Annotated in this window: 44 protein-coding genes (2 of these 44 cut by a window edge); 19 read left to right on the forward strand and 25 right to left on the reverse strand. The window is 48.4% G+C overall.

Annotated features, from left to right (window positions below; translation table 11 throughout):
• Positions 1-1,908, reverse strand: the 5' portion of a protein-coding gene (locus tag ACO0K2_RS13180) for an ImpA family metalloprotease (protein WP_423019517.1). The gene continues 879 nt to the left of window position 1, outside the view; the window shows 1,908 of its 2,787 coding nt (coding positions 1-1,908); the start codon lies at positions 1,906-1,908; its stop codon lies beyond the left edge, outside the window.
• A gap of 327 nt (positions 1,909-2,235) precedes the next feature.
• On the opposite strand from ACO0K2_RS13180, the gene ACO0K2_RS13185 reads away from it, so the two are divergent.
• A complete protein-coding gene (locus tag ACO0K2_RS13185; RefSeq protein WP_423019519.1) occupies positions 2,236-2,646 on the forward strand; it encodes a thiol-disulfide oxidoreductase DCC family protein in 411 nt (136 codons plus the stop codon).
• A 28-nt stretch (positions 2,647-2,674) separates the two neighbouring features.
• Here the strand turns inward: ACO0K2_RS13185 and ACO0K2_RS13190 are convergent, their stop codons facing one another.
• The 14 genes from ACO0K2_RS13190 to ACO0K2_RS13255 all read right to left on the reverse strand — a co-directional run bounded on the left by ACO0K2_RS13190 (position 2,675) and on the right by ACO0K2_RS13255 (position 23,982).
• Complete coding sequence (locus tag ACO0K2_RS13190) at positions 2,675-4,639, reverse strand: sialate O-acetylesterase (protein ID WP_423019521.1); 1,965 nt, start codon at positions 4,637-4,639, stop codon at positions 2,675-2,677.
• 57 nt (positions 4,640-4,696) lie between these two features.
• Positions 4,697-5,665 carry a glucokinase gene (locus ACO0K2_RS13195; protein ID WP_423019523.1) on the reverse strand — a complete coding sequence of 323 codons (969 nt, stop codon included), beginning with the start codon at positions 5,663-5,665 and terminating at the stop codon, positions 4,697-4,699.
• Positions 5,666-5,769: 104 nt separating this feature from the next.
• Positions 5,770-7,104 carry a sugar MFS transporter gene (locus tag ACO0K2_RS13200; RefSeq protein ID WP_423019525.1) on the reverse strand — a complete coding sequence of 445 codons (1,335 nt, stop codon included), beginning with the start codon at positions 7,102-7,104 and terminating at the stop codon, positions 5,770-5,772.
• A 67-nt stretch (positions 7,105-7,171) separates the two neighbouring features.
• A complete protein-coding gene (locus ACO0K2_RS13205) occupies positions 7,172-9,676 on the reverse strand; it encodes a glycoside hydrolase family 3 N-terminal domain-containing protein (RefSeq protein WP_423019527.1) in 2,505 nt (834 codons plus the stop codon).
• Positions 9,677-9,883: 207 nt separating this feature from the next.
• Positions 9,884-11,296, reverse strand: a complete 1,413-nt coding sequence (locus ACO0K2_RS13210) for a glycoside hydrolase family 30 protein (protein ID WP_423019529.1) — start codon at positions 11,294-11,296, stop codon at positions 9,884-9,886.
• 108 nt (positions 11,297-11,404) lie between these two features.
• On the reverse strand, positions 11,405-12,487 hold the full coding sequence (locus ACO0K2_RS13215) for an ABC transporter ATP-binding protein (RefSeq protein ID WP_423019531.1): 1,083 nt from the start codon (positions 12,485-12,487) through the stop codon (positions 11,405-11,407).
• A gap of 4 nt (positions 12,488-12,491) precedes the next feature.
• Positions 12,492-13,400, reverse strand: a complete 909-nt coding sequence (locus ACO0K2_RS13220; RefSeq protein WP_423019533.1) for a carbohydrate ABC transporter permease — start codon at positions 13,398-13,400, stop codon at positions 12,492-12,494.
• Positions 13,400-14,311 carry a carbohydrate ABC transporter permease gene (locus ACO0K2_RS13225; protein WP_423019535.1) on the reverse strand — a complete coding sequence of 304 codons (912 nt, stop codon included), beginning with the start codon at positions 14,309-14,311 and terminating at the stop codon, positions 13,400-13,402. Before ACO0K2_RS13225 ends, ACO0K2_RS13220 begins: the two co-directional genes overlap by 1 nt.
• A 3-nt stretch (positions 14,312-14,314) precedes the next feature.
• Positions 14,315-15,646: an ABC transporter substrate-binding protein gene (locus tag ACO0K2_RS13230; RefSeq protein ID WP_423019537.1), complete on the reverse strand. Its 1,332-nt coding sequence runs from the start codon at positions 15,644-15,646 to the stop codon at positions 14,315-14,317.
• 27 nt (positions 15,647-15,673) lie between these two features.
• Complete coding sequence (locus ACO0K2_RS13235) at positions 15,674-17,047, reverse strand: GH1 family beta-glucosidase (protein WP_423019539.1); 1,374 nt, start codon at positions 17,045-17,047, stop codon at positions 15,674-15,676.
• A 120-nt stretch (positions 17,048-17,167) separates the two neighbouring features.
• On the reverse strand, positions 17,168-19,960 hold the full coding sequence (locus ACO0K2_RS13240; RefSeq protein ID WP_423019541.1) for a TonB-dependent receptor: 2,793 nt from the start codon (positions 19,958-19,960) through the stop codon (positions 17,168-17,170).
• Positions 19,961-20,417: 457 nt separating this feature from the next.
• Positions 20,418-20,801: a response regulator transcription factor gene (locus tag ACO0K2_RS13245; RefSeq protein WP_423019543.1), complete on the reverse strand. Its 384-nt coding sequence runs from the start codon at positions 20,799-20,801 to the stop codon at positions 20,418-20,420.
• Between the two features lie 123 nt (positions 20,802-20,924).
• Entirely contained in the window at positions 20,925-22,445 is a 1,521-nt protein-coding gene (locus tag ACO0K2_RS13250) for a cellulase family glycosylhydrolase (protein WP_423019545.1), read from the reverse strand.
• Positions 22,446-22,971: 526 nt separating this feature from the next.
• On the reverse strand, positions 22,972-23,982 hold the full coding sequence (locus ACO0K2_RS13255; protein WP_423019547.1) for a LacI family DNA-binding transcriptional regulator: 1,011 nt from the start codon (positions 23,980-23,982) through the stop codon (positions 22,972-22,974).
• 655 nt (positions 23,983-24,637) lie between these two features.
• On the opposite strand from ACO0K2_RS13255, the gene ACO0K2_RS13260 reads away from it, so the two are divergent.
• On the forward strand, positions 24,638-26,791 hold the full coding sequence (locus ACO0K2_RS13260; RefSeq protein WP_423019549.1) for an alkaline phosphatase family protein: 2,154 nt from the start codon (positions 24,638-24,640) through the stop codon (positions 26,789-26,791).
• The gene (locus ACO0K2_RS13265) at positions 26,791-27,468 is read left to right on the forward strand and encodes a hypothetical protein (RefSeq protein WP_423019551.1); all 678 of its coding nucleotides are present in this window, start codon (positions 26,791-26,793) and stop codon (positions 27,466-27,468) included. The genes ACO0K2_RS13260 and ACO0K2_RS13265 overlap by 1 nt, the downstream gene beginning before the upstream one ends.
• 119 nt (positions 27,469-27,587) lie before the next feature.
• Here ACO0K2_RS13265 and ACO0K2_RS13270 read toward each other — a convergent pair whose 3' ends face one another.
• From ACO0K2_RS13270 to ACO0K2_RS13295, 6 genes are all read right to left on the reverse strand, one after another.
• Positions 27,588-28,904 carry an Nramp family divalent metal transporter gene (locus ACO0K2_RS13270; protein ID WP_423019553.1) on the reverse strand — a complete coding sequence of 439 codons (1,317 nt, stop codon included), beginning with the start codon at positions 28,902-28,904 and terminating at the stop codon, positions 27,588-27,590.
• A gap of 54 nt (positions 28,905-28,958) precedes the next feature.
• Positions 28,959-30,260 (reverse strand): MFS transporter, encoded by a 1,302-nt coding sequence (locus tag ACO0K2_RS13275; RefSeq protein ID WP_423019555.1) that lies wholly within the window; start codon positions 30,258-30,260, stop codon positions 28,959-28,961.
• Positions 30,257-30,556, reverse strand: coding sequence for a 4Fe-4S dicluster domain-containing protein (locus ACO0K2_RS13280; RefSeq protein ID WP_423019557.1), 300 nt, complete (start codon positions 30,554-30,556; stop codon positions 30,257-30,259). Before ACO0K2_RS13280 ends, ACO0K2_RS13275 begins: the two co-directional genes overlap by 4 nt.
• A 2-nt stretch (positions 30,557-30,558) precedes the next feature.
• On the reverse strand, positions 30,559-30,870 hold the full coding sequence (locus ACO0K2_RS13285; RefSeq protein ID WP_423019559.1) for a hypothetical protein: 312 nt from the start codon (positions 30,868-30,870) through the stop codon (positions 30,559-30,561).
• Positions 30,871-30,884: 14 nt separating this feature from the next.
• Positions 30,885-31,496 (reverse strand): RNA polymerase sigma factor, encoded by a 612-nt coding sequence (locus ACO0K2_RS13290; protein ID WP_423019561.1) that lies wholly within the window; start codon positions 31,494-31,496, stop codon positions 30,885-30,887.
• 464 nt (positions 31,497-31,960) lie between these two features.
• Positions 31,961-34,447, reverse strand: a complete 2,487-nt coding sequence (locus ACO0K2_RS13295; protein WP_423019563.1) for a TonB-dependent receptor — start codon at positions 34,445-34,447, stop codon at positions 31,961-31,963.
• 694 nt (positions 34,448-35,141) lie between these two features.
• Here ACO0K2_RS13295 and ACO0K2_RS13300 point away from each other — a divergent pair.
• The gene (locus ACO0K2_RS13300) at positions 35,142-35,987 is read left to right on the forward strand and encodes an undecaprenyl-diphosphate phosphatase (protein WP_423019565.1); all 846 of its coding nucleotides are present in this window, start codon (positions 35,142-35,144) and stop codon (positions 35,985-35,987) included.
• A gap of 74 nt (positions 35,988-36,061) precedes the next feature.
• Here ACO0K2_RS13300 and ACO0K2_RS13305 read toward each other — a convergent pair whose 3' ends face one another.
• From ACO0K2_RS13305 to ACO0K2_RS13320, 4 genes are all read right to left on the reverse strand, one after another.
• Entirely contained in the window at positions 36,062-37,465 is a 1,404-nt protein-coding gene (locus ACO0K2_RS13305) for an MFS transporter (RefSeq protein WP_423019567.1), read from the reverse strand.
• Between the two features lie 32 nt (positions 37,466-37,497).
• Positions 37,498-37,863 (reverse strand): hypothetical protein, encoded by a 366-nt coding sequence (locus ACO0K2_RS13310; RefSeq protein WP_423019569.1) that lies wholly within the window; start codon positions 37,861-37,863, stop codon positions 37,498-37,500.
• 194 nt (positions 37,864-38,057) lie between these two features.
• The gene (locus ACO0K2_RS13315) at positions 38,058-39,893 is read right to left on the reverse strand and encodes an AMP-dependent synthetase/ligase (RefSeq protein ID WP_423019571.1); all 1,836 of its coding nucleotides are present in this window, start codon (positions 39,891-39,893) and stop codon (positions 38,058-38,060) included.
• A gap of 319 nt (positions 39,894-40,212) precedes the next feature.
• Positions 40,213-41,484: an O-acetylhomoserine aminocarboxypropyltransferase/cysteine synthase family protein gene (locus tag ACO0K2_RS13320; protein WP_423019573.1), complete on the reverse strand. Its 1,272-nt coding sequence runs from the start codon at positions 41,482-41,484 to the stop codon at positions 40,213-40,215.
• A gap of 260 nt (positions 41,485-41,744) precedes the next feature.
• On the opposite strand from ACO0K2_RS13320, the gene ACO0K2_RS13325 reads away from it, so the two are divergent.
• The 15 genes from ACO0K2_RS13325 to prmC all read left to right on the forward strand — a co-directional run.
• Positions 41,745-42,962 (forward strand): acyl-CoA dehydrogenase family protein, encoded by a 1,218-nt coding sequence (locus ACO0K2_RS13325; RefSeq protein WP_423019575.1) that lies wholly within the window; start codon positions 41,745-41,747, stop codon positions 42,960-42,962.
• A gap of 32 nt (positions 42,963-42,994) precedes the next feature.
• Positions 42,995-43,795, forward strand: a complete 801-nt coding sequence (locus tag ACO0K2_RS13330; RefSeq protein WP_423019577.1) for a methionine ABC transporter ATP-binding protein — start codon at positions 42,995-42,997, stop codon at positions 43,793-43,795.
• Positions 43,785-44,447 carry a methionine ABC transporter permease gene (locus tag ACO0K2_RS13335; RefSeq protein WP_423019579.1) on the forward strand — a complete coding sequence of 221 codons (663 nt, stop codon included), beginning with the start codon at positions 43,785-43,787 and terminating at the stop codon, positions 44,445-44,447. Before ACO0K2_RS13330 ends, ACO0K2_RS13335 begins: the two co-directional genes overlap by 11 nt.
• 44 nt (positions 44,448-44,491) lie before the next feature.
• On the forward strand, positions 44,492-45,319 hold the full coding sequence (locus tag ACO0K2_RS13340) for a MetQ/NlpA family ABC transporter substrate-binding protein (protein ID WP_423019581.1): 828 nt from the start codon (positions 44,492-44,494) through the stop codon (positions 45,317-45,319).
• A gap of 3 nt (positions 45,320-45,322) precedes the next feature.
• Positions 45,323-46,708 (forward strand): LLM class flavin-dependent oxidoreductase, encoded by a 1,386-nt coding sequence (locus tag ACO0K2_RS13345; protein WP_423019583.1) that lies wholly within the window; start codon positions 45,323-45,325, stop codon positions 46,706-46,708.
• Between the two features lie 273 nt (positions 46,709-46,981).
• A complete protein-coding gene (gene minC / locus ACO0K2_RS13350; protein ID WP_423019585.1) occupies positions 46,982-47,731 on the forward strand; it encodes a septum site-determining protein MinC in 750 nt (249 codons plus the stop codon).
• Positions 47,732-47,786: 55 nt separating this feature from the next.
• The gene (gene minD, locus ACO0K2_RS13355; protein ID WP_423019587.1) at positions 47,787-48,602 is read left to right on the forward strand and encodes a septum site-determining protein MinD; all 816 of its coding nucleotides are present in this window, start codon (positions 47,787-47,789) and stop codon (positions 48,600-48,602) included.
• Position 48,603: 1 nt separating this feature from the next.
• Positions 48,604-48,867: a cell division topological specificity factor MinE gene (gene minE / locus ACO0K2_RS13360; protein WP_423019589.1), complete on the forward strand. Its 264-nt coding sequence runs from the start codon at positions 48,604-48,606 to the stop codon at positions 48,865-48,867.
• Between the two features lie 304 nt (positions 48,868-49,171).
• Positions 49,172-49,864, forward strand: a complete 693-nt coding sequence (locus tag ACO0K2_RS13365) for a response regulator transcription factor (protein ID WP_423019591.1) — start codon at positions 49,172-49,174, stop codon at positions 49,862-49,864.
• Between the two features lie 63 nt (positions 49,865-49,927).
• Positions 49,928-51,631, forward strand: a complete 1,704-nt coding sequence (locus ACO0K2_RS13370; protein WP_423019593.1) for a FecR domain-containing protein — start codon at positions 49,928-49,930, stop codon at positions 51,629-51,631.
• Positions 51,632-51,638: 7 nt separating this feature from the next.
• On the forward strand, positions 51,639-54,044 hold the full coding sequence (locus tag ACO0K2_RS13375) for a CHASE2 domain-containing protein (protein ID WP_423019595.1): 2,406 nt from the start codon (positions 51,639-51,641) through the stop codon (positions 54,042-54,044).
• A 101-nt stretch (positions 54,045-54,145) separates the two neighbouring features.
• Positions 54,146-55,432: a glutamyl-tRNA reductase gene (gene hemA / locus ACO0K2_RS13380; RefSeq protein ID WP_423019597.1), complete on the forward strand. Its 1,287-nt coding sequence runs from the start codon at positions 54,146-54,148 to the stop codon at positions 55,430-55,432.
• A gap of 112 nt (positions 55,433-55,544) precedes the next feature.
• Entirely contained in the window at positions 55,545-56,624 is a 1,080-nt protein-coding gene (gene prfA, locus ACO0K2_RS13385; protein WP_423019599.1) for a peptide chain release factor 1, read from the forward strand.
• 110 nt (positions 56,625-56,734) lie between these two features.
• Positions 56,735-57,235, forward strand: a complete 501-nt coding sequence (locus tag ACO0K2_RS13390) for a disulfide bond formation protein B (protein ID WP_423019601.1) — start codon at positions 56,735-56,737, stop codon at positions 57,233-57,235.
• On the forward strand, positions 57,235-57,671 hold the 5' portion of the coding sequence (gene prmC, locus ACO0K2_RS13395; protein WP_423019606.1) for a peptide chain release factor N(5)-glutamine methyltransferase. 397 nt of this gene lie beyond the right edge of the window; only the first 437 of its 834 coding nucleotides appear in the window; it begins with the start codon at positions 57,235-57,237; its stop codon lies beyond the right edge, outside the window. Before ACO0K2_RS13390 ends, prmC begins: the two co-directional genes overlap by 1 nt.

A 57,671-nucleotide genomic window follows, 5' to 3' on the forward strand; every position in this document is an offset into this window, starting at 1 on the left:
GCCATTCGCAATGTGGTTTGAATTAAACAGCATGTCCTTGATATGTGTCTGAATATACGTATTTGGATCACCATTGGCATTCACATAACCGATGACTTGCTGAATCTCACCGCCAACCATTTTGATGGTCTGCCAGCCGAAATCTTTACGCTTGGTGGCGGCAATCGCATCGGCATAATCCTGTGCGGATTGTGGCTGTGTCATATCGAAATGCGAATACTTCGCGGAACCACGTATTTTCAGCGTAATGGTTTGCCCTGGCGTTGCACCGGAATAGTTCAACATCAACGGTCCGCCGAACGGTGAATTAAATACCGTTGGAGATGCATTACTCGCGATAGAGAGCGGAATAGCAAAAGAGTTAGGACGACGTGGGCGTTTATATTTGGAGGCAACATCATCCGTTAATGGATCTCCCCAAGTACGTAAGTGATTTGTTTGTACCGATAAACCAGTTACCGTACCGCTATCAACGACTTGCAGTGTTACTGGCTGTGCTGGAATCGCGCCACGACCAATGAGCGTAATACCAGAAGTTTGTGGAATCGTGACAGTGATGGTTTCGTCACTACTACTCACAGGAATCGACTGTGCAGCAGCTGGCATGTAATCACCCTGACCAGCCGTCGCAGTCGTCGTCGTTGCACGATTAAAGGTTACCCAAGAATCAGAAGCGTAGGTTCGTAGAAAATCACCTCCCGCCGTATCACGGTTAATGGTGCCGTATTTAATCGTTGGACGATATAAATCTGCCCACAGTACCAACAACCGATACAAATCAGTATTTGGCGTTTTGAACAGATCGATGCCATTGCTTTGCATCGTTGCAAGGTCGTTTTGGATAAAGGTAATGGGCGTTGCAGGCGAGGTGTCCGTGCTGAGTTTCAATGTCGGCTGTGCCTGACCGAGATAACCCAATGTGGTGACCAATGGTGTGAGCTGATCATCGCGTTGCACCATGGTGCTCGTCGTCGTACCCGATGCGACCGAAACCGCTGCAGCAGAGGCAAAATAATTCCCCGGATAACCACCCAAGTCCATGCCCATACCATTGAGCACTTGTCGTCCGCCAGCAGAATCGATCCAGCTCGCGTGCATGTAAATCACGGTTTTACCCGCTTGCAGATATTTCAAAATTTGACTGGACAACGCAGGATCGCTGCGTGTTCCCGCACCGAATACCAAAACATCCAGACCGGACCAGCAAGTGTTGGCGGGATCAACGAGATCACAGGACACCGTCTGCGGTGTACCACCCAGCGTTGTAATGAGTCGACCGACGGTGGGCGCATCATATCCGGCAGTCGCATATTTAACGCTTGCGGGCAGTTTGCCTGTCGCATTGCCAGTAACGGCCCACGTGAATGCTTGATTAAATACCGGGGTGTGCTGAATTTCTTTTGATTGCGTGGCAATCCATTTTAAAACGTCAGCGCCATACGCCAGTGCACGCCCCTGTCCCACCATCGCGACGGCGGCGAGCGTACTGCCATCATCAGACGTCACTAATGGCGTTGCAACCGTGTGGTTACGGATGTTGATATCACTACTGTTGGTTGTCAGGTTGAGCGCAGCAGTCGTTGCATTACCACTATAAATCGATGTGATAGCAGCACTTTGCAGTTGTTGAATTTTGATGGCGAGGGCAGTCGCTTGCTGTAATAACGTTGGGCTGTCCGAGACACTGAGTTTGCTAGGATCACCGCTCGTTAACGCTATGCTCACCGGATCAACGGGTGGTGTTCCGGGTGGTGTTCCAGTTGTTGTGCCCCCTGGTGTCGTGGTCGATTGTGTCGCGTCGCTACTGGCAGCTCCACTTCCGCCACCGCCACCACAGGCGACTAATAGGGTGAAAGCGGGAATGCAGATCAGGATTTCTTTTTTCCTTAGCCATTGCCTCAAATACATTTTTTTCTCTTTTCCACAGTGATTGTTCGTTATAAGTTGTTATTTGCTAAAAAGAACGATGTCTCACTTGCTGATTTTTTATCAACAGAAACACGCAGCATGCAGAAGTTTACGTGTGGAAATATTTTTTTCCTATTGTCCTTTGGGGCAACACCTTTACGGAAACTCAACATGCAGGAAGCAACGAACCCAAGTTCTCGACCCGGTCAAAAATGGAGCAGCTCAAAAAAGAAAATTGATTAATGGCATAATGAGGGCGGCAGAAATGCCCAACGCCCATGCCTATCCCGGCGTGGTGCGGATCACGTTTCCTGCACAGGCATCAACATGAGCAAGTCTGAATCCACGTCGCATTCCGTCACAAAAAACGTCGATCACACCGTCGACACTACCTGTACTGTTTATTTTGATGGAGCCTGTCCGATTTGCTCCAAAGAGATCGGTACCTATCAGAAATTAAAAGGTGGAGATCGCATTCAATGGGTGGACGCGAGTACCTGTCAAGAACAAGAGCTCGGCACGGCGCTTCATCGCCAAACTGCATTAGCCCGATTGCATGTGAGGGATGCGCAAGGCAACCTCGTGCAAGGTGCCGCTGCGTTTATCGAAATGTGGAAGCACTTACCAGCGCTGGCGTGGCTCACGCCTTTTTTATCTCATCGTTTCGCCATTGGTTTTCTGGATGTCATGTACGACCTGTTTTTACGGGTTCGACCGTTGTGGCGGAAGTCGTCGTAATTTCATCCATTACCAGTGGTATCGTGAACTATGGGAGCGATAGCTCGAATGGCGAGGCGGGTAATCCCTGCCGATTTTTTAGATTTGCTCCGATGGGATTATCCGACCAAGCATAGCGTACAGAGTGAGGTAACGGTACGAGCGGACTCCAAACATGTAATGTTCCATTAATCAGTGCTGACTCTGCCCAGACATATTGCTTGTCAGCGCCCGCAATCGCTAGCTGCGCGATCTTGCCTTCGGGCGGCATCACCAATTGACCACCCTCTGATTCAAAACGGATGACCAATTCATGACCATGCTGTCCATAGGAACGGGACAGACCTTGAGGACGCGGTCCAGACGCAATAAGCCTTACATCGTGATAAGCAATTTTTTGTGCTTGCAGCGCAAGCCGCTCACCGACAGTTTGCTTGTTTAAAGGGTGAATATCGTTCCACTCTCCAATATCAATCGTTACTGCCATACCCGTATTAGGAACACGCAAGCTTTTCCTTTGGGCCTCGCGCAATTCAGCCCAACGGCTCTCGACAGGTGTTGTCGTGGCTTCCTGATAATTTGCCAGTTGCACAAAGAGAAATGGAAAATCGCCTTGATTAAAATCATGCCGCCATTGTTTGATCAAATCAGGGAATAAATACGCATACTCCGAAGCGCGGTCTGTATTTGACTCACCTTGATACCAAATCACCCCTTTGATACCCAGTGGCAGGCATGGTGCAAGTTTAGCGTTATATAAACCATAGGGCAGCCACGGGAACATCGTGGTTGGAGGTGGTGCAGTTGTTACTGCGCCCACTTTATACTCCCAGGACCCTTCCAAGGAAAGTGTTTCTCCGCCGATCTCCAGTGCATACTTCTTATCTTTGATAAAGCCCGCATTTCCCGTCGTCGTAACGACACGAATACTGATGACATTAGGCCCTACTTTCAGCACATTGGCTGCAATAGGGTAACGACGCATCACATACAAATTGGGCGTGCTTCCGATCTCGACACCGTTTATATAGGTTTGATCATGATCGACGATAGACCCCAAAGACAAGATAGGATGTTTTTTTATCTGTTCTTCAGACAGATCTATTGTCTTTCTAAACCAAACCGATCCATAGTCCAACGGGATTCCTTGCTCGTGGAGATTGCCAGGAACAATAAATGGTTTCCAATCGTTTGCATCTTGCTGACCGAATTGCCATCCATTCGCGACACCAACATCATCATGTGTCAGCGATGCATACCACTGCGCAGTGGCCGCATTTTCTTTCGCAATTGCTTTCTTGAGTACTTCATCATCTTTGTAAGGAGCGGTTCGTTCAAGATAGTGGGGATAGGCAGAAAGTGCCTCTTCACTCATCCATGCCTCAGCGGGCGAACCACCTACTGCCAACATCACAATACCAATTGGCACATGGTATTTTTCGTGTAGCTGACGGGCAAAGAAGAATGCTGCAGCAGAAAAATGCCCCAGTGCCGGCCCCTCTGCGGCTCTCCATTCGCCTTCTTGAAAATCGGACGCGGGAGCCTGAAAATTATAAACCCACGGTACTGAAAACTCGCGAATGCCTGGATAGTGCGTCGTGGCAATCAGATCAGGGTATCGGGTTTTAACATCATCAATCTTTAATTCCATATTGGACTGTCCCGCCGCAATCCAAACATCCCCGATCAGTACATCACAGATCTGACGATGATTTACACCCTTGATATCGATACAATAGGGCCCACCGGCTTTCATGGCGGCGAATGTCACTTGCCATCGACCATCAACAGACTGCGTACTTGCATGTTGATTGCCTAAGGTCACTTCAATGTGCTCTCCCTTATCGGCCCATCCCCATATGCGAATCGGCTTATCCCGTTGTAAAACCATGCCATCACTAACCAAGCGGGGCAATCGCACACTGGCAAGTGCCGATTGTGAAAAAAAACAACCAGCAACCAGTAGCAAAGTGATGGTGAGAGAAAGCAGTCGACGATAAGGGGACAATTTCAAGGTAACTCCGCGTAGATACATTGAGGTAGTGGCTGCATTTTTTCCGGCGAAAAAGCACTAATTAATACTCTTCATCAATGCCGACATACCGAGGAACGCAGGATACGGTTCTGTGATGACGAAAGTGGGAATGTCCTTTAAATAATCGGACAGTCTTCCCTTCTTTTCAAAACGCTGCCTGAAACCGGAGTCATCAAAAAACTGTCCTAATCGTGGAACAATACCACCACCAATATAAACCCCGCCTTTAGCACCGAAGGTAATAGCCAGGTCACCCGCAATTGTTCCGAGCATGTCACAAAAAATCGATAATGCTTCTCTGCAGAGCAGTGATTCAGAGGTGAGGCCTCGACGCATAATTTCTGGTACCTCAATCGACTCTACTGGTACGCCTCTGACAGAACACAGTGCGGTGTACAACAATTTGATTCCAGCACCAGATAAAAATCGTTCACAGGAAACATGTCCAAACTGATCAAAAATGGTCTGTAACAGGCGTATTTCTAATTGGCTATTGGGCGGAAAACTTGCATGTCCCCCCTCACTCTCCAGCGCATGCCATCCCTCTTTTGTCGGAATCAAACCAGACACACCAAGACCGGTACCAGCACCAACCAGCGCAATGGGTGATCGATCAATGGCAACCCCGCCACCTATCTGCTTTTTTTGTGATGGAGACAGTGATGGCAATGCCATCGCGAGCGCTTTAAAGTCATTCACCACTAAAAGCTTTTGGAGATCAAATTCAGTCTGAACAGATTCGATGGAAAATTCCCAATGATGATTGGTCATTTTGACGATATCACCATGGATTGGATTAGCAATCGCAATCCCAGCTTTACAGATCTTGGCACCCCCTAGGCTACGTACGTCGGGTCTGGTGATATAAGAGTCGATCACCTCTGAGATCGTATTAAACTCAGCGCAATTGAATACCGCAATCGCTTCTATTTTCCCTTTCGCAGTTTCTAATGCGAAGCGAGCATTGGTTCCACCAATATCTGCAATCAAGACAGGAGAATTCATAGTTGAATCACAAAAAATAAGGAAATGACATCTGAAAATAATCACATCAAGCGACTGGCGAAACAATATGAGGTTCGCCAGTGCTTATCTGAATGTTGAACAGCTTAGACTATTACCCCATGGTCTTGCTGTTCGCTATACATCCCCGCATAGTGGAATCCAAAAAATGCGATATACATATAGCAAAGTGCTGGTAAAACAAACGATAAGTGCAAGCCGAAATGATCTGCCAATGCACCCTGCAAAAACGGCACGAGCGCTCCGCCAACAATCGCCATACAGAGCAACCCAGATCCCTGCCCTGTGCGAGCACCGAGTCGGTGAAGCGACATACTAAAAATCGTCGGGAACATGATCGAATTACATAAGCCGACGGCAATGATTGACCACATTGCAAACGGTCCTTGACTAAATACGGCGACCAATACGAGACCAACGGCGCACAATGCGTTAAATGCTAACGTTTTACCTGGGCTCACATACCGCATCACCGCAAAGCCGATAAAGCGTCCAACCATCGCCCCGCCCCAATACAGTCCAACAAAACGGGCGGCATCTGCCGTCGCCAACCCAGCCACATCTTTTTCGCCCAAAAAATTGATCATGAAGCTACCGATACTCACTTCGCCACCGACATAAACAAAAATGCCGATTGCACCGAGAACGAGATGGCGGTACGAGAAAATCGACATCTTTTTTGACTGCCCAATCTGCACAGGCTCTATCGCATCAACGATTTTGGGTAACTTAATCACACTAAAAATCACAGCAAGTGCGACCAATGTAGCAGCCAAGATGAGATAGGGTGTCTGAACGGAAGTTGCTTCGCGCGCGTGTTGTGCAAGTTGATCCGCAGGTGACAAACGCGCTAAGTCGGCCGGCCCGATACTCACAACTGACAAAATCAACATTCCGCCTAGAAACGGCGCGACCGTCGTTCCGAGAGAATTGAATGCTTGTGTTAGCGTCAAGCGACTTGAGGCCGTAGCGCTGGTACCAAGGATCGTCACATAAGGGTTAGCCGCCACCTGTAGGATGGTAATCCCTGTCGCCAAAATAAAGAAAGCGATCAGAAACACCGCATACGATCCCATTGCAGCAGGATAAAACAAGGCGCATCCGCCAGCAGCAATAAGCAGACCTGTGACGATACCATTTTGATAGCCGATTTTTTTAATTAGCGTACCGGCGGGAACCGAGACAATAAAATAAGCGCCAAAAAAACAAAATTGCACCATCATCGCCTGCACATAACTCAAATCATAAATCGCCTTCAAATGAGGGATCAATACATCATTCAATGATGTAAGCAGCCCCCACATGAAAAATAAAAAGGTGATGATCATCAGTGCGCCTCGGGTACTCATATTATCGACCCTCGAACGCTCCGTCTGGCTCTCACCCTCTGACTGAGGGTGAATGGACTTTACTTGTTGCATATGATCTCCTGTTATTGTCTTTTGAGGATGCTTCGTTTTCTGTAATGCTGATCGTTATCGATCTGTATCAGTCATGGCGGCATTGCACTGCATTGCTCTTTAGTTCCGCTTTGTTTTTTATGTTGATATTGGCAAATGCAGCAGAAAATCGACCAGATGTTTCAATTGAAAATGGTTGATCAATTTCTTTCATTTGCATTTGATCCTTCACCAGACAGGCAAGCGGAATCTGGAGCGTCGTTTTTTCATTGCCTGCACTCGTCAACAAATAGGGAGTGATATCAATCGATTTTCCTTCACATGCCGCACCACACCCTAGACTCAGGTAGACAGGTGCCTCATTCTTTTCTTTCACTGCCATATCAAATTGTAAAAAACCGTCTTGGAGCATTTCTGACAAAACGATTGGATGGCTGGTCGTTGCATAAAAACGGGCATTTCCAGTCCAAGTCACCAGCTTGGCATCTTGCTGCGTATTGACCTGCGTTGTCTTCGCCGCGATTGTTGGGAGCGAAAACACCGCATTTAAGTCACGTCCCAATGCCCGTATTTCACGCCCACTTTGAATATGCATCGCAATACCGGGACGTTCATTGAAGACATAAATAGGTAAGGCAGTACTATTCCCGCAACCCTGCACTGTTGGATCTTCTGGCAAATGACCGAGGTTGATTTGCGACGCATAGCTCATGCCAAATCCCCGCTCGAACTGATTTTTTTGGTGGGATGATGGACAAACGTTGGCCGGCCATGGGAAAGATAAAGTCCCCGTAAAGTCAACGGGCTTGCCATTGATCTTACTTTGAAACAGAACATCCGCAACGCCACTTCCTTCCGTGCCTGGCAACCAGGCAATCACAAAGCTAGAAGAAAGATTGATCAAATCGTTGAGATAGGCGTTATGACCACCCACGTAAATTGTCACAACAGGAACCTGGTGTCCGGCTACTTTTTTTACTACTGCTAAGTCTTCTGGGAAGCGTAAGGTATGCTTGAGATTGTCGATCGGTCCAATATCACCGTTTCCTTCGGCATAGGGTGTTTCTCCAACCACTGCAACAACGGCGTCAAAATCTTGCAGGTTGACGTTATCGGCGTTTTGGCTATACACCACATCACCGGCCCCCACCTTTTTCAGTATGCCTTCTAAAATTGTGTCGCCATAAGGAAAATCACGATTGGTATTTTCAGCGCCTTGCCAAGTAAGAGACCATCCGCCAGTTTGATTTACCAGATTATCTGCATTTTTACCTACCACTAAAATCCGCTGATGCGCGTGAAGTGGAAGCGTATGCTGGTCATTTTTAAGCAACACAAGCGACTCACGTACGGCTCTACGCGCTAATTCCCGGGCTTGCAAACTCTCTTGTTTCCCCGCATCAGGACTTGCTGAAGGCTTTTTCCCAAATAAACCAGCGCGCAGTTTCACTCGGATGATGCGAGATACGGCATCATCAATACGCGACATCGGAATCTCGCCTGCATTCACCTGTGCAATCGTATTGTGAATAAATGCTTGCCAATCGTCAGGAACCATCACCATGTCGACGCCTGCATTGATTGCCAATGCACAACTCGCATTCGTGCATCCTGGTAATTGCCCGATGGCATTCCAGTCGGAAATCACAAAACCATCAAAACCCATCTTCTCTTTTAAAACGTCATTGAGGAGTTTTTTATCTCCGTGCATTTTTCCAAAATTGACAGGTGTATCAGGATGCGTCATATCTACCCAACTATTGTAAGACGCCATGACCGTTTGCACGCCGGCCGCCATTGCTCCGATATAACCTTGCCCGTGTTCACTGAGCAATTGCGCTTCACTCACTTTGGTGACACCTTGATCGATACCTTGGTCCGTACCGCCATCCCCGATAAAATGTTTTGCCGTGGCAATCACGTGACGGTCATCTTCAAACGAAGATTGCAGGCCAGCGACGTAAGAAAATGCATAAGACTTTACTAAGGACGGATCAGAAGAAAAACTTTCATAGCTTCGTCCCCACCGTGGATTCTGACTCACTGCAACGGTAGGGGCAAAGACCCAATTGATCCCCGTTGCGCGAACCGCTTTCGCCACGGCACCGCCAATCTCTCGAATCAGTTGCGGATCATGAGCTGCACCGAGACCCGCATTATGCGGAAACAAGGTGGCACCATAAACATTGCTATTGCCATGAATAGCGTCAATACCCCAAACGACTGGAACCGGATATTTCATGTCGGTATGCATCGACGCTGCATAGTATTCGTCAGCTAAACGAACCCAGTCTTTCGCGCTTGCGTACTTATCACCATGAGGCCAACTCCCTCCACCGTTAAGTACTGAGCCAATGTAAAACTGTCTTACTTGTTGTGGAGTAATCGACTTAATTTCCGGCTGTGTCATTTGTCCTATTTTTTGAGAGAGCGTCATACTGGCGACGATTTCACGGACTTTCTGTTCTAGCTTCTGATCTTGATGTATCGCGCTATTTACACGCGGCCATTTCACTTCGTCATTGGCCGAGACTGAAGCGAAGACTGCCAATAACGCCGTTGCAAATGCTGGATAAAGAGTAGGTTTTCTCATGTTGAATAATGAAGGTTAGCTAACTTCAATCATGTCGACACGACCAACAGTACTTGGTAGATGCGGGCTGAAAGAAGTTGATTGACAGATGGCATGGAAACGTTTCCATGCATTGATGTCAATCATGATTTAATTGGTTTTTTTTGTCAATCATATTTTTAGGTCGGAAGTGGAAACAAGATGCAATGATTTATATCAAGGCATCGATCATTTCCACACAGCGGTAATGACGCTCTTTGGTGGCAACTGATAAGCAAACCGTTGAGTGCCACTTCGGACACTCACATTGTGCGGTGTCGTCGACGTGTTACAGAGAACGATGACGATACTTCCATCTTCATTGATGAAAGCGACATTATTCACACCTTCTGTTTGATCAGAGGACGCGATTCTTTTAGCCCCTCTATGCACGAACTTACTGATATGTCCAAATGCGTAGTATTCGGCATTGCGGGTTAATGCGCCCGTTTCCGTGTTGTAGGTCATGACAGCGCGACAGTTAGCGCATCCCCCTAAATGCGGTCCAAAATGCTGATCCAATATCAGATTCCACATGAGAACGCCTTTTGACCAATGACGAATGCTGTCGATGATGAGGTTACTTTCCAGCCATGGGAGCGAGGACTCCCAATCTGGACTCCATTCTCCACCTGAGCATTCCGTGAGCCACGTCTCCTTGGTTGGAAACTGGTGATGCACAATCGACTGAGCAGAAGCATTACCAGCATAACAGTGCCACGCAACACCTGTGATGTACGACGCTGCCTGAGGATCAGAGAGTACCTTGAGGGGGGACTCTGGTTGATCCCAGTTATGATCCCAATCCCATATTTTCGTCGTCACCTTGTGCTGCGCAAACAAAGGGCCTAAATACCGACCAATAAACCTCGCACGGTCCTCAGGATTGAATCGCATGCCAGGATAATCTTTAGGCTCAAAGTGGGGTTCATTTTGAACACTAATCGAAAAAATCGGCACACCATGCATCTGGTATGACTCAATTGTTCGTAAAAAGTAATGTGCATAAGCGTCATAAAACACTGGATTGAGTTCACCTTGATACAGATGGTGGTTCGTCTTCATCCAAGCAGGTGCACTCCATGGCGTTGCCATAATCTTCAATGAAGGATTCAGTGTGAGTGCCTGTTGCAGGGCTGGCATGACATATAAAGACTGCGGTGCCATCGAAAAATGCTGTAATGTTTCGTCACTCGTATTAGGTGGTACATCATCAAGCGTGTAGTGGGCATCCGAAAAATCTGAGGCTCCAATGGTAATACGCGTGAAATCAAAACCTAAACCTTGATTATCACGACTAAATAACTCCGCCATCACTTTTTGACGTAAAGCAGCAGGCATCTTCTGTTGAAGAAGAATAGCGGACGCATCGGTCATTGCAGCGCCAACGCCCTCCATCGTTTGAAATGTCTTAGTAGAATCGACGACCACATCGATCGAGGCCGCTTGTTGATCCCGAAAGGAGAGATCGCTTTGCTGTGAAAGTAAATGGTGTTGATCTGCTGTCGTCAACCAGATCTGTACTGGCGTCCCTTCTGCCATGACACATAAGGGAACACTCAGTATGACGATGGCGATCAACGAAGGTAATAGCTTTCGCATGATACGCGTCTCCTTTTTTATTTATTTATCACGAATGAATCAATAGAGAATGAGCATCACATTGGCACGAGATCCCCACAGCACGACGGAAAGGCGATGCTGCATCGCTTACATGCGCTGCGTCGTCTGAGGATCAAAAACGGATACTTTTGCCGTATCGATCGAAAAACGCACCATCTGATCAGCCTCTAGATGCACGTCGCCATGTGCCACTGCTGAAAATTTCGTACCATTCAACTCTAGCCATACCGTCACTGTGCTTCCCATGGGTTCAAGAAAAATCACCTGTGCAACATAAGGACCGGTATTTGACAAGTGAATGTGCTCAGGGCGAATACCCAATACCAGTGATTGACCATGATGCAATTGCGTCTCAGGACGCATTGATGTCGCACTTGTCAGCACATCGAACGGTGCACTGATATTCCATTGTCCGGATTGCGGATCTTGTTCTGCCTTGACGTCAAAAAAATTCATTGTCGGTGCCCCAAGAAAGCCGGCAACAAACAAATTCTCAGGATGTTCATAGACCTCGGTTGGCGTTCCAATCTGCTGTATAACTCCTGATTTCATGACAGCAACACGGGTTGCTAATGTCATCGCCTCCACTTGGTCATGCGTGACATAAATCATCGTGGCCCCAAGCTTTTTGTGGAGCAATTTCAACTCACGACGGAGTTCTGTTCGCAACTTTGCGTCTAGATTTGAGAGCGGTTCATCAAATAGGAAAACCTGCGCATCACGCATCAATGCACGACCAATCGCCACGCGCTGTCGTTGACCTCCAGATAACTCAGCGGGCTTCCGTTTTAACCATGGCTCTAATTGCAACATCGTAGCCACGTCATGAACACGTTGCTGGATCACCTTTTTCGGAACACCCCTTACCCGCAAACCAAACGCCATATTGTCTTCAACGGTCATCGTCGGATAGAGGGCGTATGACTGGAAGACCATTCCAATACCACGATCGCACGGTTCCGCATAAGTCATGTCTTGATGGCTAATACGAATAACGCCACTTGTCACCTCATGGAGTCCTGCAATGGCGTGCAATAAGGTGGATTTCCCGCAGCCAGAGGGTCCCAACAGCACAAGAAACTCGCCGGCATGTACCAGCAAATTGAGCTGACCGATAATTTCGTGGGACGAAATCGTTACATTCAAATTTTCAATATCTACCTGCGCCATGCAACTATCCTTTAACAGCACCCGCTGCAATCCCTTTAACAAACCATCGACCAGAAACAAAATATACGAGTAGCGGAATACTGGATGTGATCATCGTGGCGGCCATATTGAGGTTATATAAACGCTCTCCAGTGGTCGTATTAATGATGTTATTAAGTTGTACCGTCATGGGTAGATTGTCGGATCCAGCGAAAATAAGACCTAAAATATAGTCATTCCAGATCCCAGTGATTTGCATAATACCCGCCACAACCAGCATTGGCTTCGCCATTGGCAACATCACGTGGACGAACATTCGCCAAAATCCAATGCCATCAATACGTGCCGCATTGAATAGCTCACGCGGAATGCCCTTGTAATAGCTAAAAAAAAGCAATGTCATTATCGGCATACTAAAGGCGACATGGACCAACACAATGCCGTAGAGTGAACTGAATATGCCGATATAGGCGAGGATTTTGACTAAGGGATAGATCATCACCTGTACCGGAATAAAGGCTCCGCCCATCAATATGCCGAACAACAATCCCGCCCCTCTCGGGCGCCAAAAACTTAACGCATATCCATTTAATGCACCTAAAAAAACGGAAATGATCGTGCTTGGAATGACGATTTTCACTGAATTAAAAAAACCTACTTGCAATCCATCACAATTCACACCAGTACATGCACTCGTCCACGCCTGAATCCAACTCGATGCATCTAAATGCAAAGGCAATAAGAAAATGCCCCCTTGACGAATCTCATCCATACTTTTGAAGGAGGTCGTTAACATGACGTAAAGAGGCAATAAAAAGAATACAGCAACGCTGATCAAAAACCCATACAGACCCACACGCGCAATAGACCATCGGTGTGAACGAGGTTGCTGCTGTCGCAAGGCACCGGAAACAGGAGAGACTACAGGCGGCATTAGGGTTTCCCCTTCGCATTTTGCGATGTTTGCCAGTACCACAGTGGCACCAACACTGCCATGACAAAAATGAATAAAGTCATGGCGCCCGCGGATGCCAGGGCAAGATTAGCGCGACTAAATAAATGGTCCATAATAAATTTGGCGGGTACATCCGTCGCGGTTCCTGGCCCGCCCTGCGTCATCGAAACAACTACATCAAACACTTTCACCACACTCGTCAAAAGCAAAATAAATACAGTTGCTATTGTTGGCTTGAGCATCGGCAAGATAATCGAAACATAAGTGCGCCATGTTGGGATACCTTCGATACGAGCGGCATGCCAGATTTCATGATCGATCCCGCGCAAGCCAGATAACATGAGCGCCATCACAACTCCTGACACTTGCCAAATCGCCGCCATGGCAACCGCATAAATTGACTTATCTTGTGTCACGATCCAATCAAACACAAATTGAGAAAAACCAAGCTGACGTACACTGTGCTCAATCCCATTTTCAGGATCCAAAATCCATTGCCAAACGAGACCCGTGGCAACAAACGACATTGCATATGGGTACAAAAAAATTGTTCTCAGCAACGACTCGGCACGTATTTTCTGGTCAATCAGTGCTGCTAAAACAAACCCAATAACGATACTGCAAACAATCAACGTTACCCCAAACAAAAACAGGTTTCCAACCGCATCAAACCAACGATCATTGTCAAACAAGCGTTGGTATTGCGATATACCAGCAAAATCGTACTTGGGGAAACTACGCGATGTACTTAACGAAATTCTCAACGTCCATAGCGTTGCGCACAGATAGCATCCGAGCGTGATGATGAACATCGGAAGTAATGCGGACCATGGTGTTACGTTGGTGATTACCCGACGTAGCCACGGCCGAAAAGAGGTCACCACCATCATGAATCAAGACCCTAACGCAGAGATAATATTACGCTGGACTTTTTCTACTGGGATATTGCTGTTCCAATAGTTCGTCAGTGCATCAGCCAAGGCACCATTCTGATCAGGTGTCAGGTAAACTTCGCCATTACCAATCTGACGTGTCTTGTCTTTCATGATCGCGAGACCCTTTTGCGCACAGGCATCGAGTTTGTTCGCATCGACATCAGTACGAATCGGAATCGATCCCTTATTTCGACTAAATGCCACTTGCGTTGACGGCGTGATGATCACACTTGCTAAGAGATTTTGTGCTTTAATTTGATCAGGCTGAGTGGTCTTTGGAAATACAAATACGTCTCCTTGAATGATATACAGAGACTTATCACCAAAACCAGGGATACATCCGTAATCACGATCGGCCTCTTGCTTGGCAACAGAAAATTCACCTTTTGCCCAATCACCCATAAACTGGACGCCGGCCTTTCCGTTAATAATCATGGCGGTCGCGTCGTTCCAGTTGCGGCCAGGCGATCCCTTATCGACATAGGACTGTAGTCTTTTAAAGGTCAACAACACCTTTTTAAACGGCTCAGACATGATCGCTTTTTGATCGCGGTCACGCAATACTTTGAGATACAACTCCCGACCACCGACATTGCTTAATACGGTGGTAAAAACAATATTGTCCTGCCAGGATTGACCACCATGAGCCAACGGTATAAAACCTGCCGCTCTGATTTTATCAAGATCGATAAAGAGCTCGTCCATTGTCTTCGGCTCTGTTGTGATCCCTGCCTTTTTAAACACCGCTTTTGAATACCAAATCCACGTTGGCATATGAATATCGACTGGAGCAGCGTAATAGTGACCTTTGACACGAACAATATTGAGCACAATTTCTGGTAAAAATTTATCCCATCCGTCACGTTGGGCAACCGCATCCACATTATTGAGCATGCCCTGATCGATCATGTCTTTAAATTGGTTTGTCGTATTAAATTGCGCTGCGGTCGGTGGGTTACCTCCGACCATTCGGTTTAAAGCGACTGCGCGCGCCTGCTCTCCTAATGCGACGGCATTATCGATCCAAACACCACCAGCGGCGCGATACGATTCCGCCAATGATTTGACAGCAGATGATTCTCCACCTGCAGTCCACCAATGTATGACCTCTGCTCTTGGACCTGTCCCACCTGCTGGTTTTCCTGTTGTCACACTCGTTTGTGCGGCCGCCGGCACACTTAGCAAGGTCGCAGTAGAAACGAGAGACATTGAGAAGACCGTCCCGATGGCATTACCGATAGTTCTAATGATTGTTTTCAACCGACCATACTTCTGCAGAGGAGCTCTCATATTCATTTCCGTTATTACCAGCTTTGTTTATTTCTGGTACTCCGCTTTTAAAAAGCGGGCATACCACTTTCCGCTTTCCTTTAGTATCCGACGCTGTGTCTGATAGTCAATGTACGTTAAACCAAATCGCTTCAGATAACCTTGAGCCCACTCAAAATTATCGAGTAAGCTCCAAACAAAGTATCCTCGGAGATTGACGCCCGCTTTGACTGACTCCAGTGCGGCGACAAGATGGCGCGCAAGATAGCGCTTACGCTGATCATCGATGATCTCGCCGGAGTCGTTGACTACATCCTCATACGTCGATCCATTTTCGGTCAGATAGATGTGCTTCGGTGCATAATCAGCCTGAATACGCATCAATAATTCAGTCATTTTCTCTGGCGCGACTTGCCAACCGAAACCCGTCCTTTCTACGCCTGGCGTCTCTACGACTTCTACGCCAAATGGCAGTGAGGATGGCGCATCTTTCACGACCTCAGGAAAGTAGTAATTTACACCGAGAAAGTCTGTCGGTGTAGCAATATCAACCATATCCCCCTCAAATACCAGTGGTGTCATTCGTCCTAACAACAACAGCGTATCTTGTGGGTAACCACGTCCGTATAACGGGTCTAAGAACCAACGATTACGGATACCATCATGGCGTGTCTTTGCTGCTGCATCGGCAACTGAATCGGTTTCGGATTCAATTGGATGAAGACTTAACGTGATCCCAATTTTTGCATCTGCAACATTTGCGCGAATAATTTTGGTTGCCTGACCATGGGATAATAAAACGTGGTGGCATGCTTGTAGTGCAGATTGCAAATTCGTTTCACCAGGTGCGTGAACCCCCTCATAGTAGCCCATGATACAAGAGCACCACGGCTCATTATGTGTAATCCAATGTTTCACGCGACTACCAAGATGCTTGCTTAGTAAATCGGCATACGCATTAAAAGCATCGACCGTTGAACGCGATTTCCAACCGCCTTGCAGTTGTAATGCCTGTGGCAAGTCCCAATGATAGAGCGTCAACCAAGGTTCCATGCCGCGGGCCAATATCCCATCGACCAATCGGTCATAGAAAGCGAGACCGCGTGGCTCTACTCTTCCTCTTCCCTCGGGGAAAATTCTTGACCAAGAAACAGAAAAGCGATAAGCCTTCACACCAAGGTCACGCGCTAGATCAAGATCCTCTGGCCAGCGGTGGTAATGATCGCAAGCAATTGCGCCGCTACTACCATCGAGAATACGACCCGATTGTGCGCAAAATTCATCCCAGATCGAAGGACCACGTCCATCTTCTTGTGCTGCACCTTCAATCTGGTAGGAAGAAGTAGAGCAACCCCATAAAAAATGCTCTGGAAATTGCTCGACACGAATGAGTGTCGGATCATCATTTGCGCTATTTAGCATTCAACTCGCCCGTATTGATCAATTAAAAAAAAAGGCAAAGACGGTAATAACGCCCCATGCATCGCATGGGTTGCTATTACCGTAGTTCATATTGCTGGACTAACCAGACAACCTGTCGGATTATTTAAACTTATAGTTCACACCGACTGACACTGTACGTCCATATTTATTGGTTTCTTGTGGCGCTGTCGCTCCCCCAAAACCTGAACCGTCTTGTACATTGCGATCTGCTTGGTCAGTCAGGTTGGCTACTTGCAGTAAGAAAGTCATTCCTTTATAACGGCCTTCTTGCAGCTCATAACTGACTTGTGTATCCACAATGGATTGGCTCAATGTCCGCATCACTGACGTTGCACCGAACAGCGAGGCGTATTCACCACGGAATGAAGAGCGATAACGATCACTGATACGGGCAGAAAAGCCATTCTTTTCGTAGTACAAAGTCAGATCAGCCACTGTCTTAGACAAGCCTGGCAAGGTCGCCCACATTGGTGTTGAAGGGTTACTTGTAGAACCACCAGGACCATTGACTAAAATCGTCGTATCCGTGAAAGACGCAGAAGCGATCGCACCGAAACCACTCAATACCGGCGTCAGCATATCGCCTGTCACAGATGCGCTTAATTCAATACCACGCATCGTACCGCCACTACCGTTTGCCTGTGTCGAATACTGGCCAATGTTAGAGATCGGTTGAACAGTTGGCGTAGCATTGACGAAGCCAGTGAAATCATACGGAATCGTACTTTGGTAAATATAACTGTCCAATTTTTTGTAGAACACTGTTGCCGATAAATAGGCACGCTTACCCCAGTATTTTTCGAACGACAGATCGACACCATCCGAGATCCAAGGTTTGAGCAATGGATTTCCGCCACCACCGCCCCACAAGTGCGTCGTCGTACTAACCCCAGCGGAATTGGATGCATTCATGTCGTTAATACGCGGACGAGAAAGCGTGCGTGCTAAACCAAAGCGAACTAATCGGTCACCACCAATATCACCAACAAGATTTAAACTTGGCAAGAAGTTTCCATAGCGTGTTCCCGCTTGAAATGGTGTTGATGGACTACCATTGGATGCAAATGCCCATGCATTCGAATATTGATTGGTGTTGACATATTGAGCGCCAATATTACCGCGAACAGGGATACTTCCAACGTCTGTTTCGATATCTGCTTTGATGTACGCAGTCGTCACACGCTCATGCACTCCAAAATCATGAGAGTAGTCGCCACTTGGACCGCCACTCATATTGGGCGTCATCGTGTAGTACTGATTCGCAATATTATTCACATCGTAGCTCAAGACATTACCCGCACCAGCAAATGCCAGTGATGTTGGTGTCAGCAAATTACCCGGAGCGATTAATTGGCTTTTCGCTCCGTTTTTCAGCGTAGCAAAATCCACCAGGAAATTTTGCGTTTTATCGCGTGCGGTAAAATTGATCCCAGCATCCGCCATATTGAAAATACCACCTATGCGATGTTTCGCATGCAGATTTAATGACTTAATAACGTCATTTTGCGTCGTCGATTGAAAGCGACCATCGTGACCCCAATTGCCCGGATCACCCAGCGCCTCTTGGCTGCCATCAGCAAAGCTATTATTGGGTGTAAAGACACCAAAACCAGCTGTTACTGGGATGTTAAAAGTAATTTGGGATGTTTTGCTACCAGCATACGTCTCAAATAAATCTTCAACACGTTTGGCGCTTGAGTAGCTGACATCACTGATTAACTTCCAATCACCCGTTTTGATTTCATTATTCCAACCAAAAGAACCTAAGGTGTCTTTTCGTTTATTGTAATCATTGCGCACGACTGGCTGATTACCACTCGCAGGGAAATTAATTGTTCCTGAATTCAGAATGGAGGTTCCACCAGCCATTGCAAATCCTGGATTCGTGTAGGTATAACCGCTATTCCACGGGTTGGAATCCCACATCACACCACGCATCACTTCAGTCTGGTTAAACGTGGAATAATAGAAGTCAAGTTTACTGTGGATATCTTTATTTGGCTTGTACTCAACAACACCGATTAAGCCATCACGGACTTCTTTACGAGATATTGCTTCAATTTCGTTTCCACCCATGGCTGTTGCACCATTGTAGAAGTTAGACCCTGGAGCACCCCACCACCATGCTTTTTCATGCTGCTCTTGGCCAGGAGCGTCCAAATGTGCATAGCCAAGTGCGACGCCGAGGCGGTGATCATCAAATTGGTCTACATAAGAAAAGCTGACCCGCCCTCCTTTGTCTGAGGTGCCGCCATAACCATTGTTCTGATTTCCAATTGAATTCTTATCGAGAGAGGCCGACAATACCGTCTTGCGCTCGTTATAATCCAAAGGGCTAATCGTGTGTAAGTCAACGGTGCCAGCAATACCTTGGCCCAGCAATGTGGCATCTGGCGTTTTATACACCAACGCGCTTGAAATCAATTCTGCAGGATATTGATCATATTCGACGCCACGATTCACACCAGTACTTGCTTGCTCACGACCATTCAGTAATGTGCCGGTAAAGTCTGGCGACATACCGCGAATCGCAATGACTTGCTCACGTCCATCGACACGTTGTCCTGCAACACCAGGTAGGGACGACAATGCATCGGCAATACTCTGTTGTGGCAGCTTACCGATATCTTCCTGACTGATCGCTTCAACAATCGAATCAGAATTTTTTTTCAGGGTAATGGCGCTCTCAATACTGCCCCGCAATCCATTGACAACGATACTTTGTACACCGTCAGCTGAGGGAGCTGGGACATTTGCTGCTGATTGTACTGTTTGCGCCATGGCGATACTGACGGGCGCAACAAACATCAATGCACACAAAGCAGGTAATGGGCGTAATTTAAATTGCGTGGTCTCCACCGAGTTGCCTTTGGAGTGATTGAATTTCTTCATTTGATTCTCCTTGTTTATATTTTTTTGCACACTGACTGCGTCAATGGCCTTATTTTTATTAACTTCACTCATCAATACTTCGTCCCGTTTTTGGATATTTTCAGGATCTTCTGAATCACCATTTTTTCGATTTTCCTTTTTTTGGAATCGTTTCCAATCGGTGATTAAATTATGTGTTTTATTTACGCGTGGTGTCAATCTTTTTTAATCGAAATTTATTAGCTGTTGTTGTTTGCGATGGTACAGCAGGTATTTTTTTTAGTGATGAAACAAATTCATAGGAAAGCATAAAAAATTCAATGGCGCGATATCTTGCTGAGCATTTTTAAATACATGTTCAATCGCATTGGTTATGACATTATTTGTTGCATTGTTTGTTGCAATATTTATCGATTTTTTCTGCATTATGTTCATGATCAACGACCCCCATTGAATGTGAGCCTATGTATGCATCGATTCAATCATCATGCGTCACCTGTTCAATTAACCGAAGTAATTCAGAAGGATGAAATGGCTTTGCTAAAAATGAGTTGACGCTGCACGGCACGGTCGAAAATCCTGGTACCGAAACCATCGGGGAATCAGCGCCACTACCAGTGAGCATGATAATGGGGATATCTGAATTCAACCTAACAAGGTGACTCATCGAAAAGCCATCGGTATCATTGAGCATGATATTGATGATGACCAATGACAAGTCACTTATCTGATTAAAAAAATGTGCGAAAAACGATTCGCCTGATTCTGCGATCGTCACATCACATTGATGCTTTTTCAGATATGCCTTTAATAGCATACCCGTATCAACATCACTTTCTGCGATAAGTATATTGACAGACATAGATGACCAGTAGTGATGCTCATGGAACAGGCTTTCTACCACAAAGGAAAAGCAACTGAGGATTGACGGCATGACAGATGCCATGTCATGCCGTACCAGAAAATCAATTTGGTTTCAGCGGAATTATGGTGTCAAACCATTTCCGGTATTCAACCCAAATGAATTACTCGTCGTCCACTGCTGCCAACTACTCGCAATGGTCGCCGCGCTGTCTGAGGAGATATTCGGTATGACCGCATTTTTGTTCGTCGGATCGTACCAACCCCATGAGTTCGGCGCTGGACCCGCAATCGCTTTGTAGGACCATACTGTCCAACTTAGCCCGGCGTTGTCATACGCATTTATGGAGTGCAGCCATGCCGTCGGTCCATAGCCAAAATCATTAAACTCTCCAATGTAACCAGGGACATTCCATGAAGCATGATTAATGAAATCCGTCACTTGATTATCTGAGCCACCGGTGACTTGGGCTTGTGAGCCGTTGTACTGATACTCATGCATCTCATACATCACATTGCTCCATCCGTACTTTGATGGTGGCGGCAACATTGACCAATTCCAACTACCAAATGTCCCCTCCATAATGAGCATATGCGTGGGGTCGACACTACGGATGGTGTTATATAAATTATTGTAGGCCGTCCAGACTGCATTCGTATTTGGCGCACCGATCGGCTCATTTATCAGATCGTAGCCAGCGACCGCAGGATTATCTTTGTAATGGGTCGCAATTTGCTGCCACATATACGCCGTGCTTGCTTGGTTGGTAGCGCTCGTCCAGTAAGCATTTTGGTTCTGATAACCGGTATCGTCACTATTACTTTGGCCACCAACAACACCATGCATATCAATGACAACATAAATACCGCGTGCAGCAGCGTTCGTCACCAACCAGTCCAGCATCGTGAAAGCATCGGGACGCCATCCGCTTGGTGTCGTATTATTTAAGACATAAAATTGTCCCCACCAAACAGGAATCCGTATCAGATTGAATCCGGCATTTTTGATGTTGTCGAGATCGGTACCTGTAATCCAACTCTGTTGATAAGTCGTAATCAGACTTTGCTCCGTTGCGACACCGAAGCGGTTGTCTAAGGTTTGAATCACGCTATAGGTATCAGGTAAGTTACCGCTATCGAGCGGTGACATCCATTTTTCCATTACAAATAAGCCGCCGAGATTCACGCCGCGCAATTGAATTTTGTTACCGCTCGCGTCGACAACATTGGTGCCATTGGCATGCAACATGCTCAGAGGTAAATTGGTCTGATAAACGCAAGTAATCGCTAGGTTAGACACGTCATTCGTCGCAACCGTCCCGTTTCCATTATTCAATGCACATACTTGGCCTGTGGGCTGCGTCTTAATTGTGACTTGATAGGTTGCCTGTGATGCAATCTTATTGGTAAAGCTAAAGGTACCATTAGCATTCACGGTCAAGCTATCACTACCGTTATTGCTAAGAACAAGTTGAGTTCCGCTTCCCATGCCAGTGATGCTTCCACCGATACTATAAGTGACAGGTGTCGGTGTCGGCGTTGGTGCGGGCGAAGCACCTCCTCCGCCACCTCCCCCACATGCAGTTAACGCGAGAGCGATTGCGGAGCTCATCAAGCTCGTATTGAGAATGTGTGATGGTTTCATTTGATGCTCTTTTGCGTGGATTGAATAGCATGAGCAACTGCGGCTAAAAAGCGCATTTGAAGTCTCCTAATTGATATTTTTTTTGTGATAAAACAAGCGCGTCAGATCGTCTACCTTTATAGGTAAATCGTCTTACATGTGATTCATGATTCGTCAACGTTCGAATTGGTAACGTTTCCAATTTAGGAGAAATATAGCACCGCTAGAATTTTTGTGTCAACTTAATTGCTCTTTTTTTGATCAGAAAGGAACGCCATCTGCATCGTTATCTGGAAAATATCCGTTGCACTGGTCTTATCCAATCGTTGCGAAAGGCGTGACACATGGCGTGGCGTTGCATCGCATTGCATCGATACAAAGCAGAAAAGCATTGGCGAATCAATGCTTGGGCAGATAGTTGTGATTTATAGCTGCGATTTATAGCTGCGATTGAAAAAGCAACATGCCGCGATAGGATTGTATGTAGGTATTGTCGACAATCCTATGATTTATTCAGCATGTACCCTCATGCATAGCGTCACATTGTTTAGGCAGTATGACGAATCAACGACGCCCTAAAATGAACATCGAGCGTAAATTTTTTTGAAACGGGAAGTTGAGAGTTATAGACACGATTGAGTAAAGCATTCGTCGCATTCTTGGTGATCTCACCCCAAGGGATTTGTACAGAAGTCAATCGCGGCGCACTGTACTCTGCGGTGGTCGTATTATCGTAGCCAACAACCGAAAGTTGCTCAGGCACAAGAATACCCTGCTGTTTAAAGTAGGATAGTGCCCCGACGGCCATCTCATCATTCGCACAAAACAGCCCCGTAAAACTAAGACCTTTCTGCATTAATTTTTCCGCACCAAACCAACCACCTTCCGATGAATAGTCACTCTCTACCATCAAGACTTTGCGCTTTGAAATACCTGCACGCTTTAACTCATCAAAGAAACCTTGAATACGATCAACGTTATCCTGTGACGTGGACGGCCCCGATAACACCGCAATATCTCGGTGACCATAGTCGAGAAAAGCGCGCGCGGCGAGCTCACCACCATGATGGTGGTCAACAACAAAGCATTGATTTTTAATTTTGGGAACGTAGTGATTGAGTAATACAACTTTCGATTGCATCTCTCCAAGGTGTGTCAGGTCCTGGGTCGTCAGCGAGTTACTCATCACAATGAGACCATCAGCGCCACGCTGAATTAGGAAGTTAATACCTTCCAGCTCCTGCTCTCTCGCATCACCGTTTCCATTGCCAAACGCAACCACCATATGCACACCCGCTGCGCGCAAAGCACTGTCAATGGATTGTAAAATTGGCGTGTAAAAAGTACCTGTCAGAACAGGGATATAGACCCCTACCATGAGCGAATTTCCGGACAGTAAAGAGCGCGCTAGATGCGAAGGACGAAAATCGAGCTCTTCAATCGCTTTTTTTACTTTTTCCATCGTTGCGGGAGACACCGAGCCTCGCCCACTCAGTACCCGGGATGCTGTACCCAGACCTACACCCGCAACGCGGGCAACATCTTTAATTGTCGCCACATTAGCCCTTCATTTAAACTTTATAAAAAATTCTGTTCCGGAAAAGCGTCATCCAACAACGAGGCGCGATCGCGCTAGTCATCTTGAACTTGATCTCGACCCGAGATCGAGCAGGAGCAGTGCCTATCAAAGCAAAACCCGTTCGTGCTCATCCGACGTGATCAGCTTGGATTCTGGTTCTAATTTTACTCTAAAATATATTTATATTTCATTGATGCACAGTTTCATTCACCATCCATTCATCGTCTTTTTCTTCAATACAAAGCTACTTCAGTCTTAATGCAACACGCGTTTGACGCATAGTAATGTCTATGAGTGCTTGCGAATAAGAAAATAATTACTCCCATTTCACAATGATGGCGATAGAAATGTGCTACTTCTTGATCTATCCCATTGTGGGGTACATCACGTTTTCTGTACGGGCATCACTTTGAGTATGTCTGAATTTACGTCGCGTTCCGTTCAACCCGGTCAATACTATCTGCACCATTGATGCTAATAGAGCCTGTCCGATCTGCTTTATCCGGATTTGTCTGACTTCTTCAAAAGAGAGATTGTCACTTCCATGTAACTTTACTCACATAGTATCTCAGGGTTAAAACCAGCACTGGTTGAGTAACACGCGTTTTCCCTTACATGCAAGGAGCACACTTACATGAAATACTCTTTATCCCTCATTGCTACACTCACTGCCAGTTTAGCGCTTGGTGGTTGTGGTAGCTCTTCATCGGGTGGCACAACAGCGCCAGCACCGGTGGCAGCAACCCGCACGATCATTATGGTATGGGACGGTTTACGCCCAGATTCGATTAATGCAACGGATACACCCAATCTGTACGCATTGCGCCAGTCTGGTGCAAACTTTACTGATAACCACTCGACGTACCCAACATTCACAATGATGAATGGATCGTCTTTTGCGACAGGTTCATTCCCAAAGACAAGTGGCTTCTACGGAAATACATTCTGGACACCACCACAAGGTACAGGCAACACCATTCCATCAGGAAACAGTGCTGGCGGCACGGCACAAGATTATGTTGACCCTGTCTTTACTGAAGATTATCAAGTACTGACAACACTCAATAACTACTACAGCGGACAACTGCTGTTAGTGAAGAGTCTGTTTGCAACGGCACAAGCCGGTGGCTTGGTCACTGCGACCGTTGGTAAGAGTGGTGCGGCGTATATTCAAGATTTGGGCAAAGGCGGCTATTTCATTGATGAAAATACCGTATCACCACGCAGCTTGGTCACTGAATTGCAAACGGCTGGCTACGCATTGCCGAAAAATATCACCAACGCGTATTCGGGTACCGATACCGTCACCCTCGCTTCTACTAACGGCAACCCGACTGCACGTGCTGGCTATATTACGTTCAATACAACAGCCTATGATCCTAATGGTGTGTTAGCGATCGCTTCGCGTGATCCAAGTGATACAACACAAGGCGCGCCTGAAGATGCGGCTAACAAATATATGATGTCTGTCTTCACATCGTATATTCTGCCAACAAAAAAACCGATGCTGTCACTCATTTGGTTCCGTACACCAGACAACGTTGAACACGGTTATGGTCCAGGCTCTGCCAATGCGAAAGCAGGTCTGCGCTCACAGGACACACGTTTAGGCGAGCTGATTACTGCATTGCGCAGCAATGGCATGGACAGCTCCACGAATATCATCGTTGTGTCAGATCACGGTCACTCCAGCGTCTCTGGTCCATTGAACCTGTATCCATTGCGCAATATCAATGCCTCTACTACGCTGCCTAACGGTGGTTTGGTGAATGGTTCAACAAACGGCACCAACACAGCAAGTATCGGTACTGTGACAACGACAGGTGGTTATTCGTTCTCTGGCGATGTGCGCTCTGCTGACTTACTGACCTATCGTGGCTTCAAGGCGTACGACGGTACAAAATGTGCTGTGTCTCCAATGTATGGTTTAAGTGCAACTGGTGTACCAACGCTGCCTGTCCAGCTCGATGTTTCTGGCGCGCTGTGTGGTGCTGCAAACACCAAGTATCAAGCAATCAGTGCATCATTACCAACGCCAATCGCTTCGTTTGCGGTACCAGCCCCAGGCTCCCTGCCAGCGAACGGTATCGTTGTTGCGGCTAACGGTGGTTCTGATTATTTCTACGTACCTGGCCACGATGCAACGACCGTAAAAAATCTCGTGAAGTTCTTGCAGCAACGTGAAGAATACGGCGCGATTTTTGTGGATAGTCGTTACGGTAACATTCCAGGCACACTGACAATGGCACAAGTGAATCTGGAAAATGCATCACGCCAGAATAATGGCCAACCAGACGTTGTGGTCAGTTTCTCCTGGGATAGCACCGTATCCATCCAAGGTATGCCAGGGATTGAATTCGAAAGTTTCAGTGCTGGTCAACATGGTATGCACGGTAGCTTTGGCGTCAACGATGTCCACAATACATTGATCGCTTCGGGTCCTTCATTTGCGAACACAACAGTTGCAACACCATCAGGTAACGTCGACGTTGCACCAACCGTTGCTTACTTGTTAGGCTTGTCGATGCCACAGGCAGATGGTCGTGTGTTGAACGAAGCGCTGGCCACACCAGCGAGCAAGTCAACACCTACCGTCGTATCCAGCACAGTTACTCCAACCAGCCCAGCAACTGGTCTGCGCTTTGAGTTGCCAACTGATCCAACTGGTGCAACGGCTGACACTTCGCTGACCGGTGGTAGCTACAACATCAACCTCGGCATCAAAGATCTGACTGTTGATGGCAAAACTTATCGTTACTTTGATTACGCAAAGGCAATTCGGCAATAATGAAATTCTCTATCCCTCGTAAAGCGATGGGATTCAGATTAGGGCTCGCGATAGGGTGTATCGCGAGCTTTTCTCATCTGAATGCACTCGCAGATACCCTCAGTTTTAATCAGATATTTAGTGATAAAAACGAAGGAAAACGACTCCATTATCAAGCAACAGTGACGGCTCAAGGTGAAGATCATGAGTTACAAGTGTGGCGTGACGGTGAACGACGCTTAAAACGACGTACTGATGATCGTATTGAGATCTACGCCAGTCGCAAACCTGGTGATGCTGAATACAGCATGTCTATTCTGGATTTGAAAAAGCACATTCATACGAGAATCGATCGGACAAACTTGTACCGTATCGGTAACTTTACCGATTGGTTCGATCTGGCGCATGGACTTAAGCATCCCAAAGGTGACTACCGTCTTCTCGCCACAAATGCTCCAACAAAAGCCCCGGCAGCCCTCGACGCCTGCAAATGGTACGATCTCACGCAAGCGGATCATACAACTCACATTTGCTGGAGTCAGCGCTATCGTATTCCGATGCTGATCATGACCTCAGACACACAAGTTGTGTGGCGTGTCACCGCACTGGACGAGAAGCCGTTGCCAGCCGACACCTATGTCATTCGTGATGAAGGCTATATCCACAACGATGCTAATCAAGATATCGAAAAAGATTAACGATGTGTCACCGATACGGTGAACCTGTTATCGATGTTAAATGTAAAAAACCGGCAACCACATTGCCGGTTTTTTCTTTTGCGCCACTGATCATCATGCGATGCAGATCACCTCAGGTCTCATACCAGATCAAAGGTGTGCAACACCAACCACGCATTTGCTCCAGAGATGACAACAAACAATACCCACGCCAAAGCCTGCACCGGCCATGTACTTTTAAATTGCCCCATGAGCCTAGCATTGCCTGCCATCTTAATCATGGGATACATAACAAACGGTAATTGCAAGCTCAGTACTACCTGACTCAAAATTAATAGCCGCCCAACAGAATGCTCTCCCCATACGGTCACACCGATGAGCGCGGGAATCAGCGCCAAGCCACGCGTTACGATACGGCGCTGCCAGCAGGGGATTTTCATCTGCAAGAACCCGTCCAAAATCACCTGCCCGGCGATCGTGCCTGTGAATGTGGAGCTCTGACCGGAAGCAAGTAAGCCAATACCAAAAATTAAACCGGCAAACGCACTGCCTGTCACAGGATCAAGCAAATGATAAGCGTCATCCAATTCCATCACCACGGATTGCCCATGAAAAGCCGCTGCGGCAAGAATGAGAATGGCGGCGTTGATCAATAAGGCGAATGTGAGGGAGATAATCGAATCCACATTCGCAAACCGAATCGCTTCGCGGCGGTGGGCATCGCTGTGACCAATTTTCCGCGTTTGCACCACGGAAGAATGGAGATATAAATTATGTGGCATCACCGTGGCGCCAAGAATACCAATGGCAAGATATAAGCTCTCGGTATTTTTTAGCGCACTCAGAGACGGCATCGTCCCCTGCGCAGCGCAGGTCCAGCACGGATGCAAAAGCACCAATTCTGCCAGCAGACAAACACTGATCGTTGCAATCAGTCCCAGAATAATCGCTTCCACCTTACGAAATCCGGCGCCTTTTAATCCCAACACAAAAATCGTATCAAGCGCAGTAATGCCAATCGCCACAGGCAAGGATACGCCCAAAATGAGCTTAAACGCGAGCGCACATCCCAGCACTTCAGCGATGTCACAGGCAATAATAGAAAGCTCAGCGAAAAACCACATCGCCATGGCCGTCGGTCGCGCGTATTGTTCACTGCATAGCTTCGCCAGATCTTTACCGGTCACAATCCCTAAGCGAAGACTCATACTCTGCAACAGCATCGCGGCCAGACTCGATAAAACGACGACGAATAACAAACTGTACCCGAATGAAGAGCCTGCAGAAATGGCCGTTGCCCAGTTTCCTGGGTCCATATAACCAATCGAAATCAATAACCCCGGACCTGCAAATCGTAGAATTTTTTTCCAGACAGCATCCGTGGAAACAACGGTGACCGACCCGGTAACTTCTGATGGGCAAAATGGCGCCGTGGCAACGGTGGGCAACTTAAACACCAAAATCCTCTTTCTTCATTTAACGCGATGTCTTTGTCATCGTTTCGATATCGATCAGGCGGGGCAGGACACTGTCTCGACCGCGGCACGGGCATTGATATGCTGCAAGCGCCACAAAATACAAAAGGCAATGATCGACGTACCAATCACCACGTGACCCAATGTTTCGTAATGCAAGAGCTTACCGTTCGCATCAAAGCGCACAAGATGTCCTGCGATCACCGATGCGATACCACCGGACAACTGCTGAATCGAGGCACTAATGGCGCTAAATGAGCCGCGCTGCACTGGTGTCGGGACAGATGCCATCATGGCTTGAACCGGAATCATGCGCGAGAAAATACCCACAAAGAGCAGCACGTTGACCACAACCAGCAGTGGAAAGGTCAATGATTGCAGATTGGTGTAAATCGCTACAATGAGCATCGACAACAGTGTACCAAAGATAAACACTTTAAATTTGCCGACGGCATCCGACACTTTACCGACGATGGGGCCGATGAAAATAGTACAGATACCCGTGATCACGTACAACGTAGGCAATTGATGAATGCTAATACCAAGATTGTTCACGACGAAGGTACTACCGAACGGCATCAACATAAATCCGCCCGTTTGCAAGAACGATACGGCGGCAAAAGCCAATAAATAACGCGGCTCGGTCACGGTATGCAATAAATGCTTCCATGCGCTGTGTTCTTGCGGAATCGCTAGGTGAGCGTTCACTGGTTTCATTTGCCACAGCACAATCAGTCCACCGATCAAACCTAAAAATGCTAAAACAAAAAAGGGAATATGCCAGTTCCAGCGATTGGACAAATACAATCCAAATGGAAGACCTAGCACTTGGCTGGCAGCAAACGCCGTCTGGATCATCCCCATCACCCGCCCGCGCAATTGCGGCGCGAAAATATCCGTCGAGATCGCCAGCACAATCGAGCCAATCACACCGCCGAACAGTCCCGTCACAATACGCGCCGTTAATAGCATTTCATAGGTTTGTGCCATGCCGCACCAAACCGTACCGAGAATAAAACCAGTATAGAAAAACAAAAGTAGTTTTTTTCTATCGTAACGATCGGCAAAACCTGCCGTGAGCAGACCAGATAATCCAGCACTAAAAGCATACGCCGACACAACTAGGCCGAATTGCTTTGCACTGATCGCCATCGACGGCATAATCATCGCCCCCAGCGGCGACATCAGCATAAAATCAAGAATCACCGCAAACTGCAAAAAGGCCAGCATGCCCACGACTTTCTTTTGATAACCCGAAAATACCGTAGCGGTAGCAGCGGACGGTGTCGGTGCAGTGGGCGAAGCAGTGGTTGATGAGGATGTTGGTTGTGTCGTCATTGAGGATTTCTTCCAAGGGTAATTGCGCGTTCCGGGCATGCTTTCACGCACAAACCACAGGCACGGCAGGCATCAGCGTGCATTGTATAGGCGACTTGCATACCATGCACGCGTAGCTTGAGTTTTTGTAATAGGTTTAATTGTTGGTAGGTCGATTGATCGATGGTGCGTAGTTCAAAGACATTTTCCGGACACACATCGACACAATCGCCCTTTCCCTCGCAACGCCCCACATTCACCAAAGGAATGACACTACCGGGCGCTTGCTTGCATTCAAATGGGAGATCGCTTGCCATGGCTATCTGTCTCTTTGTCCAAACGGACGACGACGCAGCTGAAAAAACTGCTCTCGCTCTTCTGGCGTCATCTCTTGTAGTCCTTGCCATTTCTGCCAATGACGATACCCCTGCCAACCGCCGTGCCCACGCAAGCCACCAAATAACAGGCGACAAAGCACCAACAAGCCCAATGCATGCCAGTAATCAATCACCTGCACCCCTTGAAACAAGGCAGGCATCACCCAATTCCATAACCACATAACGACTGCCGCTACCAACGCGATCGCCACCAGCGCCAATCCCTTAAACCACCGTATCCATGTGTATGTCATGTTGTACTCCTTCGTTACGTCTCTAGTTCATCATAAATACCCTGCAAACGCTGACGCAGGGCTAATACTGCGTATCGTTTGCGGGCCAGTAAGGTATTGATCGGAATACCCGTCTCTACCGCCATCTCTTTAAAACTTTGCCCTTCTAACTCATGTGCAATAAATACCTCACGCTGAAGATCGGGTAAGGCATCGATGGCCAATTGCAGCTCTTGCAGCACTACTTTCCGCGCCAACGCCGCATCCGGCCCTTCTTGTGGCGAGGGCAGCATCAGATCGAGGTGGTAATCCTCATCTCCGTCTGCCTTCGCCCCTTCCATGTCGTCGGTGAGCGCATCCAATGACTGTTCTTTCTTTTTTCGAAAACGATCAATAATCCGGAACCGTGCCACCCGATACAGCCAAGCGCTGACTTGCTCCACTGTCTCACCCAGCTCAATGACCTCAACCAGTTCGAAAAAAACCTCCTGCAAAATATCTTCCGCATCAGTAGGATCCGCGACCCGACGCGAAATAAAATGGCCCAAATTTTTGCCAAAACGCAGAACCGCCTCCGTCACCACATGATGGGTACGGCGATATGGGGGGTGTTGCTCCTGCGGAGTCAGCTTATGTTGGTCTGCCATACCTTAGAAGACGTTTAAGAAACGTAAATATTGTAGGGAAATGAAAATATTTTCATGACAGCATACTTGGATGACAGATTGTCTGGCAAAAAAGCGCGTACGCGCACTGGATCCTCCGCCTGCGCGGAGGATGACGAGAACCGGGGTAATGGAAATGTGTGGGACGGGCGTGCTGTCATCGCCCGTCAATCAAGGGGCAACCCTCATCCTCTGCTGACGTCGTCATGCTCTTCCTAAGTCCTTACATCTATACCTCGCTACCTTATCCGCCAAGTCGCATCCTACATACCTCATCCCAAACACCGCATGCCCCCCCAGATCGTCATCCTCCGCGCAGGCGGGGGATCCACAAATCAACGGCACAATAAAAAAAGCACCTCCGCAGAAGTGCATTCAACGCATTGCAAGAAAAAACCCCACGCTGCTCACACAGCGCGGGGTTTTCAGCAAATCGTCAACAACGATTAGAACTTGGCTGAGAGGCTCATACCAACGGTTCTTGGTGTGATGCGATAGACTTCATTGGCAGTACCCTGAACCTGTGGACGCTGAATCACCATTTGGTTATTTCTCAGGTTTTTCACAAATAAAGTCACTTCCCAAATATCTTTACTCAAACCAACACTGGCATCAAAGGTCGAATAAGACGGACGCTGGAAGTCAGGATTGCTTGGATCCAACGCGCCATTGCTGGCACCAGTCCAATGTCCTGCACCACGTGCAAAGCCGTACACGTCATCATTGATGAAGAAGTTGTACTGTGCTGTGAGGGCCATATTGTATTTTGGAACGCCAGGTACTTTTGCACCTTTGACGGCACCAATCACACCTGCGTTTGCACCTTCGCTGTCAGACAAGGATGCATCAGTGTAACCAGCAGCCAGATCCAGAACTAAGCTCTTTGTTGGTTTAAATTTGATCTCGATCTCTGCACCAGAGCTTGTGGCATTACCGACGTTTGTGTTGTAAGCATAGCCGCAAGCAGGGATGTTGATGGCCTGTTGCAGGTTTTTCCAGTTGATGTAAAACACGTCAGCATTGATAGACAAGGTGTTATTCAAGAACCGAGATTTATTACCAACTTCGTAACTCCATAAGCTATCTGGGGCGTAGCTCGTTGGATTGGGTGTTGCCAGTGAGCAGTAGCCTTGTGGGAGCAAGAAATTCGAACCACCAACACGGAACCCTTCGGTTGCCGATGCGTAGATGGTGTTGTTCTTATCGACTTCCCACGTCAAGCTAACTTTTGGTGTCACCTTGCTGCCACTCGATGATTGGGTGGAATGAGCTACACCATCATTGGTCGTGTCGTTAGCAAAGTAATACAAACCATCACGTGTGAAGGTTTGACTTGCTTTTAAATAACGCGCACCCAATGTCGCATGGAAAGTAGGGCTAAAGTAATAGTTTCCTTCACCGAACACCGCTTGTTGTGTGTCGTGGTAGTAGCGACCAGCATAGTAAGAGTTGTCGTTTGGAAAACCTGCACTGACAGGATTAGCAAGAACATTCGGATCAGTGATACTCACGCCCGCTGTTTTAAACGCTGCGTTAATACCAAAAATAGGCTCATTGTCGATCACCGTGGTGTGCTGGTTAGATGCATACGCACCAACAAGCCAAGTATAAGGAGAAACCGCTGGATCGTACGGCTTAGATAACAAGCGCACTTCTTGAGAGAATTGCGTGACATCATTGTTCAAATAAACGGCAGAGGGCAGACTGCCCACGACGGATGACAAAGATGGATTTGTCGCAGAAATTGGCTTTCCTGCGATACTAGGAATCGTTGAAGTGATCTGTGATCCTAAGTAGGAGCTGTTAACGGTTGTCCCGTCTTGGGTACGATCGAAGTTACGCTTAAAGTAGCTCGTGACCGAAGTCAAATCACCAAAGCCGGTATCGTAGTTCAAGGTCAAAGACGGCACTGTTAATACGTCTTTGCCTGGCTCACGCACCGTTTTGCTGGTGGTGTTCGTTGGCAATGCAACGCCATTGAGCGTCTGCGTGTAGGCAACATCGATATCACCCGTTTTGACACGTTGATAGAAAATCGATGGTGTGAGCGTCAGATCCTTGGTGACATTCCACTTCAGTGCCAATCTCACGACGGCGTCATCTTCGGTATTGATACCCGTTGCCGTTGTTGCCGTTGTATTAGGATCAACCAGATTGATAAAACCGCCGTTATGCGCGGTCTGGATACCAACGCGCACTGCCAGTTCATCCGCTTTCAACACTTTATTTAAAACGACATTACCGAGGTAATTGGTACCGCCACCCGACGTGGAGGAAACCTCAGTGTAGATATCTGTTGAATTAACTTTGGTGTTTGGTTGATTCGAAATAAACTTAAGCGTTCCACCCATGGAACTCGCGCCGTACAACGTACCCTGTGGTCCGCGCAGCACTTCAATGTGGTCCAAGTCAAAGAATTTTGGCTCTGCACTACCTTGGCTATATAAGTTGCCAGAAGTCATGGAGACATCATCAAGGTAAATACCAACGGTCGCCGAACCTGCAGCGGAGCTGATGCCACGCATTTCCACGTTCGACAAGCCAGGACCATTACCTGCATTGCCACCACCGCCACCGCCAGAGAAAGAGATATTCGGAATAGAACGCGTTGCATCGGCAATATCGGTAATGTGCTGTGCAGTGAGCTCATCACCACCGATAACTGACACGCTCAGAGGCACTTTGCTAGCGTCTTCTTTACGCTTGGTCGCTGTAATATTGATGGACTGAATCTGATCTGTCAGTGCACCAGGTTTCGCCACAGGTGCTGCGGTCGCTGCGTCGGTCGCCTGTTGCGCTAAGACGGGGGACGACAACATCACCGAGCTCGCAGCAAGTGCACAAACAACGGTCCCTGTGTGCTGTTTTGCACCTTGGTAGTTTGAGTACAGTGACGCCAGCGATAGGTTTAATTTTGTTTTTCTGAGATTCATGTTCTTCCTTTGTGTATGTCTCACTTCTTATTTGCACCTGATACCGTACAACGACGTATCAGTTCTCCTCACTGAAGGTCAGGTTAAGACAAATTCCCAACAATAAACAGTGTAAGCGTGGCTATACCAAATTAAATTTTGAATAATCTGAAATATTGAGCGATACAGCCGCACTACTCGATCTGAAAGAAAGCAAGTTTGATGCCTGTATTTATGCACCAAAAATGCACATCATGCTGTCCCGCCTTCGTCACATGTCGTCAAAAGGGGATGAACATATAATCGCAAGAAGCAAAAACAAAGTAAATCATTTGTCGCCCGTCACTTGAATGCCAACGATCTCGATACGCTTGTCGAAATAGATATATCGCCAGCGGCATCATTGGCTTGCTGAGGGAAGAGTGAATAAAGGTGATATCTTTATGATAAAAATAGGACGAATGTTAAACAATAAAAAAAGGCATCTCTTGCCGTTGTACAAATTCAACATGACAAAATAACACCGCCCCCTATTTCCCCCTTGATGGTCAATAAGTTACTTCAAGGAAATGGCGATATGCCTATCCGTGCGGCAAACGAGATTGTTGGGCTTGATACCGAAAAAGTAATATGAATATTTCATGAAAAATGACTGAGATGTGGTGACAAACGACAAAGAATAGGCGATGCTTGCGCTTTTTCCCGAAAGAGCTGCATGGAATTCTTTTACATCCTTATTCTTGCGATGGTTCAGGGCATTGCCGAACTATTACCCGTCTCCAGTTCTGCGCACGTCATCGTCGCTGAAAAGTTAATGGGGCTCGATCCAACATCGCCACAAATGACGATGGTGCTCGTCATGCTGCATACCGGCACGATGTTCGCGGTCATCGCTTATTACTGGAAATCATGGCGTGAAACCTATTTCGCGTCTTCGCAGCAATTCCGCGCAAACGGTGCCAATCTGATCATTGCGACCATCGCAACAGGGATCGTTGGGTTCGGCTTGCAAACCATCATCAAGCATTTCTTTGCTGAAAATGCCGATAAGTTTGAGATTGAACATTTATTTGGTAACGCCAAATTAATGGCGGCTGCTTTAGCATCTGCTGGCGTGCTAATTATCATTTCATCTCGCATGAAAGAAAAAGGCAATGACGACGTCAATACACGCAGTGCTTTGTGGATCGGCGCCGTGCAAGGTTTGTGTCTGCCTTTCCGCGGATTCTCACGCTCTGGTGCGACAATCTCTACTGGCTTGGCATTGGGGGTGAATCGTCGTCGTGCCGAACAGTTCAGCTTTGCGCTGGCCGTTGTGTTGACACCCGCTGTGATCGTGAAAGAAGCAGTTCGTTTGTATAAGGTCGAGAGCGCATCCGCTGTCAATGATACCGCCGTGTTACTGCACGCCCTGTTTCCAGGCTTATTGGGAATGGTATTGAGTTTCCTGACAGGCCTGATCGCTTTGCGTTGGTTATCTCGTTGGTTGGAACAAGGTCGCTGGCACTTTTTTGGTGCGTATTGCTTGTTCGCCTCACTCGTTGTGCTCTGGGTAGGCTAAGTCATTTCTGATCTCGTTGGTGGCGTTTGTGCAAACGCCACCAGCAGATTTCTCCGCTTCGACCAACGCTGTCGTTATCTTTCAGCGGTCTTTTTCCCGACAAACAAACGCGAAAAACTCGCCAGACTGGCGGTTGCTGCAAAACACGCGCCCATCCCCAAGGCATAATGTAATGCCTTATCTGCGAAAAAACTAAAGCAAAACGCCACTAAGGCGGCACCGGACGTTTGCCCCATGAGACGTGACGTCGCCACGACGCCGCTCGCACTTCCCGCACGACTCAATGGCGCTGAGCCCATGATCGCTTTGAGGTTAGGTGCCTGAAAAAATCCAAAGCCAATACCGCAGACCGCCATACGCCAACAAATGTCAACGACCGATGGATGCGCGCTAATGCCCAATAGCGCCAGCATTCCCCCAGATAGAATTGCTAAACCAATCCCACCTAACATTCCCGGGGGATAATGATCACTCAACCGACCTGCCACCGGTGCCATGATGGCCACCAATGCGGCCCAAGGTGTCATCAAAAATCCTGTCTCTACGGGCGAGCGTCCAAGGACCGTTTCGAAATAAAAGGGCAAAGAAACAAAGGCGAGGCTTTGCGTTGCAAACGTACAGATCGAGGTCACAACAGATAAAAAGAACATTGGTCGCCGAAATAAATCTACCGGTAACATCGGTGCCTGATGTCCCGCCTGGCGACGCAATAGCAAGATAAAAAAGAAAATCGTTACGGCAAGTTCCATCAACAAGGTCTTTTGCTGGGCCAAATGCGCGGCATCGCCCAGCAACAAAATGAGCATGCTGAAGGCGCCCAAGTTGAAGAACGCGGTCAATCCGTCAATCTGATGGCTAGCGCGAGCGGTAATCGGCAGGACTTTTTTTCCGAGAAAAAACGCAAATACGCCAAGTGGCACATTAATCGCAAACAACCAAGGCCATGTCGATACCGATAAAATCAATGAGGCGGTGGTGGGTCCCACTGCAAAGGCGACGGCAACGACCAAGGAATTGAGACCAAATCCGCGTCCCTGTAAGTGCGCCGGAAAAATCGCCCTTAACATCGCTGTGTTGACACCCATAATCGCACTCGCACCAACCCCTTGGAACAAGCGAGCGATCACTAACGACGTCAGCGACCAAGAGCAAGCACAACCCAATGAAGCAAGCGTAAAGACCACTAGTCCCGCAATAGAGACACGGCGATAACCAATCACCTCACCCAGCGCCGCCAATGGCAGCAGCGTTGCCACCATCGCCAATTGATAGACGTTGATGATCCACACCGACGCCGCTGGCGAGGTGTGCAGTTGATCGGCAATCGCTGGTAATGCGGTATTGGCAATGGCTGTATCAAGTGATGCCATCCCGACACCGATCGCGAGTGACAACATGGCGAGTGAGCGCTCTTTCGGCGGCAAGCCATCGCGATCAACCACACTCAATTTATCGTTGATGCTTGCTTGCTCGGTCATGGTCTCGCTCATGTTGATGAATGACGCTCTACTCAGAACCGATATTCGGCGACGATATTTTTGGTGAGACCGTGTTTGGTACCACCCGGCAGGACATCACCAAGTCGGCGCATATTGGCCGCAGGGATAAACATTTCAGCCATTTGGTCGGTACAACGGAATTTTGTGCCTGGGCTGAGGATCTCGCGTGCCCGGATTTTTAAGTGCAGAAACACTTTACTGCTGTCGCGATTGAGAATGATGTGGATATCGCTTTTAAAACTAGCCAGCGGAATCTTGACCCACCATCCTTCGTCACCACCATAACGGCCGCAAGCGGACCAAAAGGTATTATTGTCGTACAACATCACCGAGCCAAGGCGACCATTGATTCTTTGCATGGCTTCTGTTTTGGTCATTCTCTGTCTTTACTATTCATTACGTCATCAAGACAGCATTATAAACTTGATTCAGACATCACCCCGAGGAATGCGAAATCAGCCCGATTTCACGGTAATGAGCTGCCTCGCGCAAGTTCCCCACTGATACTGTAGAAGCAAAAAAAGCACGCTCATTAAGAGCGTGCCTTGTTGACGTTGCGCCAATAATGCAATCAGCGACGTGGTGCGTAAATGCGCGCTATATCCGCAGCAAAATGGTTCGCCAAGTTGTTACGCTTGAGTTTGAGTGTCGGCGTAATCAAGGTATTTTCAATGGTCCACGGTTCGAGAGACAAAATAGCCGCCTTTGGTTGGGCGTAAAACGGCAAACTGTTCGTCAATTCACGTACCCGTTTAACAACGACATCCACCGCAGCAGGTGCCTGCAAGCTGGCGGGGTTAGCAGGATCAAGTTGCAAAGAAGTACATAATTCATGCCAATAACGCTGACTTAAGACCACTGCACAGCCAATAAACGGAGAATTTTCACCAAAGGCATAGGCTTGTTCAAATGACGCATCCGTCAAGATGGCGAGTTCGAGGTCGACTGGTGCAATTTTTTCACCCGTTGACGTCACGATAATCTCTTTCACACGGCCAAGAATCCGTACCCGACCATCGACCACCGCAGCCTGATCACCAGTACGTAACCAGCCATCAATAAACGCGTTGGCGGTATCTTCTTCACGCTTCCAATATCCGCGCATGACGTTAGGTCCACGTACCTGTAACTCTTTATTTTCGCCGATACGGACTTCGACACCATCCATCGTGCGGCCAACGGAATTGGGATCATTGTCGTCTGGCGAATTAAATGCCACGACGGGTGCCGTTTCTGTCATGCCATAGCCTTGCACAATCGGAATACCTAATCCCAAGAAGCACCTTGAAATGACCGTCGATAAAGCAGCGCCACCGCTCACCGCAACCCGCAGACGTCCACCAAACTGTTGCTTGAGCTTGGTCGCCACCAAAGGATCAAGAATGCGCCAAGCCAATTCATCGAACATCGCCGCCAATGCGCTATCAGACAAGGTCTTCTGTTGTCGTGAGAAACGACGCCAGCCGACGTTAATTGCCGCATTAAACAAGCTCGCCGCAAATTGCGAAGTCGACAGCTTCGTCTGAATCACACTGTACACACGCTCATAAATCCGTGGCACGGAGATCAAAATCGTGGGTCTAACGATCGTTAAGTCTTCAGGCAATTGCTTGGTGGAACGTGAATACGCAACACAAGCGCCAGCCGCGATTGGCAAGTAATAGCCTGCTGTACGCTCAAAAGTATGCGACAACGGCAAAAATGATAAAAACACATCACTAGGAACAGGGGAGACGCGTAACACAACGGCTTTCACGTTAGACATCACATTGAGATGTGTCAGCATGACCCCTTTTGGCTTACCTGTTGTTCCAGAGGTGTACACCAATGCTGCTAAATCGTCCTGCGTGGGCAACTGCTCAGGAAGCACAGACTGCGCACCTTGGGCAAGCCAGGCATCGAGGCTCAACAGAGGCACGGGGCTTGCTGCAGCCGCATCCGCTGTCACTGCTTCGAGCACCACCACCTGACGTAACGCTGGCATGGGGATGCCAGTCTGAGCGATATCCTGCCATTGTTGGACAGTCGTCGCGACCAACATCGTCGCATCGCTATCGCTCACGATATACGCAATACTTGCCGGATTATCCAACGCATGCATCGGTACGGGCACACACGCTAAGCGCATTGCTGCTTGATCGATACATACCGCTTGAATACCATTCGGTAACAAAATAGCAATACGCGCTCCACGCTCGGGTTGCAGCGTTGCTAAGGCTTGCGCAAATTGAGTGACTTTTTGTTCAGTTTGCAGCCAGCTATAACTCACCCACTGTTGGCTACTCTCGTCAAACTGGCGATAGGCTTCGAGATCAGGAGTCTGGGTCACGCGCCAGCGAAAGAGGTCCGCCAGCGTTTGCAAAGGAGTCAATGCATTTCCCTGCGTGGATACGGTTGAGATCGACATGAGCTTAAGAGAGTAAGTGGTGATTCGTTGTTCTACGACGATGCATGGGGTAGATCGTGCATTTATTGCATGCCATCATACTACCATGATGCCTCCTGCGCACGGGCACCGCGTCAGGTAATGGGGCGGGGCGTGCTTTATTTTTATATCAGGCGGATTATAGGCAGCAAGTCACACGAGGCAATGATCAGCATCATTGACAAGCAAGAACGGCTGTGATTTGAATTTGAGGGTGGAGAACACCAAGGCGCCAGAAGAACGCACATCTCCTTCCCAATCGCTTGCACTGCGAGCGGAAGGAGACGTCACTTGTTGATGGTTAAGCGGCTTGGATTGCTTGTTCAAGATCGGCGAGCAAATCGTCGATATGTTCAATGCCGATGGATAAACGCACTGTATCTTCCGTCACCCCTGCTTTAAGCAATTCCTCAGGATTGAGTTGACGGTGTGTCGTCGTCGCTGGGTGGCAAGCGAGAGATTTGGCATCACCGATATTGACCAAACGGGTAAATAATCGCAACGCATCTTGGAACCGCGCGCCAGCCTCACGGCCACCTGCCAGTCCAAAAGTCAAAATACCTGAAGGCTTACCTCCTAAATACTTCAGCGCCAACGCATGGTCACGATGATCAGGCAAGCCTGCGTAATTCACCCAAGTGACTTTGGGATGCTTACTCAGATAGTGGGCGATCTTAATTGTATTTTCTGTGATGCGATCAAGACGTAAAGCCAGCGTTTCAATGCCCTGCAAAATTTGGAAGGCATTAAACGGCGATAAGGCAGCACCCGTGTTCCGCAGCGGAACGACGCGCGCGCGACCAATATACGCCGCAGGTCCTAATGCTTCGGTATAGACGACGCCGTGATAAGAAACGTCGGGTTCATTTAATCGTTTAAAGCGCGCCTTGTGCTCAGCCCATGGAAATTTGCCAGAATCCACAATGATGCCGCCAATTGTTGTGCCGTGTCCGCCCAGATATTTCGTCAACGAATGAACCACAATGTCGGCACCAAACTCAATCGGTCTTAACAAATAAGGCGAAGGGACCGTATTATCAACAATCAAAGGAACACCATGCGCATGGGCGATGTTAGCGATCGCTTCGATATCGGTAATATTACCAAGTGGATTACCAATCGACTCAACGTAAATCGCTTTCGTCTTATCATCGATCAGTTTCGCAAACGATGCGGGATCACGGTAATCAGCAAACCGCGTTGCAATGCCAAATTGTGGGAATGTGTGCGCAAAAAGGTTGTACGTACCACCGTAAAGCGTCGATGCCGAGACGATATTATCGCCCGCTTCGGCAATGGTCTGGATAGCGTATGTAATCGCCGCCTGCCCCGATGCCAGCGCCAGCCCAGCGATCCCTCCCTCTAGTTCAGCAACCCGTTTTTCCAACACGTCATTTGTCGGGTTCATGATGCGTGAATAAATATTGCCCTGTACTTTCAGATCAAACAAATCCGCACCGTGTTGCGTATTATCAAACGCGTAGGCAACGGTCTGATAAATCGGTACCGCGACTGAACGTGTTGTTGGATCTGGCGTATAGCCACCATGTACCGCAATTGTTTCGAGTCTCATTGATGATGTCCCTTTATTTGAATTCGTTCGACGTGAAGTAAAGTGAGGCAATAAGGTCGATCATAAAAAGAGGCGTACTGCAATACAAGGAAGTTTTTCATCTATCTAATTTACTTTTTTTTCAATGCACTGCAATAGCCATTTTCTGCATAAGTAAGATAAAAAATCTTCGTGTACGGACGGCCGATCCCTATGTAAAACTAAGTGACACCATGATCTGCAATGCTGCACATGTGCAGCCAACTCTCAAAGGTTTTTTTATGTCACCATCTTTACAAAAGATCGATCGCCATACAACGCACGCAGACGACCAACATGCTGATGATGTGCTGACCATCGCCAAAACACTGGCGAAACAATTTTCTGAAACGGCCGTCGAGCGTGATCAGGCGGGAGGACATGCGGCTGCGGAGCGAGAATCAATTCGCGCTTCTGGATTACTCACGTTGTCCGTTCCTAAAGAATTTGGCGGACAAGGTGCTAGTTGGGAAACGATTAATCAGGTCGTACGCATCTTGGCAAAAGCCGATAGTTCGTTAGCCCACGTGTTTGGCTTTCACCATCTGCAGATCGCGGGTCTTCAACTCTATGGCAATGCGCAACAGCAACGCCGTCTACTAACTGCCACCGTAGAAAACAATATTTTCTGGGGTAACGCACTCAATCCGCTTGATAAACGTACCGTCGCTTCACGCTTAGAGGATGGCTACGTGCTCAATGGTGTCAAAAGTTTTTCCTCAGGCTCCGTGGGATCCGACTGGCTCACGATCTCCGCATGGGATGAAACAACGCAAAGTCCATTGATCGCAGTGATTTCCAGCAAACAGCCTGGGATTCAGATTCAGTCTGATTGGGATGCGTTTGGTCAGCGACAGACCGATAGCGGGAATGTTTATTTTAGTCAGGTTTTCTTACCTGATCACCTCGTTTTGCAAGCCCCAGGACAGACGCCCACACCACAAGCGACCGTCCGATCACAGGTGGCGCAATTGATCATGACGAATCTCTATCTTGGGATTGGTCTTGGTGCCTTCGACGCAGCACGTCATTACACCAAAGAGCATGCTAAACCGTGGTTTGCGTCCGGTGTAGAGCAATCTTCCGACGATCCCTTTATTCAACGTCGCTACGCAGAACTATGGCTACTGCTCCGTCCAGCAATTGCACTGGCCGATAGCGCAGGGCGTGAACTCAATCGCGTGTTTGAGAAAGGCGCATTGATCACGAAAGAAGACCGCGGCAACTTAGCGGTTTCGGTCGCAGAAGCGAAATGCCTTGCCCATCGCGCTGGCATCGAAGTGAGTACGCAATTGTTTGATGCTACAGGCGCGCGCTCAACATCTGCAAAGTATGGCTTTGATCGCTTCTGGCGCAATGTTCGGGTCCATACCTTACACGATCCGATCGATTATAAATTGCGGGATCTTGGACGCTATCTGCTTGATGGCCAGTTTCCTGATCCGACACCGTACTCATAAGTGTTGACGTTCCTCACCTACAAGGAGGCATGATGACATCTCCCCTCATTCGGATCGTCAACGCCAGCAAAGCCTATCCAACGCCTGATAAAAGTGTGTTCCATGCTCTCAAAAATATTGATCTGGACATTTATGCGGGAGATATTGTTGGACTGATTGGTAAAAGTGGCGCAGGCAAATCAAGCCTGCTCAGATTAATCAATTTACTTGAACGACCAGATCATGGTCAGGTGATCTTTGCTGGTCAGGATCTAACAACGCTCAATAAAAAATCCTTACGCCAGACCAGACAACAAATCGGCATGATTTTCCAGCAGTTTAATCTGCTTCAAAACGCCTCTGTATTTGATAACGTCGCATTCCCATTAAAAATACAAGGTGGATTGAGTACCAAAGAGATCGACGCTCGGGTAGAGCAATGTTTATCCATTGTGGGACTAGAAAATAAAAAAGACAGCTACCCGGCACAGCTATCAGGAGGACAAAAACAACGCGTCGCTATTGCACGTGCGTTGGCACCGCAACCACAAGTTTTATTATGCGATGAACCGACATCCGCCCTCGATGCAGAAACAACGCGTGAAATCCTCGATACCTTACGCGATATCAATCAGCGTCTTGGCGTCACAATTGTGATCGTCAGTCACGAGCTTGCCGTGCTCAGTAAGTTATGCGACCACGTTGCCGTCATCGTTGATGGAGAAGTTGCAGAGACGTTTGCTTTGGCAGAAAGCACCGCACTTCGGCGCACGGCACTTGGCCGTGAATTAATCTATCACTGGCATGAAGAACATGCGATGCCATTGCCAGAGGGGCTCGCACATGTTGGATAATATTATTCTGCTCTTGCCAGAACTCGGCACTGCCATTGTGCAGACACTGACGATGCTCGCCATTGGATTAGCGACGGCCATTCTGTGTGGTGGGCCGCTCGGGCTTCTCTTATTTTTGGTGGATACCGGACAATCATTAGAGAACCGTCCCCTATCGCTTGCGTTAGGCTGGATCGTCAATACCGTGCGCTCATTTCCGTTCATTATTTTATTGGTGGCGCTTGTTCCATTCACCCGCTGGCTCATCGGAACATCCATTGGACCGCTGGCAGCGTCCGTACCGCTATCGATCGCAGCTATTCCTTACTTTGCTCGGCTCGTCGAAAAAAGCTGCAAAGAGGTACCCCGCGGCGTGATTGAAGCCGCCCATGCGATGGGCGCTTCTGAATGGCAAATTATATGGCGGGTACTACTTGTCGAAGCCCGCTCAGGCTTGGTACTGGCGCTGACAGTGTTGGCCATTAGTTTTCTGTCGTACTCTGCCATCGCAGGGGTAGTCGGTGGCGGCGGTATCGGCGACCTCGCTATCCGTTATGGCTATTATCGTTTCCAAACAGACGTCATGGTCGTGACAATTGCACTGCTTGTCGCCTTGGTGCAGATCATTCAGTTTGCAGGCAACCGTATCGCACATGCAATCGATCATCGGTGATTGCGCTCGTTATTTTATAGAAAACAAACATCATCAAGGACATCATGTTAAAACGCCTATTCATCTCAACGTTCACGATCACCGCGCTCCTCCTTACTGCTAGCGCTGCCATCGCCAAAGATGCGAAGGAGCTCGTTATCGGCACCAGTGCTGGCCCCTACGCTGATCAAATCAAACTAGGCATTAAGCCGATCCTCGAAAAGCAAGGCTATAAGGTCAAGGTGATTGAATTTAATGACTACATTCAACCCAACTTTGCCCTCGCTGAAGGGGCCTTGGATGCCAATGCATTTCAACACATTGTCTATCTAACGAAATTCTCCACCGACAATAAACTCGCCTTAAGCGAACTCATTAAAGTGCCAACTGCACCAATCGCGATTTACAGCAAAAAACACCGCTCGCTCAACGAGGTCAAAGAGGGCACGACCGTTGCGCTTCCCAATGATCCAACGAACCAAGCACGTGCATTGGTATTGCTTGAGCAACTGGGGTGGATCAAACTAAAAGCCAACGTCGATCCTATCCGTGCATCAGAAAATGATGTCGCACAAAATAGTAAAAAAATTAAATTAATCCCCTTAGAAGCAGCACAACTTCCCCGTTCGCTCGAAGATACCGATTATTCCTTTGTGAACGGCAATTATGCGCTGGCCTCCGGCCTCAAGCTGACAGAAGCGCTCGCCCAAGAAAAAATTTCAACGCGCTACCAGAATCTTGTCGCGATTCGCACCGCAGACAAAGACAAGCCTTGGGTCAAAGATCTTGAAGCAGCCTATCGTTCACGCGAATTTCTGGCGGTGACGAATAAATACTTTTCGGGATTTGCAAAGCCCGACTATCAGCAAGCCCTTGAAGCGACATCAAAATAAATCATGGCGACACTCATTCGTTTTAACGCTTTTCAGATGAATACACCGGGACATCAATCCCCTGGTCTGTGGCGTCATCCACGCGACAACAGTCATGCATATACAAGCGCACAATACTGGACAGAACTCGCGCGTCTGCTGGAATACGGTTTATTTGATGCCGTGTTCTTAGCCGATGTACTGGGCGTATATGATGTGTATCAAGGAAGTGCCGATACCGCGCTCAAACATGGCATTCAATTGCCTCTGAATGATCCTCTGGCGCTCGTACCATTGATGGCGCAGGTCACACGGCATCTGGGTTTCGGCGTGACCTGTGCGCTGAGTTACGAACATCCGTACCCGTTTGCACGACGCATGTCTACACTCGATCATTTAACGAAAGGCCGGATTGGATGGAATATCGTCACGGGTTATCTTGACAGTGCGGCCCGCAATCTGGGATTGCAACAGCAATTAAGTCACGATGAACGCTATGACCTAGCAGACGAATATCTCGACGTTGTTTATAAATTATGGGAACAGAGCTGGGATGACCAAGCAGTAAGGCGCGATAAACACCTTGGCGTTTATACTGATCCTGCCCATGTTCATCCCATCCAACATCACGGTCGCTATTTTGACGTACCAGGTTTTCATCTTTGTGAACCTTCCCCCCAACGTACACCACTGCTATTTCAAGCGGGAACGTCAACACGCGGCACGGCTTTTGCGGCGCGCCATGCTGAATGTAGTTTTGTCAGTGGCCCGAGTAAAAAGGTCGTGAAAAAGTATGTCGATGATATCCACGCTGCCGTCATTGCTGAGGGACGCCGAACTGATCAAATCTTGATTTATGCGCAGGCCTTAATCATCACGGCTGAAACGTCGGCCGCTGCGCATGAAAAATACCAAGATTATTTACGCTACATCGATATCGAGGCATCGCTTACCTTGTTATCGGGTTGGACAGGCGTTGATTTCTCGCGTTTCCCATTGGATGCCACGATTGACTATATCGACTCAGAAGCAGGTCGTTCTGCCCTCGCTTCGTTCAGTGCGGCCGATCCAGACAAGCGCTGGACAGTACGAGAAGCCGCCCAATTTATCGGTTTAGGCGGCCGAGGCCCAGTCTTCGTTGGTGACGCAAAAGAAATTGCAGATCAACTTGAGTCGTGGGTGGATGACACCGGTATCGACGGATTTAATCTGGCATTTGCCCTATCGCACGAAACAATCAGTGATGTTGTGACTTTCGTGGTGCCTGAATTGCAGTCCCGTCAACGGTATAAAACCCATTACACAGAGGGTAGTTTGCGGCATCAATTGTTTGGTCTCGGCGATCAATTACCCCTCAATCACTGCGGCAAGCGGACTAAAATCAAAACGAAAGAGATATTGGCTGCATGACAATCTCCGTTGAGATCCACCTGTCATGGAAAGCCAGCGGCAGCCGCTGATGTCACAGGTGTTTCCCAATAGAAACATCTGTGACAAAAGGCAAGCATAATTTTGCAATCTTGCTCATCAATTGGTAGGATGAGTCCTTTTAGGTCGGACGAGTGGTTTCCTTGCGTCGAACTGTTTCAGGATGGCAACAAAATTACCATCACTTTACGAGTTGACTGGGTTATATTAGCAAGGCATGTCTGCTCACCGTCTTTCCTCTTTTCCCTTGGACCTATGCAAAACAGTCTGACGCGCAAGCCTATTGAAATTAAGATTTCCACCGTTGTTGCGGTCGCTATTTTGTTGCACGAAGCGTCCATCCCTGCGCTGGAGGCCGCTTTACAAGAAATGACGGCGGGTTCCCCTGATTTTTTTGACGATGAATTTGCGGTGATTGATGTCGAAGCAATCGCCGAAGCCGCAGTCGATTGGAATGCACTCATCCCCTTATTTAAGTCACATGGACTCAATCCGGTCGCTGTTCGCCATGCACGGGAAGAGGATTATGCGACGATACGCTCCCACGGACTGAGTATTGACGTTGTCAGTAAGCCACGTTTGGAAAGCGAACAAGTCGCCGCCCCTGCAGTCGTGCCAGCGCCAGCGCCTGCCCCCGTCGAGCCACAAATCATTGTTCGCAATAATCCGGCGATGGTGATCGATACCCCAGTGCGCGCGGGTCAACGCATTTATGCGCGCGGTGCAGACTTGATCATCACTGCATCCGTCAATAATGGCGCTGAAGTGATCGCAGATGGTAGCATCCACATTTATGCCCCACTCCGTGGTCGTGCACTGGCAGGCGCGACGGGTAACACCGAAGCCCGGATTTTCGCGCTCACCATGGAACCAGAGTTAGTCTCCATTGCCGGCATTTACCGGACCTTTGAGAACGGATTTCCACCATTAAAAGCAAATCACCCAGTACAAGTGAAGCTCAATGGTGACAGTATTGAAGTATCATCAGTAAAACTAGTTGGCTGACGCCCTGTATAAGCAAAATGAATGCAGTTATTTCGGATAGAAAAAGGAGTTTTTTGTGGCAAGAATCATCGTTGTAACATCCGGCAAGGGCGGAGTAGGTAAAACGACTTCCAGTGCAAGCTTCGCCTCTGGCTTGGCCATGCGTGGTCACAAAACTGCAGTGTTAGATTTTGACGTTGGTCTGCGCAACCTTGATCTCATTATGGGCTGCGAACGCCGCGTCGTCTACGATCTGGTCAACGTGATTAGTGGCGAAGCAACGCTCAATCAAGCGCTGATCAAAGACAAGCATTGCGACAACCTGTTTATTTTGCCCGCCTCCCAGACACGCGATAAAGACGCGCTGACCGAAGACGGCGTTGAAAAAGTCCTTAATGATCTGATCAGTATGGATTTTGAATACATCGTCTGCGACTCTCCAGCGGGTATCGAGCGCGGCGCTGTCATGGCACTGACGTTTGCCGATGAAGCGATCGTTGTCACCAATCCCGAGGTCTCTTCCGTCCGCGATTCTGACCGCATTCTGGGTATCATTCAGGCAAAATCCAAACGCGCACAAGCGGGCGGTGAGCCAGTCAAAGAACATTTATTAATTACGCGCTACTCACCAAAACGTGTTGAGGCAGGCGAAATGCTTTCCCACACGGACGTACAAGAGATTTTGCGCATCCCGCTGATTGGCGTTATTCCTGAATCCGAAGCCGTTTTACACGCATCAAACCAAGGTAACCCAGCAATTCATATGAAGGGCAGCGATGTTTCTGATGCTTATGAAGACGTGGTTTCACGCTTCTTAGGTATTGAGACACCATTACGTTTCATTAACTATGAAAAACCGGGATTGCTGCAGCGCATTTTCGGAGGTAAATAAAATGGCTCTGCTTTCTTTTTTGTTTAACAGCAAACCCAAAACCGCCAATATGGCGAAAGAACGCCTGCAAATTATCATCGCTCGCGAACGCACCGGACGCGAAGGCTATGATTTTTTACCGGCATTAAGGGAAGAGCTTATTGCTGTGATTTCTAAGTACACCAAAGTCAACGCTGAAGACATCAAAGTTTCCTTGGATAAACAAGGAAACCTCGAAGTGCTCGATGTGAATGTCGTTCTGCCTGATCTCGACGTAAGAAACTAAGTCTATTGACCGCTTGAAAACGTTCTAATGAGGACACAAAGCAGCTGTATTGTTGCTTATTGTCCTCATTGAACAAATAAAATCGCGGCAACACGAAAGTTGCGTTCACGCGCATGAATCTCCACCCGAAGTAAGCACCTGATAGCCAAGGATCACAGCAGTCCTGTGAAAAAGAACAACAAAAATACTTGCCAGAGTGACGATGAATAGGTTACACCTGTTCACAATCTTTAATTTTTTCAATTGCTTTCGATATAATGATAAGCATCAATTTCGAAACGCCGGACTTTAACGGTAGCTACCTATGAGAATCGCTGTACTTGACGACGATAACAACCTGCTGGAATTGGTCTGCACCATTCTGAATGCCGCCGGCCATACCTGCCATCCGTTCTTGAGCGGCAAAGAAATGCTGCACCAACTGCGCCGAGAGAGCTACGACATGCTGATTCTGGATTGGCAAGTCCCTGACTTGAACGGTACAGAGATTTTGCATTGGGTACGAGAGAAACTCTCTCCGACGCTACCAGTATTGTTTATGACGAGCCGCTCTGGTGAAGATGACATCGTTTCTGGCTTAGCGGCTGGTGCGGATGATTACATGATCAAGCCAATCCGCCGTAGCGAACTGGTGGCCCGTGTACAAGCGTTGTTGCGCCGCGCGTATCCAACGCAAACCGCATCAGAGCACTTACAGTTTGGTGCCTACAAATTTGAAACACGCGCAGGTCGTATCACGATCAACGATGAACCTGTCGAAATGACACAAAAAGAGTTCGATCTCGCACTTTTGTTATTCCGCAACCTAGGCCGTCCTTTGTCACGCGCCTACATCCTTGAAGCTGTCTGGTCACGCGATGTGGATATCCCATCACGGACAATGGACACCCATATTTCGCGTGTCCGGAGCAAACTTGAACTCCGCCCCGAAAATGGTTATCGACTTGCGCCGGTATATAGCTACGGCTACCGACTAGAACAAGTTACGCCAGAATAAAAATCACACCATCCGGGTCAGCTATCTGACCCGGATGTCATTTTCACGATAGGATTTATGCGCATGAGCACTTCTCGCCCTTCTCTCTTGCGACAATTTCAAGCCAGTTGCTTGGCTGCCATTTGTCTCGTCGCCTCGCCACTCAGCTTTGCAGAAAAAGTCACTGGCGAGCCAGGGACTGTCGTTGCTACACCACCGGACATGACCTATTTCGCGTTGCAAGGCGACACCTTGTCTGGGATTTCAAAACGTTTTACAGACAAAGCACTCAACTGGCCTACGCTGAGCAAACGTAACCATATCGCCGATGATCGTGCGATTCCGATCGGCACACCAATCCTGATTCCTTTGGATTTATTGCCGGAGGAAGATAGCGAAGCCAAAGTGCAAGCACTGGCAGGGACGCCAACTTACAAACCCCTCAACGGTACGGAAGCGCCATTGGCAATCGGTACCGTTGTCAAAGAAGGCACGCAAATTTTCACGGGTAAAAATGGCTTCGTCACGCTCGCATTCCCAGACAACTCGCGTGTTTCCATTCCTTCTAATAGCCAAATCAGCTTAAGTAAACTGCGTAAAACCAAATACACCGCCAGCCCAAGAACCGAGATTGCATTGGTCGAGGGCAAAGTGGAATCCCACGTGTCGAGCTTGCTATCCAACAAAGGACGTTTTGAGGTACGCTCACCACTCGCTGTGGCGGGCGTACGCGGTACCCATTTCCGTGTCGGCGTGACCGATGCGGGTACGGCCAATGAGGTGCTAGAAGGCGGTGTAGCCGTCAATAACCCCTCATTGAAAAAATCCGACGGCATCGTGCTGCCAGCGGGCAAAGGGAACATCATCAGCGCAACGACCGTTGGTAAAGCTATTGACCTCCTACCAGCACCAACATTACCGTCTGAGTATTTATTGCAGGTGCGTCCGACAATCCAGTTTCTGGTCGATAAAAATAGCAATGCCGTGGGCTATCACGTCCAGATTGCGTCCGATCAGCAAGCGCTGGATGTATTGACAGAAAACACGTTCAAAGAAAACCGTTTTAAATTCGACGGCTTAGTCGACGGTCGCTATTTTGTCCGCATCGCCGCGATTGACCAGTACGGCTTAGAGGGTATTCCCTTGACGCAAGCGTTTGTCCTCAAAGCGCGGCCAGAACCTCCGTTCACCGTTCAACCAAAAAACAAAATCAGAAGCGATAAAACAGATTTCGTTTGGACCGAGGCCGCCAACGCCCTGTCGTATCATCTGCAAGTGGCAACGGACGTGACATTCAATCAGATCGTCATCGATCAAACTGACCTCAAGGACGTGCAATTCAGTTCCGATGCCCTCAAGGCTGGCCAGTATTTCTGGCGTATTGCGACGGTGGTAACACAAAAGGATGGCAAGCTGGATCAAGGACCATTCAGTGATGTTCAAGCATTCTCCAAATTACCGCCACAAACCTCAGCCACATTTGCTGACTCTGAAGGGAAAGATATTTCCTTTAATTGGGTTGCAGAACCGGGCCAGACTTTCTTGATTCAGATTGCGACTGATCCTGAATTTAAACATATGTATCTGTCACGGGAAACCAGCGATACAGGTTTAAAAATCCCACGCCCTGGTGCGGGACAATACTATATTCGTGTTCGTGCCACGGATCCGGATGGTTACGTCGGTGCATTCTCGTCCACCCAAAAAATCACCATTAAAGCGCGTTGGCTTGATAACTATGGTGAAGCAATCGGCTCAGGTGCAGGCACTGTGGGCACTGGATTTTGATGTGTAAATGATGACTAAAAATGAGATGCCGGTAAAGCGCATTGCCCTGCGCGAGTGGTTCATTCTGAGTTGTTTACTGCTTGTTTTAACGGCATCTCTGGCTTTCACAGACGCCTTGAACCGCATTGATCTGGTGTTTTATGACCATATGATGCAGCTCAATTCGGCCGATGTACGAAATGACATCCTGATTGTTGCAATCGATGATGTTAGCCTCAACGAATTGGGTAAATGGCCGTGGCCCCGCCAGCGGCATGCGGAACTACTCAAAAAAATCAATGCCGCAGCCCCACTTGCCGTCGGCCTTGATATTTTATTTGACGAAGAAGAAGCGCCCAATCCAGATGGTTCTCCGGGTGGCGACCAAGCCTTGGCGGAAGCAATCGCCCAAGGTAAGCATGTCGTACTACCATTGGTGTCGGAAAGCGCAGGTCATGGACTTGATGCCAGCCTTCCTATTCCCCAGCTCGCCAAGGTAGCGGGCCTCGGGCACATCCACATCGAGCTCGATGCGGATGGTGTAGCTCGAAGTGTATTTTTAAGGGAAGGGATACGAGGTCAATGGTGGCCACATTTCGCATTGGCCCTGAAGGATAGCGCTCAACAAATCGTACCTGGCACAGAAAAATACCTCCCCGGAGAACGTCCGCCAACGCTTTTACGCGACAGCAATGCCAAATCCGATGCATGGCAACGAGACTATCAAATGCACATCCCTTTCTCGGGTGGCAATGGACATTTCCAAACCGTGCCCTACGTCTCAGTACTGCGCGGGGAAGTGCCGGCCAGTTTTCTTAAAAACAAATATATTTTAGTCGGCCCCACCGCTGTTGGTATGGCCGATTCTTTTCCCACACCGGTTTCTGGTAACGATGGATTGGTCTCTGGGGTCGAAATCAACGCCAATATTTTGGCAAGCCTCTTAGATCAACGCAGCATCCGCTTCTTGCCGCCGTTGCAGGTCATCGCCTACAACTTGCTCGTACTGATGATGGCCTTGGCGGCTTATCACTTGCTCTCTCCAAGAAAAGCCCTCATCACCACTGGCGTCTTGTTTGTGGGCGCGATTGCAGGTAGCTTTCTGATGATGCGCTTTGCTGGTTGGTGGCTACCCACCTCACCGGTCCTGTGTGCGTTAATCATCGCCTATCCCATTTGGAGTTGGCGCCGCTTAGAAGCTGCCATTCAGTATCTGGGGGAAGAGTTCACGCTTCTGGAGCAAGAGCCGCATCTTTTACCGGAATTTGTCGATGAAGATGATAATCCCACCCCAACATTCACCGACACGTTGGAAAACAGCATCAACGCCATGCGCCTTGCCGCCAATCGCGTACGAGATTTACGTCAGTTTGTGAGCGATAGCCTCGCAAGCTTGCCGGATGCAACCTTAGTGACAACAACCGACGGAAATGTTCTGTTATCCAATCAAGTGGCACGGGCTTACTTTGCAGGATTAGGGATTCCGACGGTGAATGATGCTTTGGTACCGTATCTTTTCGCGCAGATGTCACCGCCGCAAGCAAGTGAACAAACACAGACCAACAGCTTTAGTTGGTGGGATATTCTTGACCTTGCCCACACGACCAGCATGAAACAAGGGATCGAAGTGCGCGATCCCCGGCAACAGGATGTCTTGATTAAAAGTGCCCCCTGCTACAACGCAGACAAAATCCTCGTGGGCTGGATCGTCAGCATCATCAACATCACCGCGATCCGTGCCGCCGAACGCAGCCGAGATGAAACCTTGCATTTCATTTCTCACGACATGCGCGCACCACAAGCCTCTATTTTGGCATTATTAGAAATGCAAAAGGATCCAGATACCGCCTTGCCCACCGCTGAATTTATGTCGCGGATCGAAAAAGCATCGCGGATCACATTGGGTCTGGCAGATAACTTCGTCCAACTCGCACGTGCCGAGTCGCAAGACTATCGGTTTGAAGAGGTCGATTTCCAAAACGTGCTGATCGATGCCACAGAAGAAATGTGGTCGTTAGCAAGAAGCAAACAGATCCGTATCAAAACCGTCATCCCAGACGATGAGTTTCCAGTACGGATAGACCGGTCACTGGTCACACGGGTGCTCACTAACTTGATTTCGAATGCGGTCAAGTACAGTCCTCGAGACACGACCATTACGTGCGAACTCTCAATTGAGCGAGACCTCGCCGATGCGGTCATTATTTGCAGCATCATTGACCAAGGATATGGAATTCCGCGGGCAGAACAAAATAAATTGTTTCAACGGTTTCAACGTTTTAAAACATCGGATCAGCCAAAAAATGATGGCGTCGGGCTTGGTATGGTGTTTGTGAAGGCAGTCATGGACCGTCATCATGCCAAAATTGACTTCGTAAGCGCCCCAAATGAGGGCTCTACCTTCAATCTACGTTTCCCCGCTGCACGAGTTTGAGCTAGATCAACTGACGACATACAAAAAATAATCCGCAGCACGCGCTATAATGTCGACTACTACGTAGGTATCTACAACGCATTACTAACGCACCTATTTGCATGCAACTCACTGCTGTCGGACTCAACCATACGACCGCGCCGCTTTCATTGCGCGAGAAAGTCGCCTTCTCGCCTGAGACTATCGCTCAGGCAGTGGCGGCTGCACGTTCGTGGTTCGGCAACAACAATGCGACCGCATCGCACGGTAACCCGACAGAAGCCGCCATTCTCTCCACTTGCAACCGCACAGAGTTGTATGCCGCGTGTCCCGCCAGCAATCCTGTTGATGCGACCGCCCACTTCTTAGCGGATTATCATCACTTGCCATACGCTGATTTGCGTCCGCATTTGTACACACTGCCTCAAGACAACGCAGTACGTCATGCTTTCCGCGTCGCCTCTGGTTTAGATTCGATGGTATTGGGCGAACCGCAGATCTTGGGTCAGATGAAAGATGCAGTCCGTCAGGCGGAAGCGGCTGGTGGTTTGGGTACTTATCTCCATCAGATGTTCCAACGCACCTTTGCGGTGGCGAAAGAGGTTCGCAGCACAACAGAAATTGGTGCCCATAGCGTCTCGATGGCGGCCGCAGCGGTGCGTTTGTCACAGCGCATCTTTGACAAAATTGCTGATCAGCACATTCTGTTCATTGGTGCAGGTGAAATGATTGAACTCTGTGCGACGCATTTTGCTGCACAGAACCCAAAATCGATCACGATTGCCAATCGTACATTAGAACGCGGCGAGGCATTAGCCCACCGTTTTAATGGTAAAGCGATCCGGCTTGCCGATTTGCCGCAACAATTAGCGCAATTTGACATTATCGTCTCTTGCACCGCGTCGTCCTTACCGATTATTGGGTTGGGCTTGGTTGAGCGTGTCGTGAAAGCGCGTAAGCATCGTCCGGTATTTATGGTCGATCTGGCGGTGCCTCGCGATATCGAGCCAGAAATCGCCCAATTAGATGATGTGTTTTTGTACACCGTTGACGATTTAGGTACCGTCGTACAGTCTGGTCTCGAAAATCGCCAAGCCGCGGTTGCCCAAGCAGAAGCGATTATCGAAACCCGTGTTCAATCCTTCATGCATTGGATTGATGGTCGCGCCATTGTGCCGGTCATTCAAGATTTGCACGAAAGCACCGAACAAGTCCGTATGATGGAACTCGAGCGCGCCCGCAAAATGTTGGCACGTGGCGAAGACATCGATACCGTTCTTGAGGCTTTGTCCAAAGGTATTACCGCAAAATTTTTGCACGGTCCGCAACAGGCCCTGCACCAAGCCAGTGGCGACGAGCGCGCACGTCTGGCAACCCTGCTTCCTCACTTATTCCGCACCAAGCGTTAGCGACGCCCGTCGTTACGCTGTCCGCGTCTGCGCATGATCATTGTCTGGTCATGGCGCAAAGTGGAAGGGCATTCGCCCAACCGACCATCTCTTTTTCTGAATTAAACGACGTATGAAACCATCAATGCTATCGAAGCTAGATCAACTAGCTGAGCGTCTTGACGAAGTTGGCCACTTGCTGATGCAAGAAGGCGCGACCAACGACATGGACGCCTACCGCAAGCTCAATCGTGAGCATGCAGAACTCGAACCGCTCGTCGCTTTGTACAAAAGCTATCAGCAAGCGCAGGCGGATATCGATGAAGCACAGCACATGCTGAGCGATCCCGAAATGAAGGCCTTCGCGCAAGATGAAATCGACGCTGCAAAAGCCACCATGCAAACACTCGAAGGTGATTTGCAAAAGATGCTCTTACCGAAAGATCCTAACGACGAGCGTAATATTCTTCTGGAAATCCGCGCTGGCACGGGTGGCGATGAAGCGGCCCTGTTTGCTGGCGACTTACTCCGGATGTACACCCGTTTTGCAGAACGTAACCGTTGGCAAGTCGAAATGATGTCGGAGTCCGAATCAGAGCTTGGCGGATACAAAGAGGTCATTGTCCGTATCGCAGGCTTGGGGGCGTACTCAAAATTAAAATTTGAATCAGGTGGCCACCGCGTGCAGCGTGTTCCTGCAACCGAAACACAAGGTCGTATCCACACATCTGCTTGTACTGTAGCGGTAATGCCTGAGGCGGACGAGCTCGCCGACGTGGTGATTAATAATGCTGATTTACGTATCGACACCTTCCGCGCCAGCGGTGCGGGTGGTCAGCATATTAACAAAACGGATTCTGCGGTGCGTCTGACACATATCCCAACGGGCATCGTCGTCGAATGTCAGGATGGACGTAGTCAACATCAAAATAAAGCGCAAGCGATGCGCGTCTTAGCGACACGGATCATGGACGGTCAGTTACGCGAAAAACAAGCGAAAGAAGCCGCTACGCGTAAGAGCCTCATTGGCTCCGGAGACCGAAGCGAACGAATCCGCACCTATAACTATCCGCAAGGTCGTATGACGGATCACCGCATCAACCTGACGTTATACAAACTCGATTTCATCATGGATGGCGATTTGACAGAACTCAGTAATGCGCTCATCGCAGAACACCAAGCAGAATTATTAGCGGAACTTGGTGACGATTAAGCCATCCAACCAATCATGACTGATCCTGCCAGCGCTTCACGATCGCTTTTACGCATTTTTGTGAAAAAACGTGTAAGCTGGCATCCGCTCTTACATTCCGGACGAATTTCATGCAATCCTCGAAACCTGTACTCCTTGGCATCGCCGCATTTTGCATTAGTTTAATCGGTGCTGCACTTTATTTGCAGATCGTTGAACACATGCTGCCTTGTCCGCTGTGCGTGTTACAACGCTACGCTTTTATCGCCATTGCCATTTTCTGTTTGATCGGCGCCGCCATGCCACGTGGAACCCGCCGCATCAGCGTCGGACTGGCGACGGTGTCCGCGCTGTCAGGGATTGGCGTTGCAGCAAAACATTTATACGTATTGGCAAATCCTGGACTCTCATGTGGTATTGATCCGCTCGAAACGGGTTTGAATAAAATCGTTCTGGCAAGCTGGTGGCCCACTTTGTTCCGTGCAGACGGCTTGTGCGAAACACCCTATCCACCTACTTTGGGCTTATCCATTCCTGCCTGGTCGATGATCGGGTTTGTACTGGTTGGCATCACACTCGTCTTTTTGTTTTTTACCCGTGAAAAAACCGGGATGTTTGGGAAACACCGTTAATGGAAGCGTGGCAGCACGATCACCTCACCATCGCTGATGTCGAACGCGTTTCTCCGTTAGAGAAATTAGAGACGCGAATCTTGTTGATGACGGTCACCGGACTAACGCGAATTCAACTGATCACGCAGTCTGACTATCTCCTCTCCCCTGAGCAAGGTCTTGCTCTCCAAACGCTCATTCAACGCCGCCTTGATGGAGAACCCATCGCTTATCTAACGGGTGAGCGTGAGTTTTTTGGTTTGCCGTTGTTGACGTCGCCTGCTGTGCTTATCCCCCGTGCGGATACTGAACTGTTGGTGGAACTCGCGCTCAGCCACACCCCCAATCAGGCAAAGGTACTGGATATGGGAACAGGCTCAGGTGCCATCGCCATCGCCATCGCACATACCCGCCCCGACCTCCAAGTTACTGCACTCGACATCAGCGCAGATGCATT

This window comes from Undibacterium sp. MH2W (assembly GCF_049340215.1).
Taxonomy (GTDB): Bacteria; Pseudomonadota; Gammaproteobacteria; order Burkholderiales; family Burkholderiaceae_D; genus Undibacterium.

Excerpts from the sequence above, each read along its gene's own strand:
- ACO0K2_RS13285 (WP_423019559.1), bottom strand. The coding sequence starts at position 30,870 with ATGACATACACATGGATACGGTGGTTTAAGGGATTGGCGCTGGTGGCG.
- minE (WP_423019589.1), top strand. The coding sequence starts at position 48,604 with ATGGCTCTGCTTTCTTTTTTGTTTAACAGCAAACCCAAAACCGCCAAT.
- ACO0K2_RS13300 (WP_423019565.1), top strand. The coding sequence starts at position 35,142 with ATGGAATTCTTTTACATCCTTATTCTTGCGATGGTTCAGGGCATTGCC.
- ACO0K2_RS13295 (WP_423019563.1), bottom strand. The coding sequence starts at position 34,447 with ATGAATCTCAGAAAAACAAAATTAAACCTATCGCTGGCGTCACTGTAC.
- ACO0K2_RS13310 (WP_423019569.1), bottom strand. The coding sequence starts at position 37,863 with ATGACCAAAACAGAAGCCATGCAAAGAATCAATGGTCGCCTTGGCTCG.
- ACO0K2_RS13260 (WP_423019549.1), top strand. The coding sequence starts at position 24,638 with ATGAAATACTCTTTATCCCTCATTGCTACACTCACTGCCAGTTTAGCG.
- ACO0K2_RS13305 (WP_423019567.1), bottom strand. The coding sequence starts at position 37,465 with ATGACCGAGCAAGCAAGCATCAACGATAAATTGAGTGTGGTTGATCGC.
- ACO0K2_RS13315 (WP_423019571.1), bottom strand. The coding sequence starts at position 39,893 with ATGTCGATCTCAACCGTATCCACGCAGGGAAATGCATTGACTCCTTTG.
- ACO0K2_RS13210 (WP_423019529.1), bottom strand. The coding sequence starts at position 11,296 with ATGCGAAAGCTATTACCTTCGTTGATCGCCATCGTCATACTGAGTGTT.
- ACO0K2_RS13185 (WP_423019519.1), top strand. The coding sequence starts at position 2,236 with ATGAGCAAGTCTGAATCCACGTCGCATTCCGTCACAAAAAACGTCGAT.
- ACO0K2_RS13230 (WP_423019537.1), bottom strand. The coding sequence starts at position 15,646 with ATGAGAGCTCCTCTGCAGAAGTATGGTCGGTTGAAAACAATCATTAGA.
- minC (WP_423019585.1), top strand. The coding sequence starts at position 46,982 with ATGCAAAACAGTCTGACGCGCAAGCCTATTGAAATTAAGATTTCCACC.
- ACO0K2_RS13245 (WP_423019543.1), bottom strand. The coding sequence starts at position 20,801 with ATGTCTGTCAATATACTTATCGCAGAAAGTGATGTTGATACGGGTATG.
- ACO0K2_RS13365 (WP_423019591.1), top strand. The coding sequence starts at position 49,172 with ATGAGAATCGCTGTACTTGACGACGATAACAACCTGCTGGAATTGGTC.
- ACO0K2_RS13195 (WP_423019523.1), bottom strand. The coding sequence starts at position 5,665 with ATGAATTCTCCTGTCTTGATTGCAGATATTGGTGGAACCAATGCTCGC.
- ACO0K2_RS13200 (WP_423019525.1), bottom strand. The coding sequence starts at position 7,104 with ATGCAACAAGTAAAGTCCATTCACCCTCAGTCAGAGGGTGAGAGCCAG.
- ACO0K2_RS13320 (WP_423019573.1), bottom strand. The coding sequence starts at position 41,484 with ATGAGACTCGAAACAATTGCGGTACATGGTGGCTATACGCCAGATCCA.
- ACO0K2_RS13375 (WP_423019595.1), top strand. The coding sequence starts at position 51,639 with ATGATGACTAAAAATGAGATGCCGGTAAAGCGCATTGCCCTGCGCGAG.
- ACO0K2_RS13240 (WP_423019541.1), bottom strand. The coding sequence starts at position 19,960 with ATGAAGAAATTCAATCACTCCAAAGGCAACTCGGTGGAGACCACGCAA.
- ACO0K2_RS13330 (WP_423019577.1), top strand. The coding sequence starts at position 42,995 with ATGACATCTCCCCTCATTCGGATCGTCAACGCCAGCAAAGCCTATCCA.
- ACO0K2_RS13290 (WP_423019561.1), bottom strand. The coding sequence starts at position 31,496 with ATGGCAGACCAACATAAGCTGACTCCGCAGGAGCAACACCCCCCATAT.
- ACO0K2_RS13335 (WP_423019579.1), top strand. The coding sequence starts at position 43,785 with ATGTTGGATAATATTATTCTGCTCTTGCCAGAACTCGGCACTGCCATT.
- ACO0K2_RS13250 (WP_423019545.1), bottom strand. The coding sequence starts at position 22,445 with ATGAAACCATCACACATTCTCAATACGAGCTTGATGAGCTCCGCAATC.
- ACO0K2_RS13265 (WP_423019551.1), top strand. The coding sequence starts at position 26,791 with ATGAAATTCTCTATCCCTCGTAAAGCGATGGGATTCAGATTAGGGCTC.
- ACO0K2_RS13215 (WP_423019531.1), bottom strand. The coding sequence starts at position 12,487 with ATGGCGCAGGTAGATATTGAAAATTTGAATGTAACGATTTCGTCCCAC.
- ACO0K2_RS13390 (WP_423019601.1), top strand. The coding sequence starts at position 56,735 with ATGCAATCCTCGAAACCTGTACTCCTTGGCATCGCCGCATTTTGCATT.
- ACO0K2_RS13235 (WP_423019539.1), bottom strand. The coding sequence starts at position 17,047 with ATGCTAAATAGCGCAAATGATGATCCGACACTCATTCGTGTCGAGCAA.
- ACO0K2_RS13275 (WP_423019555.1), bottom strand. The coding sequence starts at position 30,260 with ATGACGACACAACCAACATCCTCATCAACCACTGCTTCGCCCACTGCA.
- ACO0K2_RS13340 (WP_423019581.1), top strand. The coding sequence starts at position 44,492 with ATGTTAAAACGCCTATTCATCTCAACGTTCACGATCACCGCGCTCCTC.
- ACO0K2_RS13325 (WP_423019575.1), top strand. The coding sequence starts at position 41,745 with ATGTCACCATCTTTACAAAAGATCGATCGCCATACAACGCACGCAGAC.
- ACO0K2_RS13370 (WP_423019593.1), top strand. The coding sequence starts at position 49,928 with ATGAGCACTTCTCGCCCTTCTCTCTTGCGACAATTTCAAGCCAGTTGC.
- ACO0K2_RS13345 (WP_423019583.1), top strand. The coding sequence starts at position 45,323 with ATGGCGACACTCATTCGTTTTAACGCTTTTCAGATGAATACACCGGGA.
- hemA (WP_423019597.1), top strand. The coding sequence starts at position 54,146 with ATGCAACTCACTGCTGTCGGACTCAACCATACGACCGCGCCGCTTTCA.
- prfA (WP_423019599.1), top strand. The coding sequence starts at position 55,545 with ATGAAACCATCAATGCTATCGAAGCTAGATCAACTAGCTGAGCGTCTT.
- ACO0K2_RS13205 (WP_423019527.1), bottom strand. The coding sequence starts at position 9,676 with ATGAGAAAACCTACTCTTTATCCAGCATTTGCAACGGCGTTATTGGCA.
- ACO0K2_RS13225 (WP_423019535.1), bottom strand. The coding sequence starts at position 14,311 with ATGATGGTGGTGACCTCTTTTCGGCCGTGGCTACGTCGGGTAATCACC.
- ACO0K2_RS13220 (WP_423019533.1), bottom strand. The coding sequence starts at position 13,400 with ATGCCGCCTGTAGTCTCTCCTGTTTCCGGTGCCTTGCGACAGCAGCAA.
- ACO0K2_RS13280 (WP_423019557.1), bottom strand. The coding sequence starts at position 30,556 with ATGGCAAGCGATCTCCCATTTGAATGCAAGCAAGCGCCCGGTAGTGTC.